This is a genomic window from Streptomyces sp. NPDC001443, from assembly GCF_053597355.1.
Map to the genome: position 1 here is coordinate 114,073 of NZ_JBSFIA010000015.1, position 56,816 is coordinate 170,888.

General features: G+C 73.3%; 48 protein-coding genes (1 of these 48 running past the window's edge). 15 read left to right on the forward strand and 33 right to left on the reverse strand.

The window, feature by feature from the left end:
- On the reverse strand, positions 1-349 hold the 5' portion of the coding sequence (locus tag ACWC24_RS18020) for a DUF2238 domain-containing protein (RefSeq protein ID WP_450663791.1). It extends 344 nt beyond the left edge of the window; only the first 349 of its 693 coding nucleotides appear in the window; its start codon is at positions 347-349; its stop codon lies off the left edge, out of view.
- Between the two features lie 70 nt (positions 350-419).
- The gene (locus tag ACWC24_RS18025) at positions 420-1,451 is read right to left on the reverse strand and encodes a hypothetical protein (RefSeq protein ID WP_450663792.1); all 1,032 of its coding nucleotides are present in this window, start codon (positions 1,449-1,451) and stop codon (positions 420-422) included.
- A 364-nt stretch (positions 1,452-1,815) separates the two neighbouring features.
- Here ACWC24_RS18025 and ACWC24_RS18030 point away from each other — a divergent pair, with 364 nt between their 5' ends.
- Entirely contained in the window at positions 1,816-3,264 is a 1,449-nt protein-coding gene (locus tag ACWC24_RS18030) for a serine hydrolase domain-containing protein (RefSeq protein ID WP_450663793.1), read from the forward strand.
- Here the strand turns inward: ACWC24_RS18030 and ACWC24_RS18035 are convergent.
- The 5 genes from ACWC24_RS18035 to ACWC24_RS18055 form a co-directional block, all read right to left on the reverse strand.
- A complete protein-coding gene (locus tag ACWC24_RS18035) occupies positions 3,253-4,857 on the reverse strand; it encodes a protein kinase domain-containing protein (RefSeq protein WP_450663838.1) in 1,605 nt (534 codons plus the stop codon). The genes ACWC24_RS18030 and ACWC24_RS18035 overlap by 12 nt on opposite strands.
- 367 nt (positions 4,858-5,224) lie before the next feature.
- Positions 5,225-6,349 (reverse strand): polyprenyl synthetase family protein, encoded by a 1,125-nt coding sequence (locus ACWC24_RS18040; protein ID WP_450663794.1) that lies wholly within the window; start codon positions 6,347-6,349, stop codon positions 5,225-5,227.
- Positions 6,346-7,494 (reverse strand): tetratricopeptide repeat protein, encoded by a 1,149-nt coding sequence (locus ACWC24_RS18045; RefSeq protein WP_450663795.1) that lies wholly within the window; start codon positions 7,492-7,494, stop codon positions 6,346-6,348. The genes ACWC24_RS18040 and ACWC24_RS18045 overlap by 4 nt, the downstream gene beginning before the upstream one ends.
- Before the next feature lie 182 nt (positions 7,495-7,676).
- Complete coding sequence (locus ACWC24_RS18050) at positions 7,677-9,089, reverse strand: CAP domain-containing protein (RefSeq protein WP_450663796.1); 1,413 nt, start codon at positions 9,087-9,089, stop codon at positions 7,677-7,679.
- Between the two features lie 146 nt (positions 9,090-9,235).
- Entirely contained in the window at positions 9,236-10,486 is a 1,251-nt protein-coding gene (locus tag ACWC24_RS18055; RefSeq protein WP_450663797.1) for a serine hydrolase domain-containing protein, read from the reverse strand.
- Between the two features lie 333 nt (positions 10,487-10,819).
- Here ACWC24_RS18055 and ACWC24_RS18060 point away from each other — a divergent pair, with 333 nt between their 5' ends.
- The gene (locus ACWC24_RS18060) at positions 10,820-12,634 is read left to right on the forward strand and encodes a M4 family metallopeptidase (protein WP_450663798.1); all 1,815 of its coding nucleotides are present in this window, start codon (positions 10,820-10,822) and stop codon (positions 12,632-12,634) included.
- Positions 12,635-12,728: 94 nt separating this feature from the next.
- Here ACWC24_RS18060 and ACWC24_RS18065 read toward each other — a convergent pair whose 3' ends face one another.
- The 4 genes from ACWC24_RS18065 to ACWC24_RS18080 form a co-directional block, all read right to left on the reverse strand.
- The gene (locus ACWC24_RS18065; RefSeq protein WP_450663799.1) at positions 12,729-15,710 is read right to left on the reverse strand and encodes a helix-turn-helix transcriptional regulator; all 2,982 of its coding nucleotides are present in this window, start codon (positions 15,708-15,710) and stop codon (positions 12,729-12,731) included.
- 108 nt (positions 15,711-15,818) lie between these two features.
- Positions 15,819-16,169, reverse strand: a complete 351-nt coding sequence (locus ACWC24_RS18070) for a UBP-type zinc finger domain-containing protein (protein WP_450663800.1) — start codon at positions 16,167-16,169, stop codon at positions 15,819-15,821.
- Positions 16,166-17,626 carry an ATP-binding protein gene (locus tag ACWC24_RS18075; RefSeq protein WP_450663801.1) on the reverse strand — a complete coding sequence of 487 codons (1,461 nt, stop codon included), beginning with the start codon at positions 17,624-17,626 and terminating at the stop codon, positions 16,166-16,168. The genes ACWC24_RS18070 and ACWC24_RS18075 overlap by 4 nt, the downstream gene beginning before the upstream one ends.
- Positions 17,623-19,299, reverse strand: coding sequence for an FAD-dependent oxidoreductase (locus ACWC24_RS18080; RefSeq protein ID WP_450663802.1), 1,677 nt, complete (start codon positions 19,297-19,299; stop codon positions 17,623-17,625). The genes ACWC24_RS18075 and ACWC24_RS18080 overlap by 4 nt, the downstream gene beginning before the upstream one ends.
- 209 nt (positions 19,300-19,508) lie before the next feature.
- Here ACWC24_RS18080 and ACWC24_RS18085 point away from each other — a divergent pair, with 209 nt between their 5' ends.
- A complete protein-coding gene (locus ACWC24_RS18085; RefSeq protein WP_450663803.1) occupies positions 19,509-20,381 on the forward strand; it encodes a universal stress protein in 873 nt (290 codons plus the stop codon).
- Positions 20,382-20,620: 239 nt separating this feature from the next.
- Here the strand turns inward: ACWC24_RS18085 and ACWC24_RS18090 are convergent, their stop codons facing one another.
- A complete protein-coding gene (locus tag ACWC24_RS18090; RefSeq protein ID WP_450663804.1) occupies positions 20,621-21,856 on the reverse strand; it encodes a DUF4032 domain-containing protein in 1,236 nt (411 codons plus the stop codon).
- Positions 21,857-21,942: 86 nt separating this feature from the next.
- Entirely contained in the window at positions 21,943-22,689 is a 747-nt protein-coding gene (locus tag ACWC24_RS18095) for an MBL fold metallo-hydrolase (protein WP_450663805.1), read from the reverse strand.
- A 96-nt stretch (positions 22,690-22,785) separates the two neighbouring features.
- Between ACWC24_RS18095 and ACWC24_RS18100 the strand changes: the two genes are divergently transcribed.
- A complete protein-coding gene (locus ACWC24_RS18100) occupies positions 22,786-23,535 on the forward strand; it encodes a DUF6348 family protein (protein WP_450663806.1) in 750 nt (249 codons plus the stop codon).
- A gap of 73 nt (positions 23,536-23,608) precedes the next feature.
- Here the strand turns inward: ACWC24_RS18100 and ACWC24_RS18105 are convergent, their stop codons facing one another.
- Positions 23,609-24,169, reverse strand: coding sequence for an alpha-ketoglutarate-dependent dioxygenase AlkB (locus tag ACWC24_RS18105; protein ID WP_450663807.1), 561 nt, complete (start codon positions 24,167-24,169; stop codon positions 23,609-23,611).
- A 24-nt stretch (positions 24,170-24,193) separates the two neighbouring features.
- Here ACWC24_RS18105 and ACWC24_RS18110 point away from each other — a divergent pair, with 24 nt between their 5' ends.
- Both ACWC24_RS18110 and ACWC24_RS18115 read left to right on the forward strand, forming a co-directional pair.
- Positions 24,194-24,841 (forward strand): TetR/AcrR family transcriptional regulator, encoded by a 648-nt coding sequence (locus ACWC24_RS18110; protein WP_450663808.1) that lies wholly within the window; start codon positions 24,194-24,196, stop codon positions 24,839-24,841.
- A gap of 17 nt (positions 24,842-24,858) precedes the next feature.
- Positions 24,859-26,532, forward strand: a complete 1,674-nt coding sequence (locus ACWC24_RS18115; RefSeq protein ID WP_450663839.1) for an FAD-binding dehydrogenase — start codon at positions 24,859-24,861, stop codon at positions 26,530-26,532.
- A gap of 198 nt (positions 26,533-26,730) precedes the next feature.
- Here ACWC24_RS18115 and ACWC24_RS18120 read toward each other — a convergent pair whose 3' ends face one another.
- On the reverse strand, positions 26,731-27,081 hold the full coding sequence (locus tag ACWC24_RS18120) for a DUF488 domain-containing protein (RefSeq protein ID WP_450663809.1): 351 nt from the start codon (positions 27,079-27,081) through the stop codon (positions 26,731-26,733).
- Between the two features lie 152 nt (positions 27,082-27,233).
- Here ACWC24_RS18120 and ACWC24_RS18125 point away from each other — a divergent pair, with 152 nt between their 5' ends.
- Positions 27,234-28,694 carry a M1 family metallopeptidase gene (locus tag ACWC24_RS18125; RefSeq protein WP_450663810.1) on the forward strand — a complete coding sequence of 487 codons (1,461 nt, stop codon included), beginning with the start codon at positions 27,234-27,236 and terminating at the stop codon, positions 28,692-28,694.
- Between the two features lie 92 nt (positions 28,695-28,786).
- Here ACWC24_RS18125 and ACWC24_RS18130 read toward each other — a convergent pair whose 3' ends face one another.
- Together ACWC24_RS18130 and ACWC24_RS18135 are read right to left on the reverse strand one after the other, a co-directional pair.
- Positions 28,787-29,047 carry a WhiB family transcriptional regulator gene (locus tag ACWC24_RS18130; protein ID WP_450663811.1) on the reverse strand — a complete coding sequence of 87 codons (261 nt, stop codon included), beginning with the start codon at positions 29,045-29,047 and terminating at the stop codon, positions 28,787-28,789.
- A gap of 118 nt (positions 29,048-29,165) precedes the next feature.
- Entirely contained in the window at positions 29,166-30,386 is a 1,221-nt protein-coding gene (locus ACWC24_RS18135) for a saccharopine dehydrogenase family protein (RefSeq protein WP_450663812.1), read from the reverse strand.
- Positions 30,387-30,662: 276 nt separating this feature from the next.
- On the opposite strand from ACWC24_RS18135, the gene ACWC24_RS18140 reads away from it, so the two are divergent.
- Both ACWC24_RS18140 and ACWC24_RS18145 read left to right on the forward strand, forming a co-directional pair.
- Positions 30,663-31,373 (forward strand): TetR/AcrR family transcriptional regulator, encoded by a 711-nt coding sequence (locus tag ACWC24_RS18140; protein ID WP_450663813.1) that lies wholly within the window; start codon positions 30,663-30,665, stop codon positions 31,371-31,373.
- A 160-nt stretch (positions 31,374-31,533) separates the two neighbouring features.
- Positions 31,534-32,820, forward strand: coding sequence for an MFS transporter (locus ACWC24_RS18145; protein ID WP_450663814.1), 1,287 nt, complete (start codon positions 31,534-31,536; stop codon positions 32,818-32,820).
- A gap of 80 nt (positions 32,821-32,900) precedes the next feature.
- Here the strand turns inward: ACWC24_RS18145 and ACWC24_RS18150 are convergent, their stop codons facing one another.
- Positions 32,901-33,356 (reverse strand): cyclic nucleotide-binding domain-containing protein, encoded by a 456-nt coding sequence (locus ACWC24_RS18150; RefSeq protein ID WP_450663815.1) that lies wholly within the window; start codon positions 33,354-33,356, stop codon positions 32,901-32,903.
- Positions 33,357-33,734: 378 nt separating this feature from the next.
- On the reverse strand, positions 33,735-33,962 hold the full coding sequence (locus tag ACWC24_RS18155; RefSeq protein WP_450663816.1) for a hypothetical protein: 228 nt from the start codon (positions 33,960-33,962) through the stop codon (positions 33,735-33,737).
- A gap of 304 nt (positions 33,963-34,266) precedes the next feature.
- On the opposite strand from ACWC24_RS18155, the gene ACWC24_RS18160 reads away from it, so the two are divergent.
- From ACWC24_RS18160 to ACWC24_RS18170, 3 genes are all read left to right on the forward strand, one after another.
- Entirely contained in the window at positions 34,267-34,731 is a 465-nt protein-coding gene (locus ACWC24_RS18160) for an ATP-binding protein (protein WP_450663817.1), read from the forward strand.
- A 261-nt stretch (positions 34,732-34,992) separates the two neighbouring features.
- On the forward strand, positions 34,993-35,862 hold the full coding sequence (locus ACWC24_RS18165; protein WP_450663818.1) for a SigB/SigF/SigG family RNA polymerase sigma factor: 870 nt from the start codon (positions 34,993-34,995) through the stop codon (positions 35,860-35,862).
- Between the two features lie 16 nt (positions 35,863-35,878).
- Positions 35,879-36,718 (forward strand): DUF1206 domain-containing protein, encoded by an 840-nt coding sequence (locus ACWC24_RS18170; protein ID WP_450663819.1) that lies wholly within the window; start codon positions 35,879-35,881, stop codon positions 36,716-36,718.
- A 97-nt stretch (positions 36,719-36,815) separates the two neighbouring features.
- On the opposite strand, the gene ACWC24_RS18175 is transcribed toward ACWC24_RS18170, so the two are convergent.
- The 9 genes from ACWC24_RS18175 to ACWC24_RS18215 all read right to left on the reverse strand — a co-directional run bounded on the left by ACWC24_RS18175 (position 36,816) and on the right by ACWC24_RS18215 (position 47,110).
- Positions 36,816-39,107 (reverse strand): FUSC family protein, encoded by a 2,292-nt coding sequence (locus ACWC24_RS18175; RefSeq protein ID WP_450663820.1) that lies wholly within the window; start codon positions 39,105-39,107, stop codon positions 36,816-36,818.
- 91 nt (positions 39,108-39,198) lie between these two features.
- On the reverse strand, positions 39,199-40,566 hold the full coding sequence (locus ACWC24_RS18180) for an NAD(P)/FAD-dependent oxidoreductase (protein ID WP_450663840.1): 1,368 nt from the start codon (positions 40,564-40,566) through the stop codon (positions 39,199-39,201).
- A 288-nt stretch (positions 40,567-40,854) separates the two neighbouring features.
- A complete protein-coding gene (locus tag ACWC24_RS18185; protein ID WP_450663821.1) occupies positions 40,855-42,741 on the reverse strand; it encodes a PP2C family protein-serine/threonine phosphatase in 1,887 nt (628 codons plus the stop codon).
- Positions 42,738-43,817 carry a SpoIIE family protein phosphatase gene (locus ACWC24_RS18190; RefSeq protein WP_450663822.1) on the reverse strand — a complete coding sequence of 360 codons (1,080 nt, stop codon included), beginning with the start codon at positions 43,815-43,817 and terminating at the stop codon, positions 42,738-42,740. The genes ACWC24_RS18185 and ACWC24_RS18190 overlap by 4 nt, the downstream gene beginning before the upstream one ends.
- The gene (locus ACWC24_RS18195; RefSeq protein WP_450663823.1) at positions 43,817-44,266 is read right to left on the reverse strand and encodes an anti-sigma regulatory factor; all 450 of its coding nucleotides are present in this window, start codon (positions 44,264-44,266) and stop codon (positions 43,817-43,819) included. The genes ACWC24_RS18190 and ACWC24_RS18195 overlap by 1 nt, the downstream gene beginning before the upstream one ends.
- Entirely contained in the window at positions 44,266-44,682 is a 417-nt protein-coding gene (locus tag ACWC24_RS18200; protein WP_450663824.1) for an STAS domain-containing protein, read from the reverse strand. The genes ACWC24_RS18195 and ACWC24_RS18200 overlap by 1 nt, the downstream gene beginning before the upstream one ends.
- The gene (locus ACWC24_RS18205) at positions 44,679-45,578 is read right to left on the reverse strand and encodes an STAS domain-containing protein (RefSeq protein ID WP_450663825.1); all 900 of its coding nucleotides are present in this window, start codon (positions 45,576-45,578) and stop codon (positions 44,679-44,681) included. The genes ACWC24_RS18200 and ACWC24_RS18205 overlap by 4 nt, the downstream gene beginning before the upstream one ends.
- A gap of 153 nt (positions 45,579-45,731) precedes the next feature.
- Entirely contained in the window at positions 45,732-46,124 is a 393-nt protein-coding gene (locus ACWC24_RS18210) for an STAS domain-containing protein (RefSeq protein ID WP_450663826.1), read from the reverse strand.
- A 122-nt stretch (positions 46,125-46,246) separates the two neighbouring features.
- A complete protein-coding gene (locus ACWC24_RS18215) occupies positions 46,247-47,110 on the reverse strand; it encodes an RNA polymerase sigma factor SigF (RefSeq protein ID WP_450663827.1) in 864 nt (287 codons plus the stop codon).
- 215 nt (positions 47,111-47,325) lie between these two features.
- On the opposite strand from ACWC24_RS18215, the gene ACWC24_RS18220 reads away from it, so the two are divergent.
- Both ACWC24_RS18220 and ACWC24_RS18225 read left to right on the forward strand, forming a co-directional pair.
- On the forward strand, positions 47,326-48,294 hold the full coding sequence (locus tag ACWC24_RS18220; protein ID WP_450663828.1) for an anti-sigma factor RsbA family regulatory protein: 969 nt from the start codon (positions 47,326-47,328) through the stop codon (positions 48,292-48,294).
- 139 nt (positions 48,295-48,433) lie between these two features.
- Positions 48,434-48,805 (forward strand): PRC-barrel domain containing protein, encoded by a 372-nt coding sequence (locus tag ACWC24_RS18225; RefSeq protein ID WP_450663829.1) that lies wholly within the window; start codon positions 48,434-48,436, stop codon positions 48,803-48,805.
- A gap of 33 nt (positions 48,806-48,838) precedes the next feature.
- Here the strand turns inward: ACWC24_RS18225 and ACWC24_RS18230 are convergent, their stop codons facing one another.
- On the reverse strand, positions 48,839-49,273 hold the full coding sequence (locus ACWC24_RS18230) for an ATP-binding protein (protein WP_450663830.1): 435 nt from the start codon (positions 49,271-49,273) through the stop codon (positions 48,839-48,841).
- A gap of 303 nt (positions 49,274-49,576) precedes the next feature.
- Between ACWC24_RS18230 and ACWC24_RS18235 the strand changes: the two genes are divergently transcribed.
- Positions 49,577-49,753, forward strand: a complete 177-nt coding sequence (locus tag ACWC24_RS18235) for a hypothetical protein (protein ID WP_338017563.1) — start codon at positions 49,577-49,579, stop codon at positions 49,751-49,753.
- Positions 49,754-49,787: 34 nt separating this feature from the next.
- Here the strand turns inward: ACWC24_RS18235 and ACWC24_RS18240 are convergent, their stop codons facing one another.
- From ACWC24_RS18240 to treS, 4 genes are all read right to left on the reverse strand, one after another.
- Complete coding sequence (locus ACWC24_RS18240; RefSeq protein ID WP_450663831.1) at positions 49,788-51,695, reverse strand: AMP-dependent synthetase/ligase; 1,908 nt, start codon at positions 51,693-51,695, stop codon at positions 49,788-49,790.
- Between the two features lie 235 nt (positions 51,696-51,930).
- Positions 51,931-54,132: a 1,4-alpha-glucan branching enzyme gene (gene glgB / locus ACWC24_RS18245; RefSeq protein WP_450663832.1), complete on the reverse strand. Its 2,202-nt coding sequence runs from the start codon at positions 54,130-54,132 to the stop codon at positions 51,931-51,933.
- A gap of 4 nt (positions 54,133-54,136) precedes the next feature.
- A complete protein-coding gene (locus ACWC24_RS18250; protein WP_450663833.1) occupies positions 54,137-55,498 on the reverse strand; it encodes a maltokinase N-terminal cap-like domain-containing protein in 1,362 nt (453 codons plus the stop codon).
- A 28-nt stretch (positions 55,499-55,526) separates the two neighbouring features.
- A partial coding sequence (treS, locus tag ACWC24_RS18255; protein WP_450663834.1) for a maltose alpha-D-glucosyltransferase occupies positions 55,527-56,816 on the reverse strand: 1,290 nt, incomplete at its 5' end.

A 56,816-nucleotide genomic window follows, 5' to 3' on the forward strand; every position in this document is an offset into this window, starting at 1 on the left:
CGGCCGGGACGAAGCCCTGCATCAGATGGCCGAACCGGTCGTAGGGGTTGCGGTCCAGTGCGAAGGTGTCCCGCACCCAGTCGCCGAGCGGCACCTGCGCGTAGGTGTAGTGGCCGCCGAGCGCGAGCACCAGCGAGTGCGCCGCCAGCAGACCGCACAGCAGACCGGTCAACGGGAACCGGCGCCAGGTCAGCACGACCAGCGGCAGGCCGACGAACACCCACACCGTCTCCAGGAACCAGGTGGTCCGGTCGCGCGGCTGCCAGCCGGACACGGCGAGACCGGCCACCGCCACGGCGGCGAACAGGACGGGCGGGACACGGCGGGGGAGGGGACGAGCAGCGGGCATCAGCGGGCTCCTTGTCGGCGAGGGCCCCATCGTCGTGCCACCGGGCGGGCGGCGGCATGAGTACGACTACTCAGCTCTCCGGCTGCCGCTCGCGCGAGCCGCGCAGCGCGGTGATGGCCGTGCCGATCGCCGCCTGGAGCTCTTCGAGCCGCTGCACCATGTCGTCCTCGTAGAACTCCTCCGCGTCGTCGAAGGTCAGCTCCTCGAAGACCTTCGTGGCCTTCGAGAGGCTGCTGTAGAACTTCGTCCGCCGTTCCTGGACCCGCAGTCCGGCGTCCGCCTCCACCGCCTCGACGACGAGGGACTTCATGGTGTCGTAGGCGTCGGTGGCCCATTCGACGGTGTCCTCGTCGTCCTCCAGTTCGTCCAGCAGCGACAGGTGCCGCTCGGCCTCCTGGCGCAGCGGGAGGGGTGCGTCGACGGTCTGTCCTGCGGGCGTCCTGATCTGTCCGGACTCCGCGATCTGGCGCACGTACCCGATGCGGTCGGCGGACCGGCTCTCGGAGGCCACCGCCTTCTTGAGACCGTCGGTGCGTACGACGTCGCGCGCCCACTCGGTCTGGAGCTCGGGGTCCTCCCGGACGCGGTCGAGCAGCGCCTGCCGGGCGGCCCGCGCGGTGGAGGGGTCGGCGAGGATCGCGGCGCGCAGGGCGGTCGGGTTCTCGGCCACCTCCAGCGCCTTCGTCGGACGGATGCCCTCGGCCTCGGCGGCCTCGGCGATGGCGGTGCCGCGCTCGGACGTGGCGCTGGAGCGGGAGACGTAGTAGCCCGTCCACAGGTCGGCGTCCGGCAGCTCGACCCGCTGACCCGGAGCCAGCGCCTCGAAGTGCGGGACGACACCGTCGTCGGCGGCCCGGTCCCAGGCCTTGTAGTAGCGCATGACCCGCTCGGCGGAGCACTCCGCGAGCCCGGCGAACTCCTTCGCCGACACCTTGGCCGTCTCGTCCGCGCCCTGCCCGCCGGGCCGTACGCTGCGCGCCACCATCAGGCCGAAGGCCCAGCCGCCGGTCCGCGCGTACACGCCGAACTCGCGCGCGTCGCGCGCCACCAGGTCGGACAGGGGCGCGGGAGAGGTCTCGGGCGGGACGATCGCTACGGTCACGGGTGGCTCTCCTGATCGGTGGCGGCACGGTTGTCGGTCTGCACAGGTGCAGACCGACCAGCCTATATGGACCCATTGGCGATGATTTCCCGTGTCCGGACAGGGTGGCGGAGCGTATCCGTCGGGTCCGGGTGCGCCCGCCGGGCCCCCGAGCGCCGGGCGAAACCGCCGGACGCGCTGCGGGCGGCCGGACCGGACTGGCGCGCTCCGAGCGGGAAACCTCGTATTTTGGGTGGAAAGCAATCGCCCCCGGGCGGGAAACGTCGCCTTCCGGGTGGGAAGCGTGGTCCCCCGGGCGGAGAACATCGTCCTCCGGACGAGAGACTCCGCCGGACGCGGCCGCGCCCCGGGGGAGGATGCCGGTATGAGCGAGCGAGCCCTGCCCACCAGCACCCCCGCCGCCGAGGGCGTCGACGCGTCCGGCGTCCACGCCTTCCTCGACGCCCTGCGCGACGCACCGGACATCGAGCCGCACAGCCTGATGATCGTCAGACACGGCAGGCTGGTCGCCTCCGGCTGGTGGGCGCCGTACACACCCGAGCGCCCCCACCTGCTGTACTCGCTCAGCAAGAGCTTCACCGCGACGGCCGCCGGGTTCGCCCTCGCCGAGGGGCTGATCGACCTCGACGACCCGGTGATCTCGTACTTCCCGGAGTTCGAGGCCGACATCACCGACGCCCGCAGCCGCGCGATGAGGGTCCGGCATGTGGCGTCCATGTCCAGTGGACACCTCGCCGAGACCGTCCACGACTCCCTCGCCCTCGACGCCGCGGAGCCCGTACGGGGATTTCTGCTGCTGCCACCGGAACGCGACCCGGGCACGGTCTTCGCCTACAACCAGCCCACCACGTACACGCTGGCCGCGATCGTCCAGCGGGTGACCGGGCAGCCCCTCACCGAGTACCTGCGGCCCCGGCTGCTGGACCCGCTCGGCATCGGCGCCGTGTCGTGGCTGCGGGACCGGGCCGGGCGCGAGCTCGGCTACAGCGGACTGCACGCCACCACCGACACCGTCGCCCGGCTGGGCCAGCTCTATCTGCGCGGCGGGGTCTGGGCGGGCGAGCGGCTGCTGTCGCGGGAGTGGGTCCGGCTGGCCACCCGCGAGCACATCCCCACCTCGGGTGCCATGGGCGCGGCGGACCGGCAGGACTGGGACCGCGGCTACGGGTTCCAGTTCTGGCGGTCCCGGCACGGCTACCGCGGCGACGGGGCGTACGGCCAGTTCTGCCTGGTGCTGCCCGAGTACGAGGCCGTGGTCGCGACGACCGCCGCGACCGTGCAGATGCAGACCCTGCTGAACCTGGTCTGGCGGCACCTGCTGCCCGCCTTCGGTCCCGCGCCCCTGCCCGGCCGGGCGCGCGCGGACGCGGACCTCGCCCAGCGGCTGGCGGCGCTCGCGCTGCCGCCGGCCGCGGGCCTCGGCGCACCTCCCGCGCGGGCCGAGGACTGGGCCGGTGCCGAGTTCACCCCGGCCGGTGGTGTCCGCGCCGCCCGGCCGGGCCCGACCTCGGTCGCCGTCGCGGCGGACCCGGACGGCTGGACGCTGACCCTCATCGAGGACGGTGAACCCCATCGGCTCCGCCTCGGGACGGACGGCTGGAACGTCACGGAGGAACCGCTCCCCACCGCGGTCAGCGGCGGCTGGACCGGCCCGCGCACCCTCGAGGCACACGTGGTGTTCCTGGAGACACCGCACCGGCTGGTGGTGACCTGTTCGCTCGACGACCGGACCTTCACGGCCCGCTGGCCCACCGAACCACTGCACGGCGGGCGGCTGCGCTCCCTGCGCGCGCCGCGCGGTTCATCGCTGTGAACCCGGCCGGAACGTCCGCAGCACGACGTCCAGCACCTGCCGGTTCGCGGCGCTGTCCCAGTCGGCGGCGGGCGTCGTCCAGCGCAGCGAGAAGCTGCGGTCCCCGCCGAGCAGGAAGCCGCGGCCGAAGGTGCGCACCCGGGTGCCGTCCACGTCGGCGAGCCACTCCATGTCGGCGGCCTTGTACCCCTGGTACGTCGTGGCGCGGATCTGCCCGATCCGCCGGAACCCCGCGTCCTGCGCGAGGTTGGGCTGAACGTCGTCGCGCCACACGGCGACCGGGTCCGGGCCCGCGTTCTCGCTGTACGTCACCGCGAGCGTGCGCGGATCGCCCGCCGCGCCGAACGTGACGCGGTAGGCCTGACCGGCCGCGCGCTCGGTGCGCAGCGGCTGCCAGCCGTCGGGGAGGGCGACGGTGAAGCCCTCCGGCGCGGAGTAGACGCGGAAACCGGCCGGCAGCGCGGTGGCGGAGACCGAGGACGACGGTGTGGGCGTCGTCGGTGTGCCGCCGGGTCTTTCACCGTCCGGCGCGCCGGCCGTGGCGGACGCCGCCGAGGACGCCGAGGGGCGGGACCGGGAGCCGGTCGCGGCGTCGCTGCCGGACGGCCCTCCGGTGGTGGCCAGCACGGCGACCGCGACGGTGACGACGGCCAGGCCGGTACCCACGGCCATGGCCCGGCCGCTCCACTCCGGACCGGCGTGCCGGACGGCGGCGTACGCGCCCCGCAGCCGGGGCGCGGGTTCGGCGGGCTGCTCCGCGTCGGGGTCCGCGGTGAGGACGCGTTCCAGGATCCCGCGCAGCTGCCCGCGGCTCAGCCGTTCCCGGGAGTCCTTGCGCAGCAGCCCCTGCACGGCCTGGGTCAGCGGTCCGCTGCGCACCGGGGCGCGCAGCGGCAGCCGGTCCACGCTCCGCAGGGTGGCCTCGGGCCGCTCCCGTTCCCGGAACGGCGGACGCCCCTCGAGCATCGCGTAGAGGATCGCGCCCAGCGCCCACAGATCGGCCGCGGGGCCGATGCGTTCGTCACGTGCCTGCTCGGGGGAGGCGTACGACGGCGCCGTGACCCGGGGGGCGAGCGTCGCGCCCGCCAGTCCGAAGCCGGTGACCATGATCGGCCCCCGGTCCGGGACGTGGACCTGGCCCGGACTGAGCTCGCCGTGTGTGATTCCCTGACCGTGCGCGGCCTCCAGCACGTCCAGGAGTTCCAGCCCGATCCGGGCCGCCCGCACATGGTCGAAGGAGCCCTGCCGGGCGAGGAGTTCGCTGAGCGGGGTGCCGTCGACCCACTCCGTGACGGTCCACAGGGCGCCCCGGTCCTCGACGGCGTCGACCACCGGCACGACCCGTCCGGGGCACAGCCGCACCAGCGTCTCCGACATGCGCATGATGCGGCCCGTCGTCCGGCGGACGTTCTCCTCGCCCGCGGGCCCCCCGCCGCCCGGGAACCCGATCTGCGTGAGCAGGCAAGGGCGCAGGGCTTCCAGGTCCTCGCCGTACCAGCAGATCCGGTTCGTTTCGCGGGAGACGACATCGAGCAGCCGGTACCGCCCGGCCACCGACTCCTGTGTGAAGACATGCGCCTCGGCCATCGTCATCCTTCGCTGCAACCCGCGTAGTTCACCTTTCCCATGGGTACGGGAGCCGTGACGGGGTGTGTTCAATCGGATGCGACTTCTCGGGAATTCCTGTCCTTCGTTCAAAAATGGTCCGGTCCAATGGTGCTGAAAATGCGTCAGGCGGCCGGAGTGCGGCACGCCCGCCGCTCCCACCTCGGGCGGGGTCCCACGGTGCCGTGCCGCGATCGGACGCCGTGAATTCATCCACGCGTAACCCGGACAGCGATTACTGGTGTGTCCACCTGGCGGTAACCAGCGGTAAGAGATGCCCGATACGAAAAGTGCCGCGCCGGATTTTCTGTGCCGCGCCGCACCCCGCCCGGTGGGCGACGAGGACAGCCCGGAGTCAGAGCTCGCGGTCCACCAGGAACCCCAGCAGGGACCGCAGACCGGCGACGGCCGGCTCGCGCAGCTCCGCGCCGCCGAGCGCCCTCTCCACGGCGGCGACGCACCGCCCGGCCTCGGCCAGCGCCGCCCCGCGACCGCCGGCCCGCTCGACCAGCTCCGCCGCCTCCTCCGCGTCCCCGTCCGCCGCCAGCAGCGCCGCGAGGCGACGGGCGGCCGGAGCGGGGGCGTCGAGGGCGAGCAGCACGGGCAGCGTCTTCTTCCGCTCGCGCAGATCGCCGTGCACGGGCTTGCCGGTGACGGCCGGATCGCCCCAGATGCCCAGCACGTCGTCGATGATCTGGAAGGCGACTCCCAGTTGCCGGCCCGCCCGGTCGAGCGCGGCCGCCGTCGACGGCGGCGCGCCGCCGAGCCGGGCGCCCAGGGCGGCGGCGCAGCCCAGCAGGGCTCCCGTCTTGGCCTCGGCCATCGCCCGGTACTCGGCGGGCCGCACGCCGTGCCGACCGGTCCACGGACGTTCGGCGAACAGCAGGTCGTCCGCCTGCCCGCGCACCACGTCGCGCAGCGCCGCGGCGAGCGGACCGACGGCACCCGGCCCGCCGGGCGCGGCGGCGAGCGTCTCCACGGCCAGCGCGAACAGCGCGTCCCCCGCGAGCACCGCGGGACCCGTGCCGTACGCCTTCCACACGGTGGGGCGGCGGCGTCTGGTCGCGTCGGCGTCCATGATGTCGTCGTGCACCAGGGAGAAGGCGTGCACGAGTTCCACGGCGACCGCGGCGGGGACGCCGGTCCCGGCCGGCGCGCCGGCTGCCTCCGCGCCCAGCACGGCCAGCGCCTGCCGCACCCCCTTGCCGCCGGAGCCCGCGGCCGGCGCACCACCGACCTCGCACCAGCCGAAGGAGTACGCGGCCATCTCCCCGAGCCAGGGATGCAGCCGGCCCACGGCCTCCCGCAGCGCCGGATCCACCAAGGCGCGGCAGCGGTCGAGGACATGGGAGGCGGGGGAGGCGTGGGGAGCGGCGGGGGCGTGAGCGCGGGCACCGGCGGCGGTCCGGGGGGAGGCGGGCGGCGCCGCGGGGAGGGCTTCGGAGAGGAACGAGGGGAGGGCCTCGGGCAGCGTCGTCATCGCGCGGTCCCCTCGTCGGTGCTGGTGCTGGTGCTGGTGCTGGTGCTGGTGCTGGAGCCGGTGCCGGTGCCGGTGCCGGTGCCTGCTTCCGGGCCGGGGCCGGTGCCCGCGCGGGGGGCCGGGTCGACGCCCAGCTCCTCCTGCGCCCGGGTCACCATCTGCCGGGCGTGCCGCAGTCCGATCCGCTCCAGGGTCCGGGCCAGCTCGGCCAGTTCGGCCGCGGTCTCCGCGTGGTCGCGGCCCAGCCGGGCCAGGGACTTGGCCAGACCGAGCCGGGCCAGCGCCTCGCCGCGCGGTTCGCCCATGGCGCGGAACTCGTCGAGCGCCAGCTCGTAACGCTCCCGGGCCTCCGTCCAACGCCCGGCGCGATAGAGGACGTTGCCCTGCATCTTGTGGTTGTAGGCGAGCGCGCTCGACAGGTTCATGGCCCGGCAGGTCGTCTCCGCCTCGGCCAGCAGGGCCAGTGCCCGCCCGGTGTCGCCGTCGCGGACCGAGACGACGTCGGCGAGCCCGCGCAGCGCCCAGGCGTGCCCGCGCCGGTCCTCCGCGCGCTCCGCTATCTCCGCCGCCTCCTCGAACAGGGCGTACGCGGTGTCGTGGGCGCCCGAGTTGCGGTGCATCTGGGCGATGCCCTCCAGGGCCCAGACCGTGTGCCGGGCCTCGCCGCGCCGACGGGCCTCGGCGAGGAGCTGTTCGTGCAGCCGCCCCACCGCCTCGTAGTCGCCCTGGATGCGGCCGGTCTCGGCCAGGCCCGCCAGCGAGTAGCCGCGGGCCACGACGTCGCCGCCGCGCTCACCGAGTTCGGCCGCGAGTCCCAGCAGACGCCGGGCCAGGGGGAACGCGCCGCGCTGGCGGGCCAGGGTGCCGCCGCTCCACAGCGCCCAGGCCATCGCCGCGACGTCGCCCGCGTCCCGGGCCGCGCGGTAACTCGCCTTCCAGGCCAGGTCCGCCTCGCGCACCTGCCCCAGTCGTCGGTGCGCCTCCGCCACCGCCAGGCCCGAACGCGCGGCCTCGGCGCGCTGCCCGGACCGTTCGGCGGCCCGGAGCTGTTCGCTGCCCGCGGCCAGCACGTCGACCAGGGAGGAGTTCACGGAGAGGGTGGTGAGGGCGCCCTGGTACTCGGGGGCGTGTGCTTTGCCGTACATCGATGCCTTTCCACGGAGTCGGTCGCTGTCCGGAGCGCACGCGGCACCGCGTCTATACATTGCGCGTATACATGTCGTGTATACATGGTGCGTATAGTGCGCCGGAAATCAGCCCCGGTCCTGGCGGCCGGGGCGTCGTCTGCTGTGGATCAAGACGTCGGATCGGGCGGGGAGGTTGCCTCTCAGGCGCCGAAGAGCTGGGTCCAGTACGTTCCCGCAGGTCCGCCGCCCGCGAAACCGACCCCGATATGGGTGAAGTCGGGTTTGAGGATGTTGGCCCGATGCCCCGGACTGTTCATCCAGCCCTCGACCACCTCGGCGGGGGAGCGCTGCCCGCAGGCGATGTTCTCGCCGATCGAGCGCCGCGTGGAGCCCGCCGCGGCGGCGCGGTCCCACGGCTGGCTCCCCTCGGGCGAGGTGTGGGAGTAGAAGGCGCGCGCCACCATGTCCGCGCTGTGGGCCCGCGCGGCGGTCGCCAGTCGCGGATCGGCGGACAGCGGCCGCAGTCCCGCGCGGGCGCGCTCGGTGTTGGTGCGCGCGACGACCTCGGCCTCGGTGCGGGCCAGTCCGTCGGCGGTGAGCGGTGCCGCCCACAGGGCGGTCCAGTAGGTGTCGCCGCCGGCCGGGACCCGGGCCAGACCCGCGTGGGTGAACACCGGGTCCTCCAGGGTGCGCCGGGGCTGGTCGGATTCCAGGCAGTAGGCGACGAACTCGGCAGGGGTGCGCGGTCCGGACACCAGATGCTCGCCGACGGTGAGATACGCGTATCCGGTGGCGGTGACGCGCTGGTGGACGGAGACGCCGTCCCGTCCCTCGGTGCCGAGGCGGCGGGCCGCGGCCATGGCCGCCGCGTGCTCGCGCGCCGCGCCGACCAGCCGGGCGTCGAGGGTGACGGGCGGGGAGCCGGCCCGGGCGCGGGCGGAGTTGACCAGGTCCAGGAAGCCGTCGGGATCGGGGGCGGGCACGGATCCCGGCCCGTGCCCCGGCGCGGGGCCGCCCGCCGGGTCGGGAGCACGGCCGGGCGTGGACCGGACCGCGGACGCCGTCGGGCGGGCCGGAGGCGGTGCCGGACGGCCCGCCGGTGACGCGGGGACCGCAGCGGACGGCCCGGGCGGCTCGTCGGTGACGTCCACGCCGAAGTCCCGGGCCAGGCCCGCCAGCCCGTCCGCGTACCCCTGTCCGACGGCGCGCAGTTTCCAGCCGGTGCCGCGCCGGTATATCTCCGCGAGCAGCAGGACCGTCTCCTGCCGGGGACGCGGCGGCGTGAACCGGGCGAGCGGGCGGCCCTGCCGGTCCGTGACGTACAGGGTGGGAGCGGGCAGCCGGTCCAGGGAGGTGCCGGGGTCGGCGGGGCTGACCACCACGGTGACCCGGGTGGCTCCGGCGCGCAGCGCGGCCGGGTCGATCCGCAGGGTGTCACCGCCGAGCCGGGCTCCCGGGGCGGACGGCTGGTTGTAGAAGACGAAGTCGCCGTCGCCCCGGACCCGGCCGCTGTCGTCGGTGACGAGCGCGGACACGTCGAACGGGCCGGGCACCCGGACGGTCAGCGCGCCGTCCGGGAGGGGCACATTGCCGCCGGGGACCAACTCGCTCATCCTGCCGCCCTGGTGTCGTGGTGCAGGGCCCCGCCGGACGTGCCGGGGCCCTCCATCCGACAACGCGCCCCGCGATGCGGAGGTTCCTGGCCCGGCGCACGGTGCCCGGCGCAGGTCGCCCGGCACACGTTGCCCCGCGCACGGTGTCAGTCCAGTACGACCTCCGGGGCGATGTCCTCGTGCCGCTCCACCGACGAGCCCCGCCCGGCCGCGCCGGCCACGCGGTTGCGCGCACCGCAGAACGCGGACTCCAGGGTGCCCAGCATGGTGTTGAGCACCTTGCCGTTGTTGGAGGTGGTGGCGAGCGCGGTGAGGCTGCGGCCGCCGTCCCCGGTGGTGAACGCGTAGCTGTAGTAGCCCTGTACGGCCCCCGTGTGCCCGTACACGGACACCCCGCAGGACAGATCGCGCCGCCGCAGTCCGAGCCCGTACCCCTGCGTGGGACCGACCGCGGTCCACCGCTTCATCTCGGCCAGCCGGGCCGCCGAGGTCAGCCGGCCGCGCAGCAGCGCCGTGTAGAAGGTGGCGAGGTCCCGGGTGCTGGAGATGACGGCGCCCGCGCTCTGCGCCCACGACGCCGTCTGCTCGGTGGCGTCGACCAGCGGGGCGCCGGCCCGGTCGGGGGTCAGATAGCCGTGGGCGTGGCGGCCGGGGATCCCGGTGCCGGGATGGACGTAGAAGGTGTCGCGCAGCTTCAGCGGGTCGAAGATCCGCTCCCGGTAGACGGTGCCGACCGGCCGGCCGGTGAGCTTCTCGATCAGCAGCCCGGCGACGACGAAGTTGGTGTTGGAGTAGGAGTAGGCGGCACCGGGCGCGGCGGTGCGCGGGTGCCGCAGCGACAGGTCCACCAGTTGGCGGTAGGTGAAGACCTTGGTGCGGACCGCCTCGAAGCCCCGGACCGAGTCGGCGAACATGTCGTTCGTGTAGTCGTACAGGCCGCTGCGGTGGCTCAGCACCTGGCGCACCGTGATCCGGGCGTCGGGCAGCAGGCCGGGCAGATGGCGGTCGACCGGGTCGTCCAGTTTCAGCAGGCCCTCGTCGACGAGCTGGAGCAGGACGACGGCGGAGAAGGTCTTGGTGATGCTGCCGACCCGGAAGCGGTCGGCGTCGGCCAGCGGCCGTCCGGTGGTGCGGTCGGCCACCCCGACGGCCGACCACCGGACGGTGCCGTGGTCGTCGATCCGGGCCATGGCGCCTGGCGCGCCTTGCTGCTGCGCCGTGCGCAGGACCCCGCGCAGCCCCGTGAGATCGGGTTCGGGCTGCGCGGGCCGGGTGGTCGCGGCCGCGGCCACGGTGGGGCTCGCCCCTCGGGGTGTCGCGTGCGCGGGTGCCGCCAGGAGCGACAGCAGGACCGCCGTCGCCAGTGCCGTACCTCTTCGGGCCGTCGTTGTGACCATGCGGTTCCTCGTCCGTCGTCGGTCGATGGGGATGCGGGTTCCACGGGGCGAACGTCAATGCGAGATGTGTCACACCCGCACGGGGGCAACCTTCTCGCGTCTCGTCATATCTCCACGTTCGACGCACAGTTGGTCGCTCATCGATCACTGAGCGGGGTGGATTTGCAAAGTAATGCCATGAAAAGCAGGTAAATAGACCTTTCCCTCTTTACATGGACATGACTGATCCATAAGGGTTCCACTCTGGGGCTCTCCCGGCCCCCATGGCGCTCACCGCCATGTGTCAGGGCGGTCGGTGTTCCCGATCGTCTGTGAACTAAGGAACCCTCAGCAGTGCGTAGACCCCATATACGCAGCCTGGCGGTGGCCGTCGCCGTGACGACGACCGCCACCGGACTGGCGGGCACGGCCCTCGCGGCCCCGGCCACGGGGACGGCCGCGGGCACCACCTCGACCTCGCCCGCGTCCGTGGTGGGGGCGGCCGTGGCCGTCGCCTTCGCCCACGCCTCGGCGACCGGCCTCACGTCCGGCGACGAACTGCACGCCCAGGACGTGCTGATCGACCCGGAGGGCGCGCGCCACGTCCGGTTCGCCCGCACGCACCGGGGGATGCCGGTCCTCGGCGGCGACCTGGTCGTCCACCTCACCCGGAACCTGGCGTACGCGGGTGTCACCCGCGCCGCCGACCACACGGTCGGGCCCGCCGCCGTCAAGGCCCGGCTCACCGCGCGACAGGCCGAGCAGAAGGCCGCCGCGGTCGCCAAGGGCGACGCGGGCAGCGCCCGGCTCGTGGTCGACGCCCGCGACGGCTCCTCCGCCCTCGCCTACCAGGTGCGGGTGAGCGGCCGCGTCACCACCGAGAGCGGCGGCTCCCGTACGGTCGTCGTCGACGCCGTCACCGGCTCGGTGCGCAGCAACACCCCCGACCAGGACGAGTTCCTGTCACCGCGGCTGCTGGCCACCCTGCGCGAGCGCGGTGAGACGATCTCCCCGGCCGTCGGCACCGCCCAGCGGTCCGCCTCCCCGGCCGCCGGTTCGTCGGCCTCCGCGGTGTCGTCCGCCGCCGTGACCACGGGCCGCTACCCGGCGACCGCCTTCGGGACCGGTTCCTCGCTCTTCGTCGGCAAGGTCCCGCTGGTCACCACCCGGACCGCCGCCACCACCTACGTGCTGAAGGACCCCTCCCGCTGGGGCACCGAGACGCGCGACGCCAAGGGCCTGGAGCTGGAGGACTTCGCGCAGGGCAAGCAGTTCACCACCACGAACGACACGTGGGGCAACGGCGCCGTCTCCAACCGCGCCAGCGCCGCCGTCGACGCCCAGTACGGCGTCACCAAGACCCTGGACTTCTACAAGAAGACCTTCGGGCGCAAGGGCATCGAGAACAACAGCAAAGGCGCCCGCGCCATGGTCCACTTCGGCAACAAGGTGGGCAACGCGTTCTGGGACCCGTACTGCGACTGCATGCTGTACGGCGACGGCGACGGGACCTGGTTCAACAAGCCGCTCGTCGTCCTCGACGTCACCGGCCACGAGCTCACCCACGGCGTCGTCGACGCGACCGCCGGCCTGGAGCCCACCCGGGTCGACAGCCAGGGCAACCAGTACGGCGAGCCCGGCTCGCTCAACGAGTCGCTCGCCGACGTCTTCGGCTCCAACGTCGAGTTCAGCGCGAACAACGCGAACAACCCGCCGAACTACCTCATCGGCGAGAAGCTGGGCCTGTCCCAGAAGTTCCTGCGCCGTCTGGACAAGCCCTCCCTCGACACGCTGGAACGGACGATCGACTACTGGTCGCCGGCGGTGTACGACACCGAGGTCCACGCCGGCTCCGGCGTCTCCTCGCACGCGTACTACCTGCTCGCCGAAGGCAGCGGCAAGAAGACGATCGGCGGTGTCACCTACGACTCGCCGACCTACGACGGTCTGCCGGCGACCGGCATCGGCCGCACCAAGGCCACGGCGATCTACTACCGCGCCCTGACCCGCTACATGGTCTCCACGACCGACTTCCACGACGCGCGCGTCGCGACGCTGAAGGCGGCGAAGGACCTCTACGGGGCGGACAGCGCCGAGTACCGGGCGGTGGACCGGTCCTGGGCCGCCGTCAACGTCACCGCCGCCAACACCCCGGCCGCGCGCAACTGACGCGAGGCCGGCCCGGGTGTCCCGGGTGCCCCGTCCTCGGGCGGGGCACCCGGCTCTTCCGCTCGGTTCCGTACCGCCTCGGCCGGCGCCCGGGTCAGCCCGACGCGCTCGGCTCGCGGACGATCAGCCCCTCCCGGTAGGCGATCGCCACCGCCTCCGTACGGCTCGCGGCACCCAGCTTGGCCAGGATGTTGGAGACATGCACGCTGGCCGTCTTGCCGGTGATGAACAGCTCCTCGCCGATCAGGCGGTTGCTGCGGCCCAGCGCGAGCAGCCGCAGCACGTCCTGCTCACGGGCGGTCAGCGGCGACAGGCGGTCGTCGGACGGCCCGGTGTCCGCCAGCCGCCCGCGCCGCACCAGGGCGTCCACCTGCTCCCGCAGCGGCACGGCGCCGAGCAGGTCGGCGCTCTCGCGCACCGCCCGCGCCTGCTCGGCGGCCTCCTCCCGGCGGTCGGCGACGAGCAGCGCCTCGGCGAACCGCAGCCGGCAGCGGGCCTGCTCGTACACGTCCCCGTAGTCGAACGCGGCCACCGTCTTCTCCCAGACCACCGGATCCGGTCCGGACACGGCCCGGGTCCACTCCGCCTCCGCGCGGGCCAGCCACGCCTGCCCCTCCGGGCCCTGCGGTCCACCGGACCTGCCGAACGAGGCCGTCTCCCGGGCCAGTTCGACCAGTTGCGTCGCGGTGTCCGTCCAGCGGGCCGGCTCACCTTCCCGGCCCGACTGCCCGGGCTGGCCCGTGCGACCCGACCGGCGCAGTTCGGCGGCCCGGTCGGCGACCGCGGACAGCGCGAGCGCCACCAGCCGGACCGCGGCATCCGGCAGCCGTCCCCCCTCGGACAGCGCCGAGACCGTGGTCCGCGCCCGCTCCACGGCGTCCTGCGGGTCCCCGCGCAGCGCGGCGTCGTCCGTCAGCACGATGCCCGCGACGAGCGTGGCGAGCCAGTCGAAGGGCTGCCTCAGCAGCTCCCGGGCCCGGTCGGCGGCCGCCCGGTCGCCGCGCGCGACACCGACGTACCACGCGGGTCCCAGCGTGAACCTGCCCGACGGGGGCAGCGCCTCGGCGGCGGCCGCCGCCGCTTCCAGGCACGCGTCCCACTGCCCCAGGGTGTACATCGCCAGCAGCTGGAGATAGCGCATCTCCAGCGGATACGGCGCGGACTGCAGCCCCGCGCGACGGGCCCGGTCCAGCCCCTCCGCCAGCCAGGGCAGACACTCCTGGAGCTCGCCCGACTCGAAGCAGCCGATGGCCAGATGGAACAGCGCCCGCATCTCGACCGTCGTGTTGCCCGAACGGCGCGCCAGTTCACGGGCCGCCTTCAACCCCTCACGGCCCTGCGGGGTGCGCCGGGTGCCGCCCTCCAGCCCCGCCAGCGAGATCAGCAGGTCGGCCTGCGCGTCCGTCACCCGCAACTCCCGCGCCACCGGCAGCGCCTGCCGGGCGACGCGCAACGCCGTCTCGTCGTCGCCGAGCTGACGGGCCGCCAGGACGTGCGTGGCCGCCGCCCACACCCAGGTCGGCGACGGAGGGTCGGCCGGTATGAGCGCGAGCGCCTCGCCGCTGTGCGCGAAGGCCGCGCCGTGGTCGACGCCCAGCAGGTTCCCGGCGAGGGTGTAGCGGACCCGGGCGGCGAGTTCGGAGTCCGCGTCCTCTCCGACGCCGGCCAGCGCGGCCCGGGTGAGCGCGACCGCGCGATGGCCCTCGCCCGCGTGCGCCGCCGCCACCGAGGCGCGCAGCATGAGCGAGATCCGGTCCGTCCCCTCGCCCGTGGGCAGCGCCGCCGCGTCCACCGCCGGCCAGAGGTCCAGGGCCGTCTCCAGGTGCCGCAGCTCCTCCGCGGGCGCTCCGACCCGCTGGGCGTGCCCGGCGGCCTCCAGCGACGCGGCGAGCGCCTCGGCCAGGTCGTGGCTCTCGCGGTAGTGGTGGGCGCGCTCCGCGGCCGTCTCGGCCGGTTGTCCCCGCCCGGCCAGCAGACGTGCGAACGCCCCGTGCAGCCGCGCCCGTTCACCGGGCAGCAGATCGGCGTAGACCGCCTCGCGGGCCAGCGCGTGCCGGAAGGCGTAGGTGTTGCGGCTGTCGGTCACCAGGAGCTGATGGCCGACGGCCTCGCGCAGTGCCGACTCCAACTCGTCCTCGGGCAGCCCGACCGCCTGGCTCAGCAGGTCGTGCTCGACCCGGCGTCCGGCGACGGCGGCCGTCCGCAGCATCGACTGCGCGGTCTCGGAGAGTTGCTCGACCCGGATGAGCAGCAGGTCGGCCAGGCCGCTGGGCACCCCGCCCACCCGCGCGTCGGTGGCGGCGAGCAGCTCCTCCGCGTAGAAGGCGTTGCCCTCGGCCCGCTCCACGATGCCGCGGACCGTCGCGTCCGGCAGCGGACGGTCCTGCCGGGCGCGCACCAGCCGGGCGACCTCCCCGTCCGTCAGCGGCCGCAGCTCCAGGCGCTCGACGGCGGGCAGCCGCACCAGTTCGGCCAGCAGGGGACGCAGCGGGTGGCGGCGGTGCAGGTCGTCGGCGCGGTACGAGCCGAACACGGTGAGCCGTCCGGCGGGCGCGCCGCCCGCCGGGCGGGCGAGGACACCGCGGCTGAGCAGGAAGCGCAGCAGGTCCCGGGAGGACTGGTCGGCCCAGTGCAGATCCTCCAGGACCAGCAGCAGGGGCGCGGTCGTCGCCAGGTCGGCCAGCAGTGCCGCGACCGCCTCGAACAGCCGCAGCCGTCCGCCCGCGTCCCCGGCGGCGTCCGGCCCCGCGCCGAGCAGCCGGTCCACCGCGTGATGCGCGGCCAGGACCGGCGCGAACCGCTCGTCGGCGGCTACCGCCGCCAGGATCTCGGTGAACGGCAGATACGGCAGCCCCACGTCCCCCAGATCGACGCAGTGGCCGGTGAACACGGTCGTACCGGACTCGGCCGCCCGCGCGGCGACCTCGTCCAGGACCCGGGTCTTGCCGACCCCGGCGTCCCCGGCGAGGAGCACGGCACGGGCCTCGCCGGCGCGTGCGCGCTCCAGCACACCGGCGAGGCGGGAGAGTTCCGCCTCCCGGCCGACGAGAGGGGTGGTGAAGACGGGTTGCGGCACGCCCCCATCCTGGCACGGATCACCGACGGCGCCGGGGCCGCGGCAAAAGCGGCGGACTCGCCCGCGCGGCCGGGACGGTGGGCCGTGCCCCGGCCGCGGTACGGCGGCTCAGTGCAGCGACTGCGACCAGTTCGCCGGTACGCGTCCGGCCGGTCCCGGGGCCGGCTGGTCCAGCGGGTGGTGTTCGGGCGGCGCGAGGTCCGGGCCCGACTCGTACAGCTCGTTCGTCTCGTAGTTCCAGAACCAGTCCTCGCCCGGTTCGAAACTGCGCACCAGCGGATGCCCGGACGCCTTGAAGTGGGCGGTGGCGTGCTGGGCGGGGGAGGAGTCGCAGCAGCCGACGTGCCCGCACTGCGCGCAGCGCCGCAGGTGGAACCACCAGCCGCCGGTCGTGTCGCACTCGACGCAGCCCGCACCGCTCGGCGGGACGCCCGGTTCGATGCCGTCGACGTTGCTCACAGCGCCTCCTCGGAAGTGGTGTCGGGATCCGCCCCGGTGAGCGGCAGCAGGATCCGGAACCGGGTGTCACCCGGCACGGACTCGACCTCGATGCTGCCGTGGTGCTTGTTGACGACGATCCGCCAGGAGATGTCCAGGCCGAGCCCGGTGCCCTGGCCCACCGGCTTGGTGGTGAAGAACGGGTCGAAGATCCGGCCGCGGATCTCCGGCGGGATCCCGCCGCCCGTGTCCCGGAACACCACCACCAGCTGGTCGTTCTCCCGCGCGGTGCTCACCGTCAGCGTCCCCTCCCCGCCCGCGTCGGCGATGGCGGAGACCGCGTTGTCGATGAGGTTGGTCCATACCTGGTTGAGCTCCGCCGGGTAGGACGGGACGCGGGGCAGCGAACGGTCGTACTCCTTCACGACCTTGATCTTCCCGCCGATCTTCCCGGAGAGCATCAGCAGCGTGCTGTCCAGGAGTTCGTGCACGTCGGCGACCTGGAAGGGGGCGCGGTCGAGCTGGGAGTACTGCTTGGCGGCGTTGACCAGGTTCGAGACGCGGGTGGTGGAGTCCTCGATCTCGTCCATCAACAGCTCGGTCTCGACCGTGTAGTTGAGCCATCCCACCGCCCCGGGCAGGATCTCCTCGTCCACCGCCGCGGCGACCTGGTCCAGCCACTCGACGTGCAGACCCGCCTGGACGAAGGTGGGCGCGAGCCGCCAGCCGTCCGGGATGCCGTGGTCGTCGAGCCAGTCGGTGACGGCGTCCTCCCGGTCCGAGGCCTCCAGCGGGCTCAACGTGGGTGCCTTGGCGACCAGTTCGGCCGTCCGCTCCTGGATCTCGATGAGGCCGGCGAGGGCCTCGCGCGGATACGGGCCCGCCGAGATCACACTCAGCTTGTGCCGCATCTTCGCCACCCGCTCGCGCAGCGTCGCCGTAGCCCGCACGGCCGCCGCGGCCGGGTTGTTGAGCTCGTGCGTGAGCCCGGCGGACAACGAGCCCAGCGCCAGCAGCCGTTCGCGCTGGCCGATGGCCCGCTGGGTGTTCTTCGAACCGAAGAACAGCCCCTCCAGCAGATGGACCGCCATGGGGAACCACTCCTGCATGATCCCCGCGAACGTGTCCGCGGGCATCACGAAGAACCGCGTCGGCTCCGTGACCCGCATCGAGTTCGTGTAGACCTGCCGCACCCGGTCGCCGATATAGGCCTGCATCGCCCCCGCGTACACGCCGCGCTGCGAGGTCCGGCCGACCTCGACATCGTCGCCGCCGACCCGGCGGGACAGCACGACCGTGCCCTCGACCATCACATAGAAGCAGGTGGCGGGCTCGCCCTCGGTGTACACCGGCCCCGGTTCGTACTGCTCCACCCGCCCCTCGTGGCACAGCCTGCCGAGCTGCTCCGGGGTGAGCTTCTCGAACAGGAACAGCGAACCGATCTCCTGCGGCCGGCATTCCACCCGCTGCCCGCTCACGACTGCTCCAGATACCGGTGGACGAGCATCACGGCCATGGCTCCCTCTCCGACGGCGGACGCGACGCGTTTCGCGGACTCGGCGCGGGCGTCGCCCGCCACGAACACGCCGGGGACACTGGTCTCCAGGTGGTACGGCGGCCGGTCCAGCTCCCAGCCCGCGGGCGGCCGTCCGTCGGGCGTCAGGTCGGGTCCGGCCAGGATGAAGCCGCGCTCGTCGCGCAGCACCGTGCCGCCCAGCCAGTCGGTCAGCGGGGCCGCGCCGATGAACACGAACATCCACTGCGCGTCGACGAGTTCGCTCTGCCCGCTCGCCGTGTCGCGCAGGGTCAGCTGCTCCAGGTGCTCGGAGCCGTGCGCGCACTCCACGACCGTGCCGGTGCGCACGGAGATGTTGGCCGCCTCCTCGATCTGCTGGATCAGGTAGTACGACATCGACGCCTCCAGCGACGTCCCGCGCACCAGCAGCGTCACCGACTTGGCGCCCCGGGACAGGTACATCGCGGCCTGCCCGGCGGAGTTGGCGCCGCCCACGATGTACACGTCGTGCCCCTGGCAGGAGGCGGCCTCGGTCAGCGCCGACCCGTAGAACACCCCGCAGCCGGTGAGGTCCGTGACGCCGGGTGCCGGCAACTGCCGGTAGGAGACCCCCGTCGCCAGGATCACGCTGTGCGCGGCGATCGCCGAGCCGTCCGAGAACCGTACGATCCGTGCCGCGCCGTTGACCTCCAGACCCGTGACCTCGCGCGCGGTGAGGATCTCGGCGCCGAACTTGGCCGCCTGCCGCCGGGCCCGGTCGGTGAGCTGCGCGCCCGACACCCCGTCCGGGAAGCCCAGGTAGTTCTCGATCCGGGAGCTCTGCCCGGCCTGCCCGCCCGTGGCCGAGCGCTCCACCAGCACGGTCCGCAGTCCCTCGGACGCCCCGTACACGGCCGCGCCGAGTCCGGCCGGGCCGCCGCCGATGACGACGAGGTCGTAGAAGTCGGCGGTCGGGGTGGTGGCCAGCCCCACCCGGGCGGCCAGCTCCGGCGCCTCCGGCTCGACCAGCGGGGTGCCGTCCGGGGTGACGACCAGCGGCAGCCGCTGTCCGTCCTGCCCGGCCGCGTCCAGCAGCCGTCTGCCCTCCGGCTCGTCGGCGGAGTACCAGCGGTAGGGCACCTGGTTGCGGGCCAGGAACTCCCGTACGTCCGACGAACGCGCCGACCAGCGGTGCCCGACGACCTTCGTGATCGCCACCGCCCGGAAGTCGCTGGCCCGCCAGGCGACCAGCAGGTCGTCCAGGACCGGGTAGAGCTTCTCCTCCGGCGGGTCCCACGGTTTGAGCAGATAGTGGTCGAGGTCGACGACGTTGATAGCGTCGATCGCCGCGTCGGTGTCCGCGTACGCGGTCAGCAGCACCCGGCGCGCCCCCGGATACACGTCCAGCGCCTGTTCCAGGAACTCGATGCCGTTCATCTGCGGCATGCGGTAGTCGGCCAGGATCACCGCCACGAGGTCGCCGCGCAGCTTCAGCTCGCGCAGCGCGTCCAGCGCGGACTCCCCCGACTCCGCGCGCACGATCCGGTACGACTCGCCGTAGCGCCGTCGCAGGTCCCGGGCGACGGCACGGGAGACCCCCGGGTCGTCGTCCACGGTCAAGATGACGGTCCGCGCTGCCTCGGCGGCCTGTGCCATGCGTCTCCCACCCCGAGTGGTCGGATGTGCGGCACGGCGCCTGCGTCGCCGCCGAGCCGACTCCCGCCATCGTATGTTCGATCGCCCCGCTTCGCTCAGGTACGAGGCAGCCGGGACCGCTCGAGGTCATGAGGGGCGGGCGTGCCGGGAGGGCCGTGGGGAAGACTGGGGTTTCCACGGACGGCACGCGACACAGGGAGGCGACGCGCATGACGCGCCCCATCACGGCAGGCGTCGACGGAACGGACGAGAGCCTGGCCGCGCTCGCCTGGGCGGCGCGGGAGGCCGTGCGCAGACGGCTGGCGCTGCGGGTGGTGCACGCCTGGCGGTTCCGGCAGGACGCGGCGCCGGACGTGGCCGAGCGCGACACGCAGGAGCGCTGGGTGCGGGACGCGGTGGACGGCGCCGTCCGCACCCTCGCCGAGCACCACCCGGACCTGGAGGTGTCCACCGACGTCCTGGAGGGCGACGCGGCCGAGTCGCTCGTCGCCGCAGCGGCCGACGCCGAACTGCTGGCGCTGGGCTCGCGCGGGCACGGCGCCGTCGTGGGCTTCCTGCTGGGCTCCGTCGGACAGCAGGTGATCGCCGAGGCGGACCGGCCCGTGGTCCTCGTACGGGCCGGGGACCAGGCCGCCGCCGAGGCCGGCGGCCGCGAGATCGTCGTCGGGCAGGAGGGCGGCCCGGACGACAGCGCCGACGTGCTGCGCTTCGCCTTCGAGACGGCCGCCGCCCGCGGTGCCACCGTGCGCGCGGTACGGGCCTGGACGCTGCCGCCCGCGTTCGCCTACAGCCCGGGTTCGCTGCGGCTCCTCGACGACGCCGGGGGCCTGGAGCCGTACGAGACGAAGGCGCTCGGCGAGGCCCTCGCACCCTGGCGGGCCCGCTTCCCGGACGTGCCGGTGGTCGAGCACGTGGAGATGGGCAGCGCGGGCCAGGTCCTGCTGTCGGTGACCGGGCGGGCGCAGCTCGCGGTGGTGGGACGCCGGGCCCGCCGCACGGCCGTGGGGGCCCGGATCGGCTCCGTCGCCCACGGGGTGCTGCACCACGCGCCCTGCCCGGTCGCCGTCGTCCCGCACGGCTGAGAGCTCCGAACAAAAGTGGGGCCCGGCGGGCGGCGCCCGGCACGCGCGCTCGCAAGGCGCCGGACACCGCCCGCTGATCGGACCCCACTTTTGTTCGGAGCTCTGAGTCACCCGGCGCGAGTCACCCGGCGCGAGTCACCCGGCGCGAGGCGCCCGGGTCGAGGCCGCTCGGGTCGAGGCCGCTCGGCGGCCGGAGCGGCTCGGGCGCCCGGGTCGCCCGGGCTCCGTCGGTGCCGGCCTCACTCGGGCTCCGTCGGCTCCAGGGTGTCGCGCGCCTTGGGGAGGATGTTCGCGACGTAGTCCGCCACGACCCGGTCCAGGCCGATGTCGTGCTGGGCCCGCTCCGACAGGTACCAGCGGTGTTCGAGCAGCTCGTGGTAGATCTCGGCGGGGTCCATCGCACCGCGCAGTTCGAGCGGCACGGCCCGCACGGTGGGCCGGAACACGTCCCGCACCCAGCGGTGCGCCAGCACCTCCGGGCGGGCCGCGAGCGGGTCGCCCGGCGCGTAGTCGTCCTGGGTCGCCATCCAGCTCTCCAGGTCGTTGAGCAGCCGTCTGGCCTGGTTCTCCTCGGTGTCCAGGCCGGTCAGGCGCAGCAGCTGACGCTGGTGGTGACCGGCGTCGACGACCTTGGGCACGAAGGTGACCGAGTCGCCGTTGGAGGAGTGCTCGATCTGCATCTCGGCGACGTCGAACCCCAGGTCGTTCAGCCGGCGTATGCGGCGCTCCATGTAGTGGTGCTTGCCCGCCGGGTAGACGGAGGTGCGGGTCAGCTCCTGCCACAGCCCGTCGTAGCGGGCGCAGATCTCCTGGCCGAAGCCGATCGGGTCGACGGCCGGGTGCAGCGCCCCGGCCGCCTCCAGGTCGAGCAGTTCGCCGCTGATGTTGACCCGGGCGAGGTCGAGGTCGTACTCGCGCTGTCCGGGGCTCAGCCGAGCGTGCAGATCACCGGTCTCCGCGTCCACCAGGTACGCCGCGTAGGCACCCGCGTCGCGCCGGAAGAGCGTGTTGGACAGCGAGCAGTCGCCCCAGGCGAACCCGGCCAGGTGCAGCCGCACCAGCAGCACCGCGAGGGCGTCCATCAGCCGGTGCATGGTCGCCGGGCGCATGGTCGTCTCGAACATCGAGCGGTACGGCATCGAGCCGCCGAGGTGCCGGGTCACCAGCGCCGGTTCCAGCGGGGCGCCGTCGGCGTCGAGGCGGCCGGTGACCACGGCCAGCGGGTCCACCGCGGGGATGCCCAGCCGGTCCAGGTCGCGCAGCAGTTCGTACTCGCGCAGCGCGGGCCGCTCGGCGAGTTCCTTGACGGCGATCACCTCGTCGCCGGCCCGCGCGTAGCGCACCACGTGCCGGGAGATGCCCCGGGGCAGCGGGACCAGGTACTTCTCGGGCCACTCCTCCAGGGCCGTGTCCCAAGGGAGTTCGAGCAGGAGTGCGGGGTGCTCCGGGTTGGTGGCACTGATCTGCAAAGCCATGGCCCGAGCTTAGGCGGCCCGCGGAACCGGCCGCCGGACCGCCCGCCTGCCGGACGGTCGGCTGTACCGAAGCCCCCGACGGTCGGCTAGGCCGCCCGCTCCCGGGCCAGCCGGGCCGCCGCCTCGACCGAACCCCGGTGCACGGGTCCGTGTCCGGGGAGCAGCAGGTCGGCGGAGAGGGCCTCGATGACGGACAGGGAGGCGACGGCCCGGGCCCGCTCGTGGTGGAACATGTCGGGCAGCAGCTGCGGGCCCTCGGTCCGCGCGGTGGCGTGGCCGCTGACCAGGGCGTCGCCGGAGACGACCGCGCCGACCTCGGGCAGATGGAACACCGCGTGTCCGACCGTGTGTCCGGGGGTGTGCACGGGCACGGGCCGGCCGGGCAGGTCCAGCGCGCCGGTGCCGGTGAACGGCGCGGGCGCCGTCACGGGGTGCTGTTCGGTGCCGCCGACGCGCAGCACGTGCACCAGCCACGGCAGCACACCGGGCCGCCACACGTTGCTGAGCACCTGTCCGACGCTCACCTGCTGGAGGAAGTCCCGGCGCGCGTGCGGCACTTCGTCCTCGTGCAGGTAGACCGGCGTGCCGTAGGTGCTGCGCAGGTACTCGGCGGAGCCCAGGTGGTCGTTGTGGGCGTGGGTGATCAGCACGGCGGCGACGGCCTCCGGCGAACTCCCCACCGCGGCCAGGGACTCCAGGAGCTGCTGCCGGTCTCCCGGATAGCCGGTGTCGATCAGGGTCGCGGCGTCCCCCTCGGTGAGGATCACCCAGTTGGTGTTGCTGCCGTGCACCAGGTAGGTGCCGTCCGCGACTTGCTGCACATCCGCCCGCATGATCGCCCCGTGTGGTGTGGTCGGTGCCTGACCCGCACAGCAAAGCAGATCACCAAGTCGGCTCTCCGGGCGGGGCGGCTCCGTAAGATCCCTCGTATGCCTTGGATACGCCGCCGCGCGCGCAAGCCCGAGCCGTCCGCGGAACGCCTGCCGGACCTCGAATTCCTCGCCCTCGTCAAGGAGAGCCTGGAGGAGTACGCGCCCGGTGTGACGCAAGGCGCCGAACTCAAGGGCCAGTCGCTGCTCAGTCCGCACGGCTGGGCGGTCGCGGTGGCGCCGCCCCACCACGGGGGCGGCCGGCACTACGACCTCGTCGCGCTGCCGGACGTGAGTCTCCAGCCGGACGTGCCGTGCTTCGTGGACTGTGTCGTCGCCATGTCAGGCAACGTCCGGCACGCGGCAGACTCCTGGGTGCAGACGGCCGGCGCGTGCCTGCTCGAACTCCTGGACCCGCGACAGCGCTTCGCGGAGCACGCGGGTCCCGAGGACGAGCGCGGTGTCCCCGGTATGCACGCGATCGTCTCCGGCGTGGTCGGCGTCGGACTCGACACCTCCGAGAACCGGCGCATCCAGACCGCCCTGCTGGAGGCGAATGTGCTGCACCGCCTCGCGGACACGTTCGCCGCGGACCTGGAGTCCCCGTTCTTCAACGGGGTCAAGGTCTTCTACGGCGGGCGGCCCGGCTCGATGGAGTGCGAGATCCGGGTCAACGGAGAACGCCACGAGGCCGCCTCGGCCGCGATGGCGGCACTGGACCTGCCCGAGCCCTCGGTGTTCACCGCGGTGCGCCATTACGCGTTGCTGATCCCCGAGCAGGCCGACGGCGGGGAGCCGGACCACCGCTGAGCCCCCTGGGCCCGCCGAGCCCGCCGGGCCCGTCACGCCCGCCGCGCCCGGCGGTGCGATCGGTGGACCTCCGTCACCGCACCCCGTGCGGCCGGAACTGGATGCTGATGCGCGGTCCCGCGGCGCGCGAGGTCTTGGGTACGCAGTGCTCCCAGGTGCGCTGGCAGGAGCCGCCCATCACGATCAGGTCGCCGTGGCCCAGCGGACGCCGCACGGTGTCGCCGGGTCCGTGCAGCGGCCGCAGCAGCAGGTCGCGGGGCGCGCCCACGGAGAGGATCGCCACCATCGTGTCCTCTCGCGCGCCCCGGCCGATCCGGTCGCCGTGCCAGGCGACGCCGTCCCGGCCGTCGCGGTAGTAGCACAGGCCGGACGTGACGAACGGCTCGCCCAGCTCGTCCGCGTAGCGCGCCGAGAGCAGTTCGCGTGCCTCGGCGAGCACCGGGTGGGGCAGCGGGCCGTCGGCGCCGTAGAACGCGAGCAGCCGGGGCACGTCCACGACCTGGTCGTACGTCTTCCGTCGCTCGGCGCGCCACGGGACCTCGGCCGCCGGCCGTTCGAAGAGCGCGTCGGCCCCCGCGCCCGCCGCATCACCTCGCCGCACACCTCTTTCGATGCACTGATGTATCGGATACATTCGCGTATCGAACGGAGGTGGGGCATGACGGAAGCGGCACGACAGCCGGCGGGGCGGGTCACCAAGCGCCGGGTCCGCACCCGCGCCAACCTGCTCTCCGCCGCCTTCTCGGTGTTCGCCGCCAAGGGGTACGGGCGCGTCTCCATCGAGGAGGTCTGCGAAGCCGCCGGTTACAGCAGAGGCGCCTTCTACTCGAACTTCGACAGCCTGGACGAGCTGTTCTTCGCCCTCTACCGCGAACGCGCCGACCTCATCGCCGACCAGGTCGCCGGGGCACTCGCCCTCGACGGGCCCGACCTCGACGTACCCGCCGCGGTGGACCGCGTCACCGAGGTGCTCCTGCTCGACCTGGACTGGCTCCTGGTGAAGACGGACTTCCTGGTGCACGCCGCGCGCGACGCGGTCGTGGCCCGGACCCTCCTGGAGCACCGGGCCCGGCTGCGGCGGGCCGTCGCCGACCGGCTCTCCCGCGCCCGGGGGCACACCGAACTGCCCGCCGTGCTCGGCGACGCCGACGGCGCCGCCCACGCCGTGGTCGCCGCGTACGACGGCGTCACCACCCAACTGCTGCTGGACAAGGACGTCGAGCACGCCCGCGCCTGGCTCAAGCAACTGCTCACCGCGCTGCTCACCGACGGCAGCGACAAGCCCGCCGCACAGCGCGGCGGATGAGGAAGGAAACGGTCGCCATGGACGCGGACGTCATCGTCGTCGGAGCGGGCCTCGCCGGCCTGGTCGCGGCGCACGAACTCACCAGCCGGGGCAGACGCGTCGCCCTGGTCGACCAGGAGAACGCCGCCAACCTCGGCGGCCAGGCGTTCTGGTCCTTCGGCGGACTGTTCCTCGTCGACTCCCCGGAACAGCGCCGCCTGGGCATCAAGGACTCCTTCGACCTCGCCTGGACCGACTGGCAGGGCAGCGCGCAGTTCGACCGCGCCGAGGACGAGGACTCCTGGGCGGTGCGCTGGGCCCGCGCCTACGTCGAGTTCGCGGCGGGGGAGAAGCGCTCGTGGCTGGAGGGCCACGGCATCAAGCTGCTGCCCACCGTCGGCTGGGCGGAGCGCGGCGACCTGCGCGCCGACGGGCACGGCAACTCCGTCCCCCGCTTCCACATCGCCTGGGGCACCGGCACCGGTGTCGTCGAGCCGTTCGTCGACTACGCCCGTCAGGCCCGGCGCGACGGACTGCTCACCTTCCACCACCGCCACCGGGTCGACGAACTCGTCGTCGAGGACGGCGCCGCGCGCGGGGTGCGGGGCACCGTCCTGGCCGACGACGACTCGCCCCGCGGTGTGGCCTCCAACCGCGAGGCGGTCGGCGAGTTCGAGCTCACCGCGCAGGCCGTCGTCGTCACCAGCGGCGGCATCGGCGCCGACCACGACATCGTCCGGCGCCACTGGCCCGAGCGGCTGGGCACGCCCCCGGCCCACATGGTCACCGGCGTACCGGAGTACGTCGACGGGCGCATGCTCGACATCAGCGCCGCGGCCGGCGTCAGACTGGTCAACCGCGACCGCATGTGGCACTACACCGAGGGCATCCAGAACTGGAACCCGATCTGGCCCGGCCACGGCATCCGCATCCTGCCCGGCCCGTCCTCTCTGTGGTTCGACGCCCTCGGCCGCCGGCTGCCCGACCCGTGTCTGCCCGGCTACGACACCCTCGGCACCCTCAAGCACCTGCGCACCACCGAGGACATCGCGGGCCACGACCACTCGTGGTTCGTCCTCACCAGGAAGATCATCGAGAAGGAGTTCGCGCTGTCGGGCTCCGAGCAGAACCCCGACATCACCGCCAAGGACCGCAAGGCGGTGCTGCGCGACCGGCTGCTCGGCAAGGGCGCGCCCGCCCCGGTGACGGACTTCCTGCGGCACGGCGCCGACTTCGTGATGGCCGACACCCTTGAGCAGCTCGTCGAGAAGATGAACGGCCTCACCGACAAGCCGCTGCTCGACGCGGCCGAGATGCGCCGTCAGATCGAGGCCCGCGACCTCCAGATGGCCAACCCCTACAGCAAGGACTCGCAGATCCAGGGCATCCGCAACGCCCGCCGCTACATCGGCGACCGGCTCGGCCGCGTCGCGACCCCGCACCGGATCCTCGACCCGGCGGCCGGCCCGCTGATCGGCGTCAAGCTGCACGTCCTCACCCGCAAGACGCTCGGCGGCATCCAGACCGACCTGGACTCCCGTGCCCTGGGTGCCGACGGCACCGCGATCGACGGTCTGTACGCGGCCGGCGAGGTCGCCGGATTCGGCGGCGGCGGCGTGCACGGCTACAACGCCCTGGAGGGCACGTTCCTCGGCGGCTGTCTCTTCTCCGGGCGGGCGGCCGGGCGCGCGGCGGCGAAGCAGACGGGCTGACCGTCCCCGGTGGTCGCCGCTGTCGCGACCACCGTGACCGCCCCGACATCGGCGACTGCCGAGACCACCGTGACCGCCGCGACATCGGCGACTGTCGCGACCATCGTGACCGCCGCGACATCGATGACTGCCGTGACCGCCGTGACCGCCGTGACGGTCGCGGCAGTCACGGCGGCCACGGTGATCGCGGCCCGTCCCTCAGTTGTGCAGCAGGTGGGCCAGGACGGCCGCGTGACTCTCCTGCGGGGACTTCGAGGCGGTCAGCAGGGTGACGGGCCCCTCCTCGGCCGACTCGCGCAGCACGTCGACGAGCTCCGCCGCCTCCGGCGCGGCGAGCTCCGCCTCGTAACGGCGCGCGAACTCCTCGTACGACGCCTCGCCCGCGTGGTACCAGCGGCGCAACTCGGTGGACGGGGTCAGGCCCTTGGGCCACTCGTCCACCCGCGCGTCCTCCTTCGACAGGCCGCGCGGCCACAGCCGGTCGACCAGGACCCGCACACCGTCCTCGGGCTGCGGCGTTTCGTAGACGCGGCGCACACGCACGTTCATGTTCGGGCCCCTCCGAAGTGGCAGTGGTCCTCTCGAGCCTACGACCGTGCGCGAAGTGACGCCCCGTGACTTGACCTGAACGAGGGGGACCGCCGGGCACAGGCGCCCCTAGTCTTGGGGGGTTTGATCATCGCCACCCCCCAGGAGCGCATGTGAAGCCCACCCGTCAGCAGCCCGTCAAGCCCGTCGGAAGCACCGCCGTCCTCGGCCGCAGGGCCGTCGTCGGAGCCGTCCCCGTCGCCGTCGCGGCCCTGCTCGCGACCGCCGGGCCCGCAGCGGCGGGCACCACGGGCGCATCCGGTGCCGCGGACCCGTACTTCCCGCTCGCCGGGAACGGCGGCTATCACGTCAGCCACTACGGTCTGACCCTGGACTACCGGCCGTCGGACCGTCACCTCGACGGCAGGGCCGTGCTCACCGCCCGCGCGACCGAGCATCTGACCCGCTTCGACCTCGACTTCAAGGGCTTGAAGATCACCGGCCTCACCGTCGACGGGCGCCCGGCGGCCTTCCGGCGCAGCGGTCAGGAACTCGTCGTCACCCCGCGCCATGCCCTGCGCAAGGGACGGCAGTTCCGGATCGCCGTCACCTACGGCGGCACCCCACGACCCGTCACCGACCCGGACGGCTCCGCCGACGGATGGATACCCACCGACGACGGAGCCTTCGTCGCCGGTGAGCCGCAGGGCGCCATGACCTGGTTCCCGGCGAACAACCACCCCAAGGACAAGTCCTCCTACGACTTCACCCTCACCGTCCCCGAGGGACATGCCGCGATCGCCAACGGCGTCTACCTCGGCCGGCGCACCGCCCACGGGAGGACCACCTACCGCTGGCACCAGGCCGAGCCGATGGCCGCCTACCTGGCGACCGCGACCGTGGGGAAGTTCAGACTCCAGCAGTACACCACCCGCGACGGCGTGCAGGTCGTCAACGCCGTCGACCCGCGCGAGGCGGCCGCCGCCGCACCCGTGCTGAAGAAGCTGCCCTCCGTGCTGGAGTGGGAGAGCAAGGTCTTCGGCCCCTACCCGTTCCGCGCCGCCGGTGCGATCGTGGACCACGCGCCCGACGTCGGCTACGCCCTGGAGACCCAGACGCGGCCCCTGTACGACTCCGCGCCCGACCTGGCCACGCTCGTCCACGAGAGCGCCCACCAGTGGTTCGGCGACTCCGTCTCCCTCACGAGCTGGAAGGACATCTGGCTCAACGAGGGCTTCGCCACGTACGCCGAGTGGCTCTACAGCGAGCAGCACGGGGGCGACAGCGCCCAGAAGACGTTCGACGCGCTGTACGCGCGTCCGGCGGGCGACGAGCTGTGGGCGTACCCGCCCGCCGACCCCGGCAGCGGCGCGAACATCTTCGGCACGCCCGTCTACGCGCGCGGCGCGATGGCCCTGCACGAGCTGCGCACCGCCGTGGGCGACCGCGCGTTCCTCCGCATCCTGCGCGCCTGGGCCACCGAGCACCGCGCCGGACACGGTACGACCGCGCAGTTCGAGCGCCTCGCGCAGCGGGAGTCGGGCAAGAAGCTCGACAGCCTGTTCCGGACCTGGCTGTACGCCACCGGCAAGCCGGCCGGGACCGTCGCGCCGACCGGGTCCGACAAGTCGTAGGCCCGGACGGGTCGCGCACCCGCGTCGGCCGCCGAGAGGCAGGGCCGACGCGGGTGCGGTCTGCGGGGGCGCGGTCGTCGGGGACGGGCGCGCTAGCTCGACTGTCCCGAGTGCCGCCGGGCGTTCGAGCGGCGCTTCAGGGCGCGCCGTTCCGCCTCGTCGGTGCCGCCCCAGACACCGACGGCCTGCCCCGTGTCCAGCGCGAACTCCAGACACCGCTCCCGGACGGGACAGCGCGCGCAGACCGCCTTCGCCTGTTGGGTCTGGAGCAGTGACGGTCCCGAGGTGCCGACCGGGAAGAACAGGTCGGGGTCCTCGGTCCGGCACTCGGCGCGGAATCGCCAGTCGTCCATGGAAGTCACCTGCGATCGGGATCGTGTGTGCGCTTGTGGAGGAACAATGTGAACCACTCGCCTGCGGGTCACCTCTCGACGCGCCGTCAAACAGCGGTACCGTCCTCCGGGACGCACATCACTGCTCCCGGATGCCCCAGGGCGAGCCGTACTCGGTGAGCAGGTCCAGGAACGGCACGGCCGGGAACGCCTCGGGTCCGAGGACGCCCGTGCCCGACCAGGCGCCTTCGGCCAGGAGTTCGAGGGCGACCACGGGATTGACGGCGGTCTGCCACACCACCGCCTGGCAGCCGTACTCGGTCATCGACCACTGGTTGTCGACCACGTGGTACAGGTACACCTCGCGCGGCGCGCCGTCCTTCACGCCCCGCACCCAGGTGCCCGCACAGGTCTTGCCGTGCATGCGCTCGCCCAGGGTCGCGGGGTCGGGCAGACAGGCGGCGACGACGTCCCGCGGCGAGACCGCGACCGGGCCGTCGGGGCCGGGCACGGTCACCGGCTCGGTGCGGTCGAGACCCAGCAGGCGCAGGGTCTTCAGCGTACGGATGAAGTCCTCGCCGAGGCCGTACTTGAAGGTGACCCGGCGGGCGCCGACCCAGCGCGGCACCAGCAGGACCTCCTCGTGCTCCACGTTCACGCACTCCACGGGCCCGATGCCCGCGGGGAAGTCGAACACCTCGGGCTCGCTGAAGGGCTCCGTGGTGAACCAGCCGCGGTCGGCCTCGTAGACCACCGGCGGGTTGAGGCACTCCTCGATGGTGGTCCAGATGTTGAACGACGGCGCGAAGTCGTGGCCGTCGACGGTGAGGTCGGCGCCGTCGCGGACGCCGATCTCCTCGATCTCGTCGAACAGTTCGTCGGCGGCGTACCGGGCGAAGACGTCCGACAGACCCGGCTCCACCCCCATGCCGACGAGCGCCAGGGCACCCGCCTTCTCCCACTCGGCCGCCTGCGCGAACTGGGCGTCGCCGAGCATGACCCCGCACTCCTCGTACGGCCGCTCCGGGTGCGGCCGGGACAGCGACATCGCCATGTCGACATACGTGGCCCCGGCGCCGCGGGCCGCCCGGAACAGGGGCTCGACGAAACGAGGGTCGGTGGCGTTGAGCAGGACGTCGCAGGCGTGCCGGCGCAGCAGCGCGGCCACCTCCTCCGCGTCGCCCGCGTCGACGCGCTCGGCACGGAACCTCGTACCGTCATCGCCGAGGGCGGCGACGGCTGCCTCGGCCCGTGCCAGGTCGTAGTCGGCCACCACCATCGTCTCGAAGAACGACCGCCGGGCCGCGATCCGGGTGATCGCGGTGCCCACACCGCCGGCTCCCACAAGCAGAACACGCATGACGAGGACTCCTTCTCGGGTGACTCGGTGACTCGGTGACTCGGCGCGCCGGCGCGGGGCGCGTCGACGCACGCCCGCATCGACGACGCGGCGAACCGACGGCTCGACGGCGCGACGAATCGGTCGGCCAGGTCGAATCGGCTGAATCGGGTGAACGAAAGAAGTGGGGCCCCGGCGGTGATAAAACGCCTTCTGCCGCCGTAAGGTCAATGGCGTTGGCATAAGAGCTCCCGCGCGAGAGAGCAGTCGTGCGGGAAAGCGGTCGAGGAGGCGGCGATGCCCAAACCGGTGGTGCCCGAGGACAAGCGGCGCAGGCGCCGGCCCACCAGGAGCGGCACCGTGCTGTCCGAACGGCTCATCGTCGACACGGCGCTGCGGATGCTGGCCGAACACGGCAGCACCGGACTCACCGCCCGCCGCCTCGGCCTGGCCCTGGACTGCGACCCGAGCACGCTCTACCGGTACTTCCGGGGCATGGACGACCTGACCCTGGCCATCGGCGACGCCCTCATCGGACAGGCCCTGCGGGGCTGGCGGCCCACCGGGCAGTGGCGGACGGACCTGCACGCCGTGGGGCTGCGCATCCACGCGGCGTACGTCGCCCATCCGCAGGCGGCCCTGCTCACCGCGAGCCGGGTCACCGGACGCACCCATGAACTGGCCGCCGACGAGGCCGTGCTGGACGTCCTGCGCACCGCCGGCTTCCCGCTCCCGGAGACGGTCCGCATCTACCACGCCTTCATCGACCAGACCCTCGCCTTCGCCGCCCTCGACGCGGCCTCGCTGGCCCTGCCGCGGGCCACGCTGCGCGCCGACGAGGACAAGTGGCGCTCGACCTACGGACGGCTCCCGGCCACCACCCACCCGCGCATCGCGGAGGCGGCGCCGCTGCTGGCGGCCCGCATGGTCGACAGCGCCTACCCGACCGCGCTGGAGATGCTGTTGGACAGTGCGGCGGCCCGGCTGGCGGCGGCGGTCCGATCCTGACCGCCGGCCTCGGGGGCCCGGCGCCCCGGCCGGCGCGCTCGTGAGCACGCTCCGGCGCACGCCCTCGTCCCACAACGCGGGATCGGGTGTCCCGAGGGCAAGGCCGGTGCTGCGATAGTGATCCCCGGCCCGAAAGATGTATCTAGCAACCAGGAAGCCCGTGGACACCAGCGAGAGCAGTACCGAGTCACCCGCCGCCGCCCCGGAGCCGCCCCGGCGCGGCTGGCGCCGCTGGGCCATGGACACCCGCCCCCTGCGCCGCCCGGCCTACCGCAGGCTGTGGTCGTCGACGATCGTCACGGCGGTCGGCAGCCAGCTCACCGCGGTCGCCGTGCCCAAGCAGATCTACGACATCACCGGCTCCTCGGCCTGGGTCGGGGCCGCGAGCCTCGCCGGTCTGCTGCCGCTGATCGTGTTCGCGCTGTGGGGCGGCGCGGTCGCCGACACGGTGGACCGGCGCAAGCTGCTCCTGATCACCAACAGCGGCATAGCCGTCACCTCGCTGCTGTTCTGGGTCCAGGCCGCCGTCGGGCTCGACTCGGTGGCCGCGCTCATGGTCCTGCTGGCCGTGCAGCAGGCGTTCTGGGGGCTCAACGCCCCGGCCCGCAACGCCTCCATCGCCCGGCTGGTCCCCGCGGACGAGCTGCCCGCCGCGAACGCCCTCGGCTCGACCGTGATGCAGACCGGACAGGTGGTCGGACCGCTGCTGGCGGGCGTCCTGATCCCCGTCATCGGACTTCCGGAGCTGTACCTCATCGACGCGGTGGCGCTGTGCGTCACGGTGTGGGCGGTCCTGCGGCTGCCCGCGCTGCCGCCCCTGGCCGCCGTGGCGCGCCGTGCGGGAGTGCGCGAGATCGTCGCCGGTTTCCGCTACCTCTCCGCGCACAAGGTGCTGTTGCTGTCCTTCCTGGCCGACATCATCGCGATGGTCTTCGGCATGCCCCGCGCCCTCTTCCCGCAGCTCGCCGCGGAGACCTACGCGCCCTGGGGCGAAGGCCTCGCGCTCGGTCTGCTGTTCGCGGCGATCCCGGTCGGCGCGGTGGCCGGCGGGCTGTTCTCCGGCGCGTTCTCCCGGGCCCGCCGGCACGGCTGGATGGTGATCGGCTCGGTCGTCGCCTGGGGCGCGGCCATCACGGGCTTCGGACTGAGCCGCAACCTGTGGTTCGCGGTGGTGTTCCTGGCCGCCGCCGGGGTCGCCGACATGGTGTCCATGGTCTTCCGCGGGGCGATCCTGCTGTCCGCGGCCACCGACGAGATGCGCGGCCGGATGCAGGGCGTCTTCACGGTCGTGGTCGCGGGCGGACCGCGCGTCGCCGATGTGCTGCACGGTACGGCCGGTGCGGCCTTCGGCCCCCGGGCGGCCGTCGCCGGCGGCGGACTGCTGGTCGTCGTGCTGATGCTGGTCCTGGCGGCCGTGGTACCCGCCCTGCGCCGCTACCGCATCTGACGCCCCGCCCCGTGGCCGTACGGGGCTGCGGGAGGCGGGACGGCGGGACTGCCGTGAATCACAGGCGGGACCGCCGTGGACTACAGGGCGCTGCGCCGGCGCACCGCGTACTGCTCCATGAGTTTGGTGCGGGTCATCTCCAGCCGGTGGGCGAGGATCTCCGCGACCGTCCGGATCAGCGTCAGCCCGAGCTGGGCGTCCTCGTCGCACAGCTCCCGTACGGGCTGCGCGTCGAACTCGTAGGCGCGTACGGGGCTGAAGGCCTCCGCTCCGAAGTCCCACAGGTAGGGCGGGAACAGCCAGGACCAACCGAGCAGGTCGCCCGCCCCCAGCGTGGCCACGGTCACCCGCTGTGAGGTCGTGACCTCCTGGTCCAGGGAGACGGCGCCCGAGCGGATCACCCAGAACCGGTCGGCCGTGCCGCCGGACTCGAAGATGCGGGTGTCCTCGGGGAAGGAGACCTCCCGGGCGAGCGACATCAGGCGCTGGCGCTGCGGCTGGGGCAGGGCGGTCAGGAGTTTGGTCGCTTTGGTCATGGGCGGGGCTCCTCGCCGGCGAAGTGGAGGGGGCGGCCGCGCGGCGGAGTTCCACCCGTCGGCGGTGTCTTCCCCTGGCCCCATTTCAGCCGCTGGCGACGGTGCGGGCACCTCGGCGGGGTGGGCTCCGGTGCTCGTCGGCCCGACGCGTGGGTGGGGGTGGTAATGGCAGTTACCCAGTCCCTCGCCGTTCAACCGGAGGAGGGCGGCGCACCCCGCTCCGGGCATGAAAAAGCCCTGGCTGGACGGGGGAAACCAGCCAGGGCTCAACGCGGTTGTACACGGAGGACGGTACGGTCGACTCCGTCACCACGTATAGATGAATGGTAAACCATCTAGCGGGGTCCCTGTACCGGAAACCGGGTTGCGTGACCGGTTTCATCTGCCGTCCTCGCCGCGATGCCTGCCGGGGGTGAGGATCTCGTCCATCACCCTGATCACCGCCTCGTAGGCCAACGTCCGCACGGCCGCCTCACGCGACCCGTCCGGATCGGTCGCCCTCAGGTCCCCGCACCGCGCCTGCCAGGTCCGCGCCTCCTGCTGGGCGCACATCCTGGCCCGCTGCATACGGCGCACCAGCTCGTCCGAGTCCACAACATCCGTCATGGCACCCGACTACCCCCGATGGGCCCGTCGATGACGGGGTCTCCACTCGGGAACCGCAGGTTTGAGGGCCTGCCGCCCGGTCATGCGCACAGAGAAGGATCCGCTGATTCCGGGCGGCGCGAGAGCGGGCGCCCGGCCCGGGCGTCGCGGGTCCTGCCCGACCGTTCCCGCCTGCCCCGCGGGCGGACGACGGCAGCGGTCGGACAGGCCCCGGCAGGCGCCACGGCCGGACGGAGCTCGGGCGCGGGTCGCCCGCGAGCCCTGCCCGGGGCCGTGAAGAAGCGATCGCTCAGGGAGCGCGACCATGTGTGCGAAGCCACCGACCGGACCCGCCACCGATCCCGTCCGGGGCCCGGACGACGCGCACACCCCGGCCGGCTCCGACCGCCGACGGCCCTGGTGCCCGGCCGACGTCCGCATCGCCGTACGGCGCGTGGTGGACCGGTGGTGCCGGGAGAAGGGCTCGCCCTGTGACGAGGACGCGCTCTCGGACGCGCTGCTCGTCGCCTCGGAACTGACCACCAACGCCATCCTGCACGGCGGCGGGGTCACCGGGGTCGACGTGGACCTGGAAGGACGGGCCGTACGCGTCTCCGTCTGCGACCGCAGCGAACGGCTGCCGGTCTTCACCCCCGCCACGGACCTCCGGGAACACCGGCACACCGGCGGACGCGGCTGGCCGATCGTGTGCCTGCTGTCGCGGGACGTACGGGTGACGGACCTGCCCGCGGGCGGCAAGCGGATCACCGCGGTGGTGCCGGTCTTCTGACGCGGGCGCGGCCCTTGCGGCCGACGGGTCCGCCCGAGTGCGCGGACCCCCGCCGGGGTGTCCGCCCGGCCCCGAGACCGTGCCGCCCCCCGGCCTCGTTCGAGGCCGAGTTTGCGCCCCGGAAGCCAGGGCAGACGCACGTTCGTGCTTCGGACCGGAGGCGCCCCCGCGGGAGTGGTGTGCGGGCCCCGGTGTCCTGGGGCCGAGCAGGGCCAGTTCCGCGGCACATCCCAGAAACCATCTGTTCGGGAGTGATTCCGCATGCGCATCGACGCATCGACAGGCAGCACCGACGCACGCGACCGGCCCACCCCGCCCGGGCGGCGGCCGCACGACGACACCCCCGACACCGCAGGCCTGTTCACCCGTCTCGTGGACCTGGAGGACGGCCCCGAGCGGGACGACGTCCGCGACCGGCTCGTCGCGGCCTGGCTGCCCATGGCCCACCGGATCGCCGGACGCTTCCGCGAACGCGGAGAGTCCCTGGAGGACCTGCGCCAGGTGGCGGCCCTCGGACTGGTCAAGGCGGTCGACCGGTTCGACCCGTCCCGCGGGGCGTTCGAGAGCTATGCCGTGCCCACCATCACCGGTGAGGTCAAACGGCACTTCCGCGACCGGATGTGGGCCCTGCGGGTGCCCCGCCGGGTGCAGGAACTGCGCAACAAGGTGCGCGTCGCTCGCCGCGAGCTCACCCTGAACCCCGGCACCCCCGAGCCCTCGGTCACCGACATCGCCGCCCACACCGGGCTCACGGAGGACGAGGTCGGCGCGGGCATGGAGGCGCTGGAGAGCTTCAGCACCCTGTCCCTGGACGCCGAGCTGTCGTCCGCCGACGACGGCCACAGCCTCGCGGACACCCTGGGCGAGTCGGACACCTCCTACGACGTGGTGGTCGACCGCGAGGCGGCCAAGGAAGGGCTGCGCCGGCTCTCCGAGCGCGAGCGCGCCGTGCTGTACATGCGCTTCTTCGAGGACATGACGCAGAGCCGGATCGCCGACCGGCTGGGCATCTCCCAGATGCACGTCTCGCGGCTCATCAGCCGCAGTTGCGCCCGCGTCCGTGACCAGGCGCTGGAGCGGCACGGAAGCCGGCGCGGGCCCGCGAGGGGCGGCCGTGGCCGGACGGCCTGAGGACACGGGGGACCGGATGGACACGACTGTCAGGGCACACGGCGGGCGCGGCGAGGCCGAGCGCGTGGCGAGGGGATCCGTGACGGAGGGCGCCGCGCGGGCCGGGCTCGTCGCGCGGGGCGTCATCTACTTCCTGGTCGGGGTGCTCGCGCTGCGCATCGCCATCGGCGACGGCGGACACCAGGCCGACCGAGGCGGCGCCCTCGCCGAGATCGCCGACAAGCCCTTCGGCGACGTACTGCTGTGGGCGCTGGGCGTCGGAGTCGCCGGGATGGCCGTGTGGCGGCTGTCCGAGGCGGTCTTCGGCTCGGTCGGGCCGGACGGCCGCAAGCCGCGCAAGCGGCTGCTCGCCGTCGTGAGGTGCGTCTTCTACGTCTCCGTCGCCTTCTCGGTGCTGGCGTTCGCGGCCGGGGCGGGCGGCAGCGGCAGCGGAGCCGGCGACCGCCAGTCCAAGGACGTCACGGCCCGGGTGCTCCAGCTGCCCGCGGGGCAGTGGCTGGTGGGGTCGGCCGGGGCCGCGATCGTCGTCGCGGGCGTCTGGATCGGGGCCCGCGCCGTCATGCGCTCCTACCGGGACAAGCTGAAGCTCGGCGAGATGTCGCGCGGAGCCCGGCGGCTGGTCGACGTGACCGGCGTGGCGGGCGGCGCGGCGCGCGGCCTGGTGTTCGCCGCGGCCGGAGCGTCCGCCGTACGCGCCGCCGTCGACTTCGACCCCGATCGGGCCAAGGGCCTCGACGACAGTTTGCGCGCGTTCGCCGGCACTCCGCTGGGCCCGTCGCTGCTCGGCTGCGTGGCCGCCGGGCTCGCCCTGTTCGGGGTGTTCTCCTTCGCGCTGGCCCGCTGGCGCAGGGTCTGACGGTCGCGGACCGGTCGCGGACCGGTCGGGGCAGGGCCTGACGGCCGGGTGTCCCGCGGGGCTCGCGCCGGCCGCGGCCGGGGGCGTGCCGCGGTGGTCACCGGCGGGCGTCCGCCAGTGGTTCGCCCTCGGGTGTCACCACCGGGACGTCCAGCGGCCGGGCCAGGCCCACCACCGCCTCGTCCAGCCGTTGCAGATGACGCAGCACCCGGTCGGTGACACGGCCGTAGCGCGGGCCGACATCGGGCCCCAGCAGGGACGCGATGCTCGGTCCTGTCCGCACCCGGACCTCTTCGCCGGCGTCCTCGTCCGCGAGGTGCGCCGCCCGCGAGGCGATCGCCGCGATGTTGTCCACCACGCGCCGCCCCGCCCGCCGCAGCCGCGGGTCCGCCGCGATCGACGGGTGCGTGGGCAGCAGTTCGGCCGTCGCCGCCAGGGAACGGGCGTGATAGGCGCACGTCTCCAGCAGCGCGAGCACGTAGCGGGCGGTGTTGCGCCGGTTCCGCAGCGGCGTCACCGGATGCGTCAGCGGCTGTACGGCGGCCCGCAGATCGCTCAGCGCCTGGTCCAGCCCGCGCGCCTGGTCCAGCAGTTCGGCCGGGTCCCCGCCGCTGAGCTGCCCGACCGCCGAGTCCGTGACCTCGCCGAGCCGCTCCAGCACCGTGACGAGCAGTTCGTCCGTACGACGGGTCGTGCGCACCGGCAGCACCACCGCCGCGGCGATGACCCCGCACGCGGCCCCGAGCGCGGTCTCCGCCACCCGCAGCAGCAGGACCGACGGCGTGTAGGTGTGCAACAGGGTGTAGAGCACCCCCAGCGCCGCGGTCACGAAGAACGACATCAGCGTGTACGACAGCGGAGCCGTGTAGAACATCGCGAAGAGGCACAGCAGCACCAGCGCGAACGCCGTCCAGGTGTGGTGGCCGACCAGCCCGGCCAGGGCGATGCCGGCGCACACGCCCAGCACGGTCCCCACCAGCCGGCGGGAGCCCTTGACCAGGATCTCGCCGGTCGACGCCGTGTTGACGAACACGATCCAGCACGTCAGCACCGCCCAGTACCAGCGCTGGGTGGACAGGAACTCCCCGCCGACCATGGCCAGCGCCGAGCCCACCGAGACCTGCACGGCCGTTCGCGTGGTGGGCCGGTCCAGCCCGGTGAGTGTGCTCGTCGGCCGCTCCTGCTCCTCGGCACCGGCGATCGCGGCGTCCTCGGCGTCCAGTTCCTCGCGGGAGCGGGCCGTGGAGGGGCTGTCGTCGGTCTCGTCCTGCGGCCCGTCGAGGGCGATCCGCAGACCCAGCACCGCCCGCGCGGCCTCCCCGACGCCCCGGAAGACGTCCCGGACGGCGGGGGAGGCGGGCGGCAGGTTCTCCTCCTCCCGGTAGCCCAGGAGCCGGTTGCGCATCACGGCCGACGCGGTGCCCCGGTTCTCGGACACCGGGCGCAGGACCAGCAGGCGCAGCGCCCCCAGATCCCGTCGCAGCGTGTCCGTCGCCTCCTCCCGCACCGGCAGATGACCGCCCGACGGCAGCGGCGCGCCGGACAGGTGCAGGGTGAGGGTGGTCGCCCGCTCGGTACTGCGCGCGGTCAGCAGCAGCAGCCCCAGCCGCTCGGCCGTGACCTCGGCGTCCGCGATCCGGCGTTGCAGCAGCCGGGCCACCGACGGGTCGGAGGTGCCGTCCTCCAGCCGGCCCTGGATCATCAGCGCCGTCTCGTGCAGGCGCGCGGTGCCGCTGCGCACGTGCTCCAGCGCCTTCTCCACGTCGTCGGGACCCGCGTCCAGCAGTTCGACCTGCGCGGACACCAGCTGGGCGAACCGGGCCCGGAACGCCTGGCGCAGCCGGTCCAGTACGCCCTCGGGAGTCTCCGGCACCACCACGAACCGCACCACGGCACTGCACAGGAACGCCACGCTCAGGACGCCGTACAGCGCGGGCAGCGCGGGGACGGCGGCGCCGACGAACAGGGAGACGAAGTAGATCTGGAAGGCGATCAGTCCGAGCGCCGTGCCGCGGTCGCCGAACCGACGGCCGTAGACGGCGCCGAAGATGACCAGCACGAAGACCAGGTCACCCAGGACGACCCGGGAGTTCAGCAGCGCGCCCAGGGTCAGTGAGGCCAGCGCCACCGGCAGGCCGAGGGCCAGCGTGACGGCCTGCCGGTCGCGCTGCTTCTCCCGGACGGCGAACGTGGCGACCATCGCCGTGATGGCCCCCGCCACCAACTGGGGCACACCGGCCCCCAGCGGGGCGAGCACGGCGAGGGTCAGGGCCACGGACCCCACGGTCCGCAGCCCGGCGGCCAGCCGCAGCAGTCCCGGATCGGATGCCGCGAGATGGTCCCGCAGCCGGTCCCGGGCCCGTCCGACCGCCCTCACGTCGCCGCGCACTCTCCCGTCGCGTTCTCCTCGGTCGCGTTCCCTTTCGCCGTGCTCTCGCCGGGCCGACGACCTGCGCGTGCCCCGGACGCGGCGTGCCGTGTCACTGCTTCGGCGAATCCGCGCGGGCCACGTGGGCCCGCACCTCGTCGGGGGTCAGATAGTGGTCGGCGTACTCGAAGTCCTTCAGATTGCCCGGCCTGCGGGCCTGGAACCCGGTGCGGACGAAATCGTCGCCGGCGAGCGCGTTGAGCGTCCAGTTGGTCAGCACCCGCGCCTTGGCGACGTTGGTGCGCAGCGCCGACCAGTGGTAGCCGCGCGCCACCGCCTGGGCGGGCAGTCCGCGCAGCTCGACGCCCAGCGGCTTGGAGACGGCGTCCGCGCCGCCGAGGTCGACGACCAGCCCGAGGTCCCGGTGGACGTAAGGGGTCAGCGGCTGGTTGCGCAGGGCCGCGATGACGTTGTCGGCGACGTGCCGGCCCTGGCGCATGGCGTGCTGCGCGGTCGGCGGGCAGACCGCGTCGTCGCCCTTGGCCAGGTCGGGCACGGCGGCGGCGTCACCGAGCGCGAACACACCGTCCTCGCCGGGCAGATGCATCTCCGCGTTCACCGCGAGCCGCCCGCGGACCGTCTCGGCGCCGAGGGTGGCGATCAGCGGACTGGCGACCACCCCGGCGGTCCAGATCAGGGTGTGGGTGGGCACCACGCGGCCGTCCGTGAAGGTGACCTCCTCGGCGGCGGCCTTGTCGATCGAGACGCCCAGCGAGACCTCGATACCGCGCCTGGCCAGGATCTCCTGGGCGCTGCGGCCCAGCTTGTCGCCCAGCTCGGGCATCAGCTTCGGCGCGATGTCGATCAGATGCCACTTGATCAGGCTCGGGTCCAGCCGCGGATAGCGCCGGACGGCGCCGTGCGTCAGGCGTTGCAGACAGGCGGCGGTCTCGGTGCCCGCGTAGCCGCCGCCGACCACCACGAACTGGAGCCGGGAGGCGCGTTCCGCCGGGTCGTCGCTGGCGTCGGCCAGGTCCAGCTGCGAGATGACGTGGTCACGCAGGTACGCGGCCTCCGCCAGGGTCTTCATGCCGTACGCGTGATCGACGAGCCCGGGGATGTCGAAGGTTCGGGTGATGCTGCCCGGGGCCAGCACGATGTAGTCGTACCGCTCGTCGACGATCTTGCCGGTGATGGTGCGGACGACGCAGACCTTGGCCTTGAGGTCCACGCCGATGGCGCCGCCCGGGATGATCCGGGTGCGGTACTTCTTGCTGCGCCGCAGGGACAGGGCGATCGACTGGGGCGTCAGCACGCCGGAGGCGACCTGGGGCAGCAGGGGCAGATAGAGCTGGTAGGACTGCGGCGTCACCAGAGTGATGTCGGCCTCGCCCGGGGGCAGCTTGCGCTCCAGGCGTCGTACGCACCCCACTCCCGCGAAGCCCGCGCCCACCACCAGGATCCTGGGTCGTGTCACGATGGTTCATCCCTTCTGCGGCTCCAGGCGGTCTGCCTCGGCCTCGTTCGCGTGCCCGCCGAGCGCTCTTTCGCACCTCTCGATCCCGTCGCGCCCGAAGCACCCCTGCCGACCGGGTGCGGCGCGCGGACGAACGAACAGATCTTCAGTCTGCCTGCTCCACGGCCTCGGCGCGTGGGGAGCCGGGACGCGACGGCGCTCGCACGGGTCCCACGGGTTCCACGAGCCTGCCGCCCTACACCCCCGGGACCGTTCCGGGATCCCCGGACCTCCGTACCGGCCGCCGCGCGGTCAGGACGGCCGCGGTCCCGGCTGCCGGAGGCCGCCGGTGCGGCCGTCGACATGGCACAGCAGCAGACACACGTCGTCCTCGCGCGGGGAGTCGCTGAGCAGCGGACGCAGCATCCGGTCCGCCGCACCGTCCAGGTCCGCGTCCAGCTCCGCCGCGCGGAACCCGCCGAGCGCGGCCGCGAGGCGTTCGATGCCCGCGTCGATCCCCTGCGCCCGGCGCTCCACCAGACCGTCCGTGTAGAGCGCCAGCGTGCAGCCGGGAGACAGCCGCACCGTGTGGTCGGCGATCCGCTGCTCCAGCGGGATGCCGAGCATCGCGCCGGGTTTGGCGTCGAGGACCCGGACCCCTCCGTCGGCCGTGCGCAGCACCGGCGGCGGATGACCGGCGGCCGCCCAGGTCACCGTCGGGTCGTCAGGGCGGAAACGGGCGATGGCCGCGGTGGCGTACAGATCGGGCTGCAGATGCCGCAGAAGTACGTGCAGCCGGGTCAGCAACTCGCCCGGGCTGCCGCCGTCGACGGCGTACGCGCGCAGCGCCGTGCGGAGCTGACTCATCATGACGGCCGCGTGCAGCCCGTGCCCGGTCACGTCGCCGATCACCGTGATCAGGCTCCCGTCGGGCTGGCGGAAGGCGTCGTACCAGTCCCCGCCGATGTTCAGCCCGTACGTGGCCGGCAGATAGCGGGCCGCCAGGTGCAGGCCCGGAGTGCGGGGCAGGTCGGTGAGCAGGGCGCGCTGAAGGGTCTCGGCGATGTCCCGGTTGTGCTCGAAGCGCCGGGCGTTGTCGATGGCGGTGCTGGCCCGCCGGGTGAGCTCGATCAGCATGACAGCGTCGTCGGGGTCCCAGCGTTCGCCCGGCGGGGACAGCGTCAGCACGCCGAGGGGCGTGTGCCGGGTGGGCAGCGGGATGCACAGCAGCGGCCTGGCCGGGTCCAGCGCCGAGGGCGGCTGGTCGTCGACGCCGGGGAGCCCGCCGGGGTGCCCGGCGGCGTACTGGGGCCGGCCGGTGCGGGCCGCGAGCACGGCGGCGGCCGGGCGCGCACCGGACCGGCCACGACCACCGCCCCGGCCCGGTGCGCCGGGGTGCCGCCGGTCGTCCTCGGCAGGTGCGGTACCGGGCAGCCGCCGGTCGTCCTCGGCAGGTGCGGTACCGGGCAGCCGCCGGTCGGCCTCGGTCGAGGGCGGGCCCGGGAGCCGGTGCTCGTCCTCGGCGTCGAACAGCCATACGTCGACACTGCGGGCGTACTCGGGCACCAGCAGCTCGGGCAGCCTGCGCACGATCTCGTCGTGGTTCAGGGAGGCCGTCAGCACCGCACTCGCGTCGGCCAGGAAGGTCAGCCTGCGCCGGGCGCGTTCCGCCTCCCGGTGCGCCGCGCGTTCGGCGGCGAACGCCTCGCGCTGGGCCCGTCCGGCGGCGTCCAGCTCGCCGTGCAGCGCGAGCACGCCCTGGTTCGTCTGGTGCAGTTCCTCGCGGTGGTAGGCGACCAGCTCCTCCTGGGCCGCGAGCCTGCCCAGCACGAGAGCGGTGTCCTCGTCGGTGCCGAGCAGGGCCTCCGCGAGGAGTTCGGGGCCCTCGGCCACGGCGTCCGGGCCCGCGGTCCGGGTCTCCTCGGTGCAGCGCACCGCCATCCGCCACGTCGGCTCGCCGCCCTCCCGGGGGCGCACCAGGGCGTGCAGCGACCGCTCCGCGTCCGGCGCCGAGGACGCCTCCAGCGTGAGCCGCCAGGCCCCGCCCTTGGTGAGGCACTGCCGCAGCCGGGCGCTGAGCGCCGTGACCAGCCGGGTGCGCTCCAGGACGGGCACGCCGAGCGCGGCGGCGACCCGGGCCGTGGCGATCCGGGCCCGCGCGGCCTCGCTGACGGACGCGACCGGCCAGACGCCTGTCACGGGGCCTCCGGCGGGTTCGGCGCCAGTACGGCGACGGCGGTGTCGTCCCTGACCGGGCGGGCGGCGCTGCCGGCGTCGCGCACGGTCACGGCGGCCACGACCGCCGGGTCGGCCAGCAGCAGGCCGGGGTCGGACGGCGGGACCCACCGGCTGGGCAGCCCGTCGCTGTGCAGCACCAGCAGCCGGTCCGGGCCCCACGGCAGCCGGGTCTCGGGCAGGGTCGCGGGGCGGTGGACGCCGACGATGCCGGGCCGGGACAGCAGATGCCGCCAGGTGCCGCCCTCCCGCAGCCGCGCCCCGATGTTCCCGATGCCGGCGAACGTCAGCCGACCGGTGTCCGTCTCGAGCTGGGCCAGCGCGACGGCCGCGCCGCGGGTGCCGCGCAGTCCGGTGTCCAGGCACCGCAGGAGTTCGGCGGGGGAGAGGTGGGCCGAGTGGGCGAGCACCCGCGCCGCCGCCGTCGACGCGTGGGCCGCCTGCGGCCCGTGTCCCAGCCCGTCGGCCAGCATCAGGGTCAGCCGGTCGCCCGCCCGGACCCACGCCCAGGTGTCGCCCGAGTAGGCCGCCCCGGCGAACGGGATGTTGACCCCGCCGGCCCGCGCCGCGCACCGCCGCGCGCCGTCGTCCGCCGCGGTGGCTCGCCCGGCGCTGCCGGGGGCGACGCCGATCCGCGCCAGCGCGACCGTGCCCCGGCCCGGGGCGCTGTGCAGACCGAAGTCGTCGGCGAGGCGCACACAGGTGCCCAGGCCCGCGCCGAGCGAGTCGGCCGTCGAGAACCCGTCGCGCAGGGCGGCCCCGACGTCGGGCATTCCCGGACCGTGGTCGACCGCGGCGATCTGCACGACGTCGTGCCCGTCCCGTCCCTCGCCGACCGTGGCCGGCGCGACCAGGTCCACGAGGAGCTGTCCGCCGCCGGCGTGCTTGAGCAGGTTGGTGGCCAGCTCGCTGGCCACCAGCGCGGCCGCGGCGGTGCGCCGCTCGTCCAGCCCGGCGAGTGCCGCGGCCTCCTCGGCGGCGACCCTGGCGTCGCGCACCCGCGTCGAGTCGTGCACCGGTACGTCCCACAGCCGTGCCATCACCACTCCTCACGCGGGTGGCCGGGACGGGGCGGCCGGCCGGCCCAGGACGTCACCGTGACGGTGGTACCGACTCCCGGGGTGCTGTCGATCGCGAACTGGTGCACCAGCCGGCGCGCCCCGCCCAGGCCCATCCCCAGCCCGTCGCCGGAGGTGTAGCCGTCCCGCAGGGCCTGCTCCAGGTCGGCGATCCCGGGGCCCTGGTCGCTGAAGGCCAGCCGCAGTCCCTGCGTCCGGCCGTCGGCCACCCGGGCCGCCGTGAGCTGCCCGCCCCCGCCGTGGACGAGGGTGTTGCGGGCCAGTTCGCTCGCCGCGGTGACGAGCTTGGTCTGGTCCACCAGGCCGAAGCCGAGCCGGGCGGCGGCCTGGCGCACGTGCTGGCGCACCCACACCAGGTCCAGGTCGGAACGGATCGGCAGGCGGGCGTCGACGCCCGCGGCCGCCTCCATCACCGTCTCCCCGGACGAGGGTCGGCGCCGCCGGACCGCGCCGGGTCGCCGAGCAGGCCCAGGGCCGCCTCGGTGTTCAGGGCCGTGTGCAGCCCCGGCAGCGTCAGCCCCATCTCCACCAGGGTGATCGCGACCGCCGGCCGCATGCCCGCGACCACGGTCCTGGCCGCCAGCAGCCCCGCCTTCGCCGCGATCTCGGCCAGTACCCGGCCGAGGAAGGAGTCCACGATCTCGATGCCGGAGATGTCGATCACGACGCCCGTCACGCCGCTGCTGCCGATCCGCTCCGTGATGTCCTGCTGGAGCTGCTCGGCCGTGCTGTCGTGCAGGTCCCCCTGGAGGGTCACCAGGAGGACGTCACCGAGCCGGAGCACCGGCACGTGCGCCATGGGCGGGCGCAGGAACTCGTCGGTCACCGCGACCCCGCACCGCCCGGCGAGGCGTGCACGATGTCCGCGCCCAGTTGGTGCAGGGCGTGCGCCAGGGCGTCGGCGAGGCTCGCCCGGGTGATCACCGTCCCCAGGTCCAGACCGAGGTGGACTATGGTCTGCGCGATCGCGGGACGGATGCCGGAGACCACGCACTCCGCGCCCATCAGCCGGGCCGCCGCGACCGTCTTCATCAGATGCTGGGCCACCAGGGAGTCGACCGTCGGCACACCGGTGATGTCCAGGATCGCGTACCGCGCCTGCTGGTCGACGACGGCTTCCAGCAGCGTCTCCATGACCACCTGGCTGCGGGCGCTGTCGAGCGTTCCGATGAGCGGCACGGCCACGATGCCGTCCCACAGTTTGATGACGGGCGTGGCCACCTCCAGCAGTTGCAGCCGCTGCCGGTCGATGAGGGCCTCGCCCTCGCTCAGCGCCGTCTCCAGCACGACCAGCCGCAGGGTGCCCAGCAGCACGGTCAGCGCGGACTCGCACTCCCGCAGCCGCCCGGGCGGTGCGTCGGCGAGGTCGGCGGCCAGCAGGTCCACGACCGGCGGCCGCAGGTCGTCGACCTCCCTCGACACCTGGGCGGTGCCGAGTCCGGCACGCGAGCGCGAGGCCGCCATCCGCGCCAACTGCTCCCGCACCAGCATGAATCCGGTGGCGTCGGGATCCGCCACCCGTTCCGACGCGGCGACTTCGGCCAGTGCGTCGGCCACCGACCGCCCCGCCTCGACCGCCTCGTCCCGCGAGACGGTGAACACCGCGCGGAACAGGGGCTCGTCGGCCCACCGCTGCGCGATCTGTTCGCGGCGGCGGCGCAGGAAGACCCCGACCTCCCGGGCCGGCGAACCCTGCTGTGCTTCCGCTTCGTGCTGCGGCACCCGCTTCACTCCTCGTGTCTGTCGCGGTGGGTGACGACCGGCGGCCGTCGCCCGTCCCTGTGTCCCCGGCCCGTTCGCCGTCGGCCCGCTCGTCGTCGGTTCTGTCCCCAGCCGCTCGTCGCCCGTCCCGCCCCGGCAGGGGCGTGTGGTCCGTCAGGTCCGTCGGTCCGGAGCGGCCTCCGGCGCCGTGCCGAGCAGCGCGAGGGCGTCGTCGACGGTCTCCGAGACCGGGACCGTGATGCTGACGCCGGTGAGGTCCAGGATCCGCCGTACGGCCGGGGTGGGGGCGATGACGTGCACGCTCCCCGACACCCCGCGGGCCTCCTGGTACACCCGCAGGACGATGTTCATCCCGGACGAGTCCATGAAGGGGACCCCGGAGAGGTCGAGCAGGAAGTGCCGGCGGCCGTGGTGGAGCTGGTTGGCCAGATGGTGCTGGAACTCGGTCCCGGTGTCGATGTCCAGATGGCCCTCGACCGCGACCAGGGCGATGTCCTCCCTGACCACGGTGACCTCGACGGACAGGGGGTTGCTGGCTCGTATCACGACTGCCTCCACGCGTGCGGACGACCTGGTCCGGTCCTGGTGTGCGGTGCGGGGGCGGTGTCCCCGCACAAGGCTGTGCCCGGTGTCACCGCCCTCGGGCGGCCGCACCGGGCACAGGGGTGTCAGGCGATCTCGGGACCCAGCAGTCCGGCGCGCAGCCGTCGGACCATACGGGTGATCAGCCGGGACACGTGCATCTGGGAGATGCCGAGCTCCTTGCCGATGTCCGCCTGCGTGCGCTCCTCCACGAAGCGCATATGGATGATCAGGCGTTCCCGGTCGTCGAGTTCGGCGATGAGGGGCGCCAGGGAGTGGAAGTTCTCCACCAGTTCCAGAGCGGGTTCCTCCTCGCCGATGAAGTCGGCCAGCACCGACTCGCCGTCCGCGCCGCCGTCGGCGGTGAGGGCGGCGTCGAGGGAGGAGGACGTGTAGCAGTTGGCCGCCTTGCGGGCCTCGATGACCTCTTCCTCCGACAGCGACATGAGCTGCGAGAGCTCGCGCGTGGTCGGCATCCGGTCCAGCCGCGTCTGCAGTTCCTCGGTGGCCTTGGCCAGCTCGACCCGGGCCTCCTGGAGCCGGCGGGGCACGTGCACGGCCCAACTGGTGTCGCGGAAGAAGCGCTTGATCTCACCGACGATGTACGGGACGGCGAACGAGGTGAACTCGACCTCGCGGGACAGCTCGAACCGGTCGATGGCCTTGATCAGACCGATCGTCCCGACCTGGACGATGTCCTCCATCGAGTCGCCGCGGCTGCGGAAACGGGAGGCGGCGTAGCGCACCAGGGAGAGGTTCATCTCGATCAGCGTGTTGCGCACGTACTGGTGCTCGGACGTGCCCTCCTCCAGGGTCGCGAGCCGGTCGAAGAACCGACGGGAGAGTTCGCGCGCGTCCTTCGGGCTGACCTGAGAGGGGGTGTCGATGAACGGCAGGCCGCCCCGAAGGCCGTCCGCGACCGTCTGCTCCACTGCCGTCACGGCATTCATGCCGCCCACTCCGTTCGTCGTACGAGTTGCTGACAGGGGTCGACTGCCCCGGCTTCTCCAACTCATGTCAGGGAAAGGCGAAAGAAAGTGGTGTGTCTCGAAGACGTGGCCGAAAAGCGTCGCTTGAGCGGCGGCGGCCGCGGAAGCGGGCCCGCCGCACCGGACCCGGCGGCCCCGACGGTACGTCAGGGCGACGACGTACGCTGAGGGGCGGGATGCGGAAGGCGGGGGTGCGGGTGGTGCAGGTCGGGCGTGCGCAAAGACCCGGGGAGTCGTTCGTCCACCCGGCGTTCCTCTACCGCGGTGACGAGGAGTACCGGGCCGGGATCGTGCCCTTCGTCCTCGAAGGCCTCGCGGCGGGGGAACCGGTGGCCGTCGCCGTCCCCGCGCGAAGGCTCGAACTGGTCCGGGACGGGCTCGGCGCGCGCGCCGCCGAGGTGCGCTTCACCGATATGACCGTCGTCGGCCGCAACCCCGGCCGCATCATCCCGACGGTGCTGCGGGCGTTCGCGGACGCTGTCGCCGACGACCTCCGGGTACGGATCGTCGGGGAGCCGATCTGGCCCGGCCGGACCGCCGAGGAGTATCCGGCCTGCGTCCAGCACGAGGCGCTGATCAACGCGGCCTTCCAGGGGAGGACCGTGACGATCCTGTGCCCCTACGACGCCCGTGCCCTGTCCGCCGGCACGCTCGCCGACGCGCACGCCACGCACCCGCTCGTCGTCGACGCGGGGCGTACGACCGTCAGCCGGGCCTACGACCCGCAGGGCGTGCTGGAGCGCTGCAACCTCCCGCTGCCACCCCCGCCGCGCGCACTCGCCGTCCGCTTCGACGCGGCGACGCTGCCGGACACCCGCGACACCGCCGTGCGCGAGGCGAGCGACCGGGGCATGAGCGCCGCCCGGCTGCCTGATCTGGCCCTCGTGGTGGCGGAGTTGACGACCAACAGCGTGGTGCACGGGGGCGGCAGGGGCACGTTCAGGCTGTGGGCCGAGGGCGGCCGGATCGTGTGCGAGGTGCGCGACTCCGGCCGGTTCACCGACCCGCTGGCGGGCCGCCGTCCCGCACGCCCCGAGCAGATCGGGGGACGCGGACTGCTCCTCGTGCACCGACTGGCGGACCTGGTGCGCACCCACACCGGCGAGCACGGCACCGTCACGCGCGCCTGCCTCGACCTCCGCTGACCCCAAGACTCCCCGCACGATCTTGCCGGGCCCGAATGCGCGTGCGGGGAAAGGGTATTTGGTGCTGTGTGGGACAGGCGGGCGACCGTCGGCCGCCCGCATGGGCAGCACAGGCCCGGGAGGAAGAGGGAGGAGCAGTGTGGCCACAGGCAGAATCTGGACGTACGCACCGGACAGCGGTCACGTCGAGGGGCAGGATCTGACGGGCTACGCCGTCGTCGCGACGGACGGCACGGTCGGGCACGTGGCCCGACAGGCCGACCCCCACGGTATGCGGCACCTGGTCGTCGACACGGGCGTCTGGCTGTTCGGCAGGAGCGCCGTCGTCCCGGCGGGTCTGGTCACCGGGGTGGACCCGAGGGCCCGCAAGGTCTCGCTGGCCTGTACGGGCGGCGCGGTCAAGGCGGCGCCGCGGTTCCGCATCGACAGCGAGACGAGGGACGCGCGGTACCTGGCGACCGTGGGGGAGCACTACGAGCGGCTCGCCGTGCCCAGGACCGCGACGGACTGACCCCCGGCACCGCCCCGCACCCGGCCCGGTGGCTCACCAGGGGAGGAAGACGTGCACGTCCTTGCCCCGGTCGGCGGCCACCACGCTGACCTGGGTGCACAGCGCGTGGACCAGGTGCCAGCCGATCCCGCCGCCACCGGTGCCGGGGTTGAAGGGGCGGGGCGTCGGCGGGGTGGTGCTGGTGTCGTGCAGGGTGACGTGCACACCGTCGAACGTACGGCGCAGCCGCAGCTCGAACGGGCCCGGCGCGTACTGCACGGCGTTGGCGGCCAGCTCCGTCACGATCAGCACGATGTCGTGCCAGCACTCCGGCGCCGCCGGGGGTGAGACTCCGGCCAGGGCACGCAGGAAGTCCTCCGCGGCCAGGCGGGCACCGGTCACGTCCGCGGGCGCGCCGACGAAGCCGACGGTGCGGCTCGCGATGTCCTGGGAAGCCAGTGTGTCGTCCCCACGCTGCTCGGCTGCCATCTCGCCTCTCTTCGACCCCTGACGTCGGCAGGGCTGTCGTGCCTTCCCATCCGTCTCTCTCGCTTCGTCACCTCTGCGAGTTCCCGGGGGCGCGCGGCGTACGCGTCCGAGGCGGCGGCCGTATGGGTGATCCTTCCCCGGCCCCCGGACCGGACACATCGGGCCGCCGGGCGATCACGGAGCGTACGGGGACGGGGCTGACGCTGCGCGACACAGGGAAATCGCGGCCGCGACGGCTGTCCCGGCGTTTCCGGGGAACCCGGACGTCACGGAAAGACGACAGACCTGACAAGAGGAGAACCCGTGCTGGCCATCGTTGCGGCGGTCCTGCTGTTCATCGCGTTCCTGATCAATGCCGCGGACATCTCCACCAATGACGTCTTCACATCGACCAACGTGATGCTGCTCGGGCTGACCGCCCTGAGCCTGCACCTCGCGGGCGTGGGCACCGCCTGGGCGAGCCGCGGCCGTCGGCGCTGACCGGGGCCGCCCGCCCGGACCGGGGCGGCCGGTGCTAGCGGAACATGTTGTCCGCGTCGTCCCAGCCGAGCACCTCCTCCGCGGTGGGCTGCCGCGGGACGCGCGAGCGTGCCTGGTACATCGCCTCGATCTCCTGCGCGTAGTGCTGGACGATCGCGTCCCGGCGCAGCTTCATCGACGGGGTCAGCAACCCGTTGGACTGGTCGAACTGGTCCGGGAGCAACCGGAAGACCCGGATGGACTCGGCCCGGGACACCGCGCTGTTGGCGGCGGCCACGGCACGCCCGATCTCCTCCCGCAGCGCGTTCTCCTCCCGGGCCTCCCGGTTGGGCGTGTCGCCCTGGAGGGTCAGGGCCGCCCGCCAGTGCGCCAGGTAGTCCGGGTCCAGGGTGATGAGCGCGCCGACACAGGGCCGGTTGTCGCCCACGACCACCGCCTGGTGCACCAGCGGATGCATCCGCAGCCGCTGCTCCAGCGGGGCCGGGGCCACGCTGTTGCCGCCGCTGGTGACGATGGTGTCCTTCTTGCGGCCGGTGATGGTGAGGTAGCCCTCGTGGTCCAGGTGCCCGAGGTCGCCGGTGGCCAGCCAGCCGCCGCGCAGCGCGGCCCGGGTGGCGGCCTCGTCGTTGACGTAGCCCTGGAAGACCGACGGCCCGTGCACCAGGATCTCCCCGTCCTCGGCGACCCGGATGTCCGTACCGGGCAGCGCCTGCCCGACCGTCCCCGACTTCTCCCGGCCCAGCGGCTGCATGGTGATCCCGCCGGCGGTCTCGGTCAGCCCGTAGCCGTCGTGCACGTAGATGCCGATGCCCTCGTAGAACAGGGAGAGCTCGCGGCTGAGCGGTGAGCCGCCGGAGGTGGCGCGGGTCACCCGGCCGCCCAGTGCGCCGCGCAGCCTGCGGTAGATCGTCCGCTCGTACACGGCGTGCTGCAACCGCAGGTCGAGGCCGGGGCCCGAGCCCCGGCCCAGCCGCTGCCGTTCGTTCGCCGCGGCGAAGTCCCTCGCCGTCTCGGCGGCCCGCTCGAACAGCGGTCCCCGGCCCGTCTGCTGGGCCGTGCGCAGGAACGTCTTGTACAGCTTCTCGAAGACCGACGGCACGGCGTAGAAGTACGTGGGCCTGAACGACAGCAGCGCCGACGCCAGGGACTCCTCACTGAGGTCGGGTTCATGGCCCATGAGCAGGCCGCCGCGCAGGCACAGGCCCTGGATCATGAGGCCGTACACGTGGGAGAACGGCAGGAAGGCGAGGACGGCCGCCTGTTCCCCGGCCTGTGCCGCCGTGTGGCCCCAGCCCTGGAGCAGGGTGTCGCAGGGGCTCGCCAGACTGCGGTGGCTCAGCGCGCAGCCCATCGGGTGTCCCGAGGTGCCGGAGGTGTAGGCGATGACCGCCGTGGAGTCCGGCATGACGATGCGGCGCAGCGAGTCGACCGTGGTGATCGGTATGAACTCACCCCGCTCCACGAGCTGTTCGAGCGCGCCCGCGTCCAACTGCCAGACGTGCCGCAGGCTGGGCAGCCCCGCGCACACCGAGCCCACCGTCATCACGCTCTGCTCGTCCTCGACCGCGACCCCCACGCAGCCCGAGTCGCGCAGCATCCATTCGACCTGGTCGCGGGAGGAGGTGGGATGGATCGGCACCACCTCGGCGCCGACCGTCCACAGCGCGAGGCTGAGGACCGTCCACTCGTAGCGGGTGCGTGCCATGACGGCCACCCGGGCGCCCGGTGAGATCCCGGACGCGATCAGACCCTTGGCCAGGTCGACCACCGTGTCCCGGACCTCGACGGCCGTCACCTGCTCCCAGGATGCGCTCGCCGAGGTGCCCGTGCGGCGGGCGAGCAGCGGCAGGGCGGGGTTGCGCGCGGCCGTCTCGAAGACGGTGTCGGCGAGTCCCCCGGCCACGGACGGCGTGGTCGGGGGAGCGAAGGCGAAGTCGCGCATGCGCTGGCTCCTGGGGTGTACGGGGAGTGACTCCGCCTACGAGAACTGTTATCGACGGTGGTCGAATCTAGCCCAGGAGAGACCGGATGGGGCCGGGAACGGAGAAGTAATCGAGCCGTGATCATTTCCACACGGCGGACCGGACCGGCCCCCGTTTGAATCCCGGGTCCGGCAAACCGGACGGGCACCGGCGGGTCCGGGCGCGGTGACGGCACCGCGCCCGGACCGCCCGCCCTCATCGCGCGGGCGTCAGCCAGACCGTCGCCAGCGGCGGCAGCGTGAGCGTGATCCGGCCGTCCAGCCGCTTGACCGGCTCCGGACAGGTGACGTCGCTGCCGCCGTAGCGTGCCGCGTCGGTGTTGAGGATCTCCCGCCAGACGTCGGCCGAGTCCGGGACCCACAGCTCGTAGTCGTGCCGGACGACGGGGGAGAAGTTGCACACGGCCAGCAACGGGCTGTCGTCCGCGGCGAACCGCAGGAACGCGAACACGTTGTCGTCGGCGGCGTCCCCGACCACCCAGCGGAAGCCCTCGGGCCGGGTGTCGCGCTGCCAGAGCGCCGGGGTGTCCCGGTAGACGGTGTTGAGGTCGCGCACGAGGTCGCGCACACCACGGTGGTCGCCCTGCGCCGCATAGGCGGGGTCCAGCAGCCACCAGTCCGGGCCGTGTTCCTGCGACCACTCCCCGCCCTGGGCGAACTCCTGCCCCATGAAGAGGAGTTGCTTGCCGGGGTGGGCCCACATGAAGCCGAGGTAGGCGCGGTGGTTCGCGCGCTGCTGCCACCAGTCGCCGGGCATCTTCGCCACCAGCGCCTGCTTGCCGTGCACCACCTCGTCGTGCGAGATGGGCAGGACGTAGTTCTCGCTGTAGGCGTACACCATCGAGAAGGTCATCTCGTTGTGGTGGTACTTGCGGTGCACCGGCTCGTGGCTCACGTACGCCAGCGAGTCGTGCATCCAGCCCATGTTCCACTTCAACCCGAAGCCGAGACCGCCGCCGTCGGTGGGCCGGGTCACCCCGTCCCAGGCGGTGGACTCCTCCGCGATGGTGACCACGCCCGGCACCCGCCGGTAGACCGTCGCGTTCATCTCCTGGAGGAAGGCCTTCGCGGCCAGGTCCTCGTTGCCGCCGAAGACGTTGGGCTCCCACTGGCCGGAGTCCCGGGAGTAGTCGAGGTAGAGCATCGAGGCGACCGCGTCCACCCGCAGCCCGTCGATGTGGAACTCCTCGCACCAGTACACCGCGTTGGCGACCAGGAAGTTGCGGACCTCGATGCGCGCGTAGTCGAACTCGTAGGTCCCCCAGTCCGGATGCTCCGCGCGCCGCCAGTCCCCGGGCTCGTACAGCGGATCCCCGTCGAACCGGGCCAGCGCCCAGTCGTCCTTCGGGAAGTGGGCCGGCACCCAGTCCATGATCACGCCGATCCCGGCCCGGTGCAGCGCGTCCACCAGGTACCGGAAGTCGTCCGGCGAGCCGAGCCGGGACGTCGGCGCGTAGAACCCGGTGACCTGGTAGCCCCAGGAGCCGCCGAACGGGTGCTCGGCCACCGGCATCAGCTCGACATGGGTGAAGCCCAGGTCCTTCACGTACGCCGGGAGCTCCTCGGCCAGCTCGCGGTACGTCGTCCCCGACCGCCAGGACGGCAGGTGCACCTCGTAGACGGAGAACGGCGCCTCGTGCACCGGGGTGTCCCCGCGGTGCGCCAGCCAGTCGGCGTCGCCCCACTCGTAGTGCGAGGCGGTCACGATCGACGCCGTGTCGGGCGGCACCTCGGTGCGGCGGGCCATCGGGTCGGCCTTGAGGAACCGGTCCCCGTGCCGGGAGGTGATCTCGAACTTGTACCGTGCGCCCTCGCCGATGCCCGGCAGGAACAGCTCCCACACCCCGGCCGCGCCGAGGGAGCGCATCGGGAACTGGGTGCCGTCCCAGAAGGTGAAGTCCCCGGCCACCCGAACTCCCTGGGCGTTCGGCGCCCAGACGGTGAAGCGGGTGCCGGTCACGCCCTGGTGGGTCATCGGCTCGGCGCCGAGCGCCTGCCACAACTGCTCGTGCCGGCCCTCCCGGATCAGGTGCAGGTCGAAGTCGCCCAGTGCCGGCAGGAAGCGATAGGGGTCGTGGACCTCGTACTCCGCGTCGTCGTACGCCACCAGCAGCGTGTACTCCGGGATCGCCTCGAACGGCAGTACGGCGGAGAACAGGCCGTCGCCCTCCGAGACCAGGGAGCCGCGCGTGCCGCCCGCCACGACGGTGACCGAGCGGGCGAACGGGCGCAGCACCCGGAAGAGGACTCCGCCCGTCACCGGATGGGCGCCGAGCAGCGCGTGCGGGTCGTGGTGCGCCCCCGACAGCAGGCGCCGGCGCTCCTGCGGATCCAGGGTGAGGGCGGTCGGCGGAACGGGTCCGGCCGACTCGGGGGGCGAGGTCTCTCGCAGTGCCACGGTGTCAGGCTCCTCTCACGGCGAGACGCTCGATCGCCGCCATAGGTACGGGCATCCAGTCCGGTCGGTGCCGGGCCTCGTACAGGACTTCGTAGACGGCCCTGTCCGTCTCGTAGGCGCGCAGCAGGGCGTGTTTCTTGCGCGGGTCCCAGCCAGCCCGGTCGGCGTAGCCCGCGCAGAAGGCCTCCCGGCAGCGCCGGGCCCACTCCGGGCGCCAGGGGTGGCGCTGACGGGCGGCGTAGTCGAACGAGCGCAGCATGCCCGCGATGTCGCGCACGGGGGAGTGCGCGCTGCGCCGTTCCGCCAGCGGACGCGAGGGTTCGCCCTCGAAGTCGATGACGAACCACTCGCGTCCGGCGCGCAGCACCTGCCCCAGGTGCAGGTCGCCGTGGATGCGCTGGACCGGCGGACCGGGGTCGCAGGTGGCGAGCGCGGTGAACGCGGTGCGCAGGGCGTCGACGAAGGGCCGCAGGGCCGGGACGTGGTGCGCGGCGGACTCCAGCCGCTCGGTCATCGCGGCCGCCGTCAGGTCGTTCTCGGTACGGGCGGTGGACGGCAGGGCCGAGGCCAGCGCCAGATGCACCTCCGCCGTCGCCCGGCCCAGCTCGTGGGCCTCCGCCGTGAAGGTGTCGCCGGTGGCGAGCGCGCGCAGCGCGAGCGCCCAGCCGTCGGAGGCGCCGGGCAGGAACGGCTGGAGCACCCCGAGCGTCGCCTCCTGCGGATGCGTCGTGCGGAACCAGGCCACGGGGGCGGGCACCCGCCCGCAGCCCTGCCCGGCCAGCGCGACCGGCACCTCCAGATCGGGATTGATCCCGGGCTGGATGCGCCGGAACAGCTTCAGGATGAACGCGTCGCCGTACACCACCGACGAGTTGGACTGCTCGGCGTCGAGCAGCCGCGGCGGCAGCCCGGCGGGCACCGGCACGGACGCGTCGGACTCGAACCGCAGCGGGCCCAGGGTGCCGGGGTGGCGCAGCCGCTCCAGGAGCAGATGCGTCGACCGGGGGTCCTGGAGGGCGTCGTAGACCGTCAGACCGGCCAGCGGACCGAAGTCCGCCCGGCCGATCAGCGCCCGTCCGAGCCGGGGCGAGAGGTGTTCCTGGATGCCCAGCAGCAACTGGTAGCAGTCCCCGGCCGGGGTGGCGCCGCCGGGTGCGGGGACCCCGCTCTGGCCGGTCTGGACGAGCAGATGCAGACAGCCCGGGAACAGCTCGGTCATGGACAGCAGCCGGAGGTCGGTCAGGGGCCGGTCCTTGCCGGCGAACCAGCGCTGCCGCGGCAGCCACTCCCGCAACAGTCCGCCGAGCGACGCCATCGGCTGGATGCCGTCGGCAGTGATCGGGTGGAGATATGCGGTCTTCGGCATGGTGACGCGTCCTTTCCTCGGCGCACGCTCACAGTTGTCGGCCGGTGCGGGGTGCGACTCGGGCGAGTCGGAACCAGTAGAAGCCGTGCCCGGTGAGGGTGAGCAGGTAGGGCAGTTCGCCGATGGCGGGGAAGCGCACCCCGCCGAAGAGTTCGACCGGATGCCTCCCGTCGAACTCGCGCAGGTCCAGCTCGGTCGGCTGGGCGAAGCGGGAGAAGTTGTGCACGCACAGCACCAGGTCGTCCTCGTACTCGCGCAGGAAGGCGAGAACGGCCGGGTTGGACGACTGGAGCTCCGTATAGGACCCCAGTCCGAAGGCAGGATTCTGCTTGCGGATCTCGATCATGCGGCGGGTCCAGTGCAGCAGGGACGACGGCGAGGACATGGAGGCCTCGACGTTGGTGACCTGGTAGCCGTAGACCGGGTCCATGATGGTCGGCAGGGAGAGGCGGCCGGGGTCGCAGGAGGAGAAGCCGGCGTTGCGGTCGGGGGTCCACTGCATGGGGGTGCGCACGCCGTCGCGGTCGCCGAGCCAGATGTTGTCGCCCATGCCGATCTCGTCGCCGTAGTAGAGGATCGGTGATCCGGGCAGGGAGAGCAGCAGGGCGGTGAAGAGCTCGATCTGGTTGCGGTCGTTGTCGAGCAGGGGGGCCAGGCGGCGGCGGATGCCGATGTTGGCGCGCATGCGCGGGTCCTTGGCGTACTCCGCGTACATGTAGTCGCGTTCTTCGTCGGTGACCATCTCGAGGGTGAGCTCGTCGTGGTTGCGCAGGAAGATGCCCCACTGGCAGCCGGCGGGGATGGCGGGTGTCTTGGCGAGGATTTCCGAGACGGGGTAGCGGGACTCGCGGCGGACGGCCATGAAGATGCGGGGCATGACGGGGAAGTGGAAGGCCATGTGGCATTCGTCGCCGCCGCCTGTGTAGTCGCCGAAGTAGTCGACGACGTCCTCGGGCCACTGGTTGGCCTCGGCCAGGATGACGGTGTCGGGGTAGCCGGCGTCGATCTCCTTGCGGACCCGCTTGAGGAACTCGTGGGTGGCGGGCAGGTTCTCGCAGTTGGTGCCCTCCTCGGCGTAGAGGTAGGGCACGGCGTCGAGCCGGAAGCCGTCGATGCCCAGGTCCAGCCAGAAGCGGAGGGCGGCCAGCACCTCTTCCTGTACGGCCGGGTTCTCGTAGTTGAGGTCCGGCTGGTGGGAGAAGAAGCGGTGGAAGAAGTACTGGTTGCGGACCGGGTCGAAGGTCCAGTTGGAGACCTCGGTGTCGACGAAGATGATGCGGGCGTCCTGGTACTGCTTGTCGTCGTCGGCCCACATGTA

What these genes read in the sequence shown, in the direction of transcription:
- ACWC24_RS18120 (WP_450663809.1), bottom strand. Translation starts at nt 27,081, where the DNA reads ATGAACGTGCGTGTGCGCCGCGTCTACGAAACGCCGCAGCCCGAGGAC.
- ACWC24_RS18215 (WP_450663827.1), bottom strand. Translation starts at nt 47,110, where the DNA reads ATGAATGCCGTGACGGCAGTGGAGCAGACGGTCGCGGACGGCCTTCGG.
- ACWC24_RS18105 (WP_450663807.1), bottom strand. Translation starts at nt 24,169, where the DNA reads ATGTATCCGATACATCAGTGCATCGAAAGAGGTGTGCGGCGAGGTGAT.
- ACWC24_RS18130 (WP_450663811.1), bottom strand. Translation starts at nt 29,047, where the DNA reads ATGGACGACTGGCGATTCCGCGCCGAGTGCCGGACCGAGGACCCCGAC.
- ACWC24_RS18165 (WP_450663818.1), top strand. Translation starts at nt 34,993, where the DNA reads ATGCGCATCGACGCATCGACAGGCAGCACCGACGCACGCGACCGGCCC.
- ACWC24_RS18230 (WP_450663830.1), bottom strand. Translation starts at nt 49,273, where the DNA reads ATGGCAGCCGAGCAGCGTGGGGACGACACACTGGCTTCCCAGGACATC.
- ACWC24_RS18135 (WP_450663812.1), bottom strand. Translation starts at nt 30,386, where the DNA reads ATGCGTGTTCTGCTTGTGGGAGCCGGCGGTGTGGGCACCGCGATCACC.
- ACWC24_RS18170 (WP_450663819.1), top strand. Translation starts at nt 35,879, where the DNA reads ATGGACACGACTGTCAGGGCACACGGCGGGCGCGGCGAGGCCGAGCGC.
- ACWC24_RS18080 (WP_450663802.1), bottom strand. Translation starts at nt 19,299, where the DNA reads ATGGCACAGGCCGCCGAGGCAGCGCGGACCGTCATCTTGACCGTGGAC.
- ACWC24_RS18160 (WP_450663817.1), top strand. Translation starts at nt 34,267, where the DNA reads ATGTGTGCGAAGCCACCGACCGGACCCGCCACCGATCCCGTCCGGGGC.
- ACWC24_RS18035 (WP_450663838.1), bottom strand. Translation starts at nt 4,857, where the DNA reads ATGACGATGGCCGAGGCGCATGTCTTCACACAGGAGTCGGTGGCCGGG.
- ACWC24_RS18155 (WP_450663816.1), bottom strand. Translation starts at nt 33,962, where the DNA reads ATGACGGATGTTGTGGACTCGGACGAGCTGGTGCGCCGTATGCAGCGG.
- ACWC24_RS18140 (WP_450663813.1), top strand. Translation starts at nt 30,663, where the DNA reads ATGCCCAAACCGGTGGTGCCCGAGGACAAGCGGCGCAGGCGCCGGCCC.
- ACWC24_RS18250 (WP_450663833.1), bottom strand. Translation starts at nt 55,498, where the DNA reads ATGCCGAAGACCGCATATCTCCACCCGATCACTGCCGACGGCATCCAG.
- ACWC24_RS18240 (WP_450663831.1), bottom strand. Translation starts at nt 51,695, where the DNA reads ATGCGCGACTTCGCCTTCGCTCCCCCGACCACGCCGTCCGTGGCCGGG.
- ACWC24_RS18040 (WP_450663794.1), bottom strand. Translation starts at nt 6,349, where the DNA reads ATGACGACGCTGCCCGAGGCCCTCCCCTCGTTCCTCTCCGAAGCCCTC.
- ACWC24_RS18150 (WP_450663815.1), bottom strand. Translation starts at nt 33,356, where the DNA reads ATGACCAAAGCGACCAAACTCCTGACCGCCCTGCCCCAGCCGCAGCGC.
- ACWC24_RS18100 (WP_450663806.1), top strand. Translation starts at nt 22,786, where the DNA reads ATGCCTTGGATACGCCGCCGCGCGCGCAAGCCCGAGCCGTCCGCGGAA.
- ACWC24_RS18190 (WP_450663822.1), bottom strand. Translation starts at nt 43,817, where the DNA reads ATGGCACGGCTGTGGGACGTACCGGTGCACGACTCGACGCGGGTGCGC.
- ACWC24_RS18055 (WP_450663797.1), bottom strand. Translation starts at nt 10,486, where the DNA reads ATGGTCACAACGACGGCCCGAAGAGGTACGGCACTGGCGACGGCGGTC.
- ACWC24_RS18030 (WP_450663793.1), top strand. Translation starts at nt 1,816, where the DNA reads ATGAGCGAGCGAGCCCTGCCCACCAGCACCCCCGCCGCCGAGGGCGTC.
- ACWC24_RS18110 (WP_450663808.1), top strand. Translation starts at nt 24,194, where the DNA reads ATGACGGAAGCGGCACGACAGCCGGCGGGGCGGGTCACCAAGCGCCGG.
- ACWC24_RS18085 (WP_450663803.1), top strand. Translation starts at nt 19,509, where the DNA reads ATGACGCGCCCCATCACGGCAGGCGTCGACGGAACGGACGAGAGCCTG.
- ACWC24_RS18090 (WP_450663804.1), bottom strand. Translation starts at nt 21,856, where the DNA reads ATGGCTTTGCAGATCAGTGCCACCAACCCGGAGCACCCCGCACTCCTG.
- ACWC24_RS18095 (WP_450663805.1), bottom strand. Translation starts at nt 22,689, where the DNA reads ATGCGGGCGGATGTGCAGCAAGTCGCGGACGGCACCTACCTGGTGCAC.
- ACWC24_RS18050 (WP_450663796.1), bottom strand. Translation starts at nt 9,089, where the DNA reads ATGAGCGAGTTGGTCCCCGGCGGCAATGTGCCCCTCCCGGACGGCGCG.
- ACWC24_RS18115 (WP_450663839.1), top strand. Translation starts at nt 24,859, where the DNA reads ATGGACGCGGACGTCATCGTCGTCGGAGCGGGCCTCGCCGGCCTGGTC.
- ACWC24_RS18220 (WP_450663828.1), top strand. Translation starts at nt 47,326, where the DNA reads ATGCGGAAGGCGGGGGTGCGGGTGGTGCAGGTCGGGCGTGCGCAAAGA.
- ACWC24_RS18195 (WP_450663823.1), bottom strand. Translation starts at nt 44,266, where the DNA reads ATGGAGGCGGCCGCGGGCGTCGACGCCCGCCTGCCGATCCGTTCCGAC.
- ACWC24_RS18045 (WP_450663795.1), bottom strand. Translation starts at nt 7,494, where the DNA reads ATGTACGGCAAAGCACACGCCCCCGAGTACCAGGGCGCCCTCACCACC.